The sequence below is a fragment of the Pseudomonas sp. GP01-A4 genome (assembly GCF_058780865.1).
Genome location: NZ_JBYSWF010000062.1, coordinates 1 through 47660, shown reverse-complemented (window position 1 = coordinate 47660; position 47660 = coordinate 1). Strand labels below are relative to the sequence as shown.

At 60.2% G+C, this 47660-nt stretch carries 41 protein-coding genes; 33 read left to right on the top strand and 8 right to left on the bottom strand.

Annotation, left to right across the window (positions count from 1 at the left end; translation table 11 throughout):
* Window positions 1-85 precede the first annotated feature (85 nt).
* The 3 genes from dapC to map all read right to left on the bottom strand — a co-directional run bounded on the left by dapC (window position 86) and on the right by map (window position 4878).
* On the bottom strand, window positions 86-1285 hold the full coding sequence (gene dapC, locus AC3WKX_RS27115; protein ID WP_087694928.1) for a succinyldiaminopimelate transaminase: 1200 nt from the start codon (window positions 1283-1285) through the stop codon (window positions 86-88).
* A 46-nt stretch (window positions 1286-1331) separates the two neighbouring features.
* Window positions 1332-4034, bottom strand: a complete 2703-nt coding sequence (locus AC3WKX_RS27110) for a [protein-PII] uridylyltransferase (protein WP_008432241.1) — start codon at window positions 4032-4034, stop codon at window positions 1332-1334.
* A 61-nt stretch (window positions 4035-4095) separates the two neighbouring features.
* Window positions 4096-4878 carry a type I methionyl aminopeptidase gene (map, locus tag AC3WKX_RS27105; RefSeq protein WP_003219332.1) on the bottom strand — a complete coding sequence of 261 codons (783 nt, stop codon included), beginning with the start codon at window positions 4876-4878 and terminating at the stop codon, window positions 4096-4098.
* Window positions 4879-5263: 385 nt separating this feature from the next.
* On the opposite strand from map, the gene rpsB reads away from it, so the two are divergent.
* The 23 genes from rpsB (at window position 5264) to ispD (ending at window position 31441) form a co-directional block, all read left to right on the top strand.
* On the top strand, window positions 5264-6001 hold the full coding sequence (gene rpsB, locus AC3WKX_RS27100) for a 30S ribosomal protein S2 (RefSeq protein ID WP_003219330.1): 738 nt from the start codon (window positions 5264-5266) through the stop codon (window positions 5999-6001).
* 192 nt (window positions 6002-6193) lie between these two features.
* On the top strand, window positions 6194-7057 hold the full coding sequence (gene tsf, locus AC3WKX_RS27095) for a translation elongation factor Ts (RefSeq protein WP_008432237.1): 864 nt from the start codon (window positions 6194-6196) through the stop codon (window positions 7055-7057).
* Between the two features lie 211 nt (window positions 7058-7268).
* Window positions 7269-8012, top strand: a complete 744-nt coding sequence (pyrH, locus tag AC3WKX_RS27090) for a UMP kinase (protein ID WP_003219327.1) — start codon at window positions 7269-7271, stop codon at window positions 8010-8012.
* Window positions 8009-8566 carry a ribosome recycling factor gene (frr, locus tag AC3WKX_RS27085; RefSeq protein WP_003219325.1) on the top strand — a complete coding sequence of 186 codons (558 nt, stop codon included), beginning with the start codon at window positions 8009-8011 and terminating at the stop codon, window positions 8564-8566. The genes pyrH and frr overlap by 4 nt, the downstream gene beginning before the upstream one ends.
* 17 nt (window positions 8567-8583) lie before the next feature.
* A complete protein-coding gene (gene uppS, locus AC3WKX_RS27080) occupies window positions 8584-9339 on the top strand; it encodes a polyprenyl diphosphate synthase (RefSeq protein ID WP_003219323.1) in 756 nt (251 codons plus the stop codon).
* Window positions 9339-10145 carry a phosphatidate cytidylyltransferase gene (locus AC3WKX_RS27075; protein WP_102605549.1) on the top strand — a complete coding sequence of 269 codons (807 nt, stop codon included), beginning with the start codon at window positions 9339-9341 and terminating at the stop codon, window positions 10143-10145. The genes uppS and AC3WKX_RS27075 overlap by 1 nt, the downstream gene beginning before the upstream one ends.
* Complete coding sequence (gene ispC, locus AC3WKX_RS27070; protein WP_087694925.1) at window positions 10142-11332, top strand: 1-deoxy-D-xylulose-5-phosphate reductoisomerase; 1191 nt, start codon at window positions 10142-10144, stop codon at window positions 11330-11332. The genes AC3WKX_RS27075 and ispC overlap by 4 nt, the downstream gene beginning before the upstream one ends.
* A gap of 53 nt (window positions 11333-11385) precedes the next feature.
* Window positions 11386-12738 carry a sigma E protease regulator RseP gene (gene rseP / locus AC3WKX_RS27065; RefSeq protein WP_008432227.1) on the top strand — a complete coding sequence of 451 codons (1353 nt, stop codon included), beginning with the start codon at window positions 11386-11388 and terminating at the stop codon, window positions 12736-12738.
* A gap of 74 nt (window positions 12739-12812) precedes the next feature.
* The gene (bamA, locus tag AC3WKX_RS27060) at window positions 12813-15200 is read left to right on the top strand and encodes an outer membrane protein assembly factor BamA (RefSeq protein ID WP_008432225.1); all 2388 of its coding nucleotides are present in this window, start codon (window positions 12813-12815) and stop codon (window positions 15198-15200) included.
* A gap of 45 nt (window positions 15201-15245) precedes the next feature.
* Window positions 15246-15749 carry an OmpH/Skp family outer membrane protein gene (locus AC3WKX_RS27055; protein ID WP_003219314.1) on the top strand — a complete coding sequence of 168 codons (504 nt, stop codon included), beginning with the start codon at window positions 15246-15248 and terminating at the stop codon, window positions 15747-15749.
* A gap of 3 nt (window positions 15750-15752) precedes the next feature.
* Window positions 15753-16808 carry a UDP-3-O-(3-hydroxymyristoyl)glucosamine N-acyltransferase gene (gene lpxD, locus AC3WKX_RS27050; RefSeq protein ID WP_008432224.1) on the top strand — a complete coding sequence of 352 codons (1056 nt, stop codon included), beginning with the start codon at window positions 15753-15755 and terminating at the stop codon, window positions 16806-16808.
* 110 nt (window positions 16809-16918) lie between these two features.
* Window positions 16919-17359: a 3-hydroxyacyl-ACP dehydratase FabZ gene (gene fabZ / locus AC3WKX_RS27045; RefSeq protein ID WP_003219309.1), complete on the top strand. Its 441-nt coding sequence runs from the start codon at window positions 16919-16921 to the stop codon at window positions 17357-17359.
* Window positions 17356-18132, top strand: a complete 777-nt coding sequence (lpxA, locus tag AC3WKX_RS27040) for an acyl-ACP--UDP-N-acetylglucosamine O-acyltransferase (RefSeq protein ID WP_003219308.1) — start codon at window positions 17356-17358, stop codon at window positions 18130-18132. The genes fabZ and lpxA overlap by 4 nt, the downstream gene beginning before the upstream one ends.
* A 2-nt stretch (window positions 18133-18134) precedes the next feature.
* On the top strand, window positions 18135-19274 hold the full coding sequence (lpxB, locus tag AC3WKX_RS27035; RefSeq protein ID WP_102605548.1) for a lipid-A-disaccharide synthase: 1140 nt from the start codon (window positions 18135-18137) through the stop codon (window positions 19272-19274).
* Window positions 19271-19903 (top strand): ribonuclease HII, encoded by a 633-nt coding sequence (gene rnhB / locus AC3WKX_RS27030; protein ID WP_003219305.1) that lies wholly within the window; start codon window positions 19271-19273, stop codon window positions 19901-19903. Before lpxB ends, rnhB begins: the two co-directional genes overlap by 4 nt.
* A 75-nt stretch (window positions 19904-19978) precedes the next feature.
* Complete coding sequence (dnaE, locus tag AC3WKX_RS27025) at window positions 19979-23500, top strand: DNA polymerase III subunit alpha (protein ID WP_102605547.1); 3522 nt, start codon at window positions 19979-19981, stop codon at window positions 23498-23500.
* Window positions 23501-23639: 139 nt separating this feature from the next.
* Window positions 23640-24587, top strand: a complete 948-nt coding sequence (locus AC3WKX_RS27020) for an acetyl-CoA carboxylase carboxyltransferase subunit alpha (protein ID WP_003219302.1) — start codon at window positions 23640-23642, stop codon at window positions 24585-24587.
* Window positions 24588-24762: 175 nt separating this feature from the next.
* Window positions 24763-26082, top strand: a complete 1320-nt coding sequence (gene tilS / locus AC3WKX_RS27015) for a tRNA lysidine(34) synthetase TilS (protein WP_102605546.1) — start codon at window positions 24763-24765, stop codon at window positions 26080-26082.
* A 273-nt stretch (window positions 26083-26355) separates the two neighbouring features.
* Entirely contained in the window at window positions 26356-27987 is a 1632-nt protein-coding gene (gene pyrG, locus AC3WKX_RS27010) for a CTP synthase (RefSeq protein ID WP_003219298.1), read from the top strand.
* Between the two features lie 5 nt (window positions 27988-27992).
* The gene (gene kdsA, locus AC3WKX_RS27005; protein WP_003219295.1) at window positions 27993-28838 is read left to right on the top strand and encodes a 3-deoxy-8-phosphooctulonate synthase; all 846 of its coding nucleotides are present in this window, start codon (window positions 27993-27995) and stop codon (window positions 28836-28838) included.
* A gap of 156 nt (window positions 28839-28994) precedes the next feature.
* The gene (gene eno / locus AC3WKX_RS27000) at window positions 28995-30284 is read left to right on the top strand and encodes a phosphopyruvate hydratase (protein WP_003219294.1); all 1290 of its coding nucleotides are present in this window, start codon (window positions 28995-28997) and stop codon (window positions 30282-30284) included.
* A gap of 171 nt (window positions 30285-30455) precedes the next feature.
* Window positions 30456-30734 (top strand): cell division protein FtsB, encoded by a 279-nt coding sequence (gene ftsB / locus AC3WKX_RS26995; RefSeq protein WP_003219292.1) that lies wholly within the window; start codon window positions 30456-30458, stop codon window positions 30732-30734.
* Window positions 30731-31441: a 2-C-methyl-D-erythritol 4-phosphate cytidylyltransferase gene (ispD, locus tag AC3WKX_RS26990; RefSeq protein ID WP_003219291.1), complete on the top strand. Its 711-nt coding sequence runs from the start codon at window positions 30731-30733 to the stop codon at window positions 31439-31441. The genes ftsB and ispD overlap by 4 nt, the downstream gene beginning before the upstream one ends.
* Before the next feature lie 3 nt (window positions 31442-31444).
* Here ispD and AC3WKX_RS26985 read toward each other — a convergent pair whose 3' ends face one another.
* Window positions 31445-34483, bottom strand: a complete 3039-nt coding sequence (locus AC3WKX_RS26985; protein ID WP_102605545.1) for a dermonecrotic toxin domain-containing protein — start codon at window positions 34481-34483, stop codon at window positions 31445-31447.
* A 69-nt stretch (window positions 34484-34552) separates the two neighbouring features.
* Window positions 34553-35449 carry a LysR family transcriptional regulator gene (locus tag AC3WKX_RS26980; protein WP_003219287.1) on the bottom strand — a complete coding sequence of 299 codons (897 nt, stop codon included), beginning with the start codon at window positions 35447-35449 and terminating at the stop codon, window positions 34553-34555.
* A gap of 109 nt (window positions 35450-35558) precedes the next feature.
* On the opposite strand from AC3WKX_RS26980, the gene AC3WKX_RS26975 reads away from it, so the two are divergent.
* From AC3WKX_RS26975 to rpoS, 8 genes are all read left to right on the top strand, one after another.
* Window positions 35559-36671, top strand: coding sequence for an S-(hydroxymethyl)glutathione dehydrogenase/class III alcohol dehydrogenase (locus AC3WKX_RS26975; protein ID WP_008432216.1), 1113 nt, complete (start codon window positions 35559-35561; stop codon window positions 36669-36671).
* 8 nt (window positions 36672-36679) lie between these two features.
* Window positions 36680-37525: an S-formylglutathione hydrolase gene (gene fghA, locus AC3WKX_RS26970; RefSeq protein ID WP_003219284.1), complete on the top strand. Its 846-nt coding sequence runs from the start codon at window positions 36680-36682 to the stop codon at window positions 37523-37525.
* A gap of 54 nt (window positions 37526-37579) precedes the next feature.
* Window positions 37580-38053: a 2-C-methyl-D-erythritol 2,4-cyclodiphosphate synthase gene (gene ispF, locus AC3WKX_RS26965; RefSeq protein ID WP_003219282.1), complete on the top strand. Its 474-nt coding sequence runs from the start codon at window positions 37580-37582 to the stop codon at window positions 38051-38053.
* The gene (gene truD / locus AC3WKX_RS26960; RefSeq protein WP_003219280.1) at window positions 38050-39108 is read left to right on the top strand and encodes a tRNA pseudouridine(13) synthase TruD; all 1059 of its coding nucleotides are present in this window, start codon (window positions 38050-38052) and stop codon (window positions 39106-39108) included. The genes ispF and truD overlap by 4 nt, the downstream gene beginning before the upstream one ends.
* Window positions 39096-39845, top strand: coding sequence for a 5'/3'-nucleotidase SurE (gene surE, locus AC3WKX_RS26955; protein ID WP_102605544.1), 750 nt, complete (start codon window positions 39096-39098; stop codon window positions 39843-39845). Before truD ends, surE begins: the two co-directional genes overlap by 13 nt.
* A 41-nt stretch (window positions 39846-39886) precedes the next feature.
* A complete protein-coding gene (locus AC3WKX_RS26950) occupies window positions 39887-40522 on the top strand; it encodes a protein-L-isoaspartate(D-aspartate) O-methyltransferase (protein WP_010176736.1) in 636 nt (211 codons plus the stop codon).
* Window positions 40523-40732: 210 nt separating this feature from the next.
* Window positions 40733-41569, top strand: coding sequence for a peptidoglycan DD-metalloendopeptidase family protein (locus AC3WKX_RS26945; RefSeq protein ID WP_032898924.1), 837 nt, complete (start codon window positions 40733-40735; stop codon window positions 41567-41569).
* Between the two features lie 105 nt (window positions 41570-41674).
* Complete coding sequence (rpoS, locus tag AC3WKX_RS26940; protein WP_003219274.1) at window positions 41675-42679, top strand: RNA polymerase sigma factor RpoS; 1005 nt, start codon at window positions 41675-41677, stop codon at window positions 42677-42679.
* 334 nt (window positions 42680-43013) lie between these two features.
* On the opposite strand, the gene AC3WKX_RS26935 is transcribed toward rpoS, so the two are convergent.
* Window positions 43014-43223 carry a cold-shock protein gene (locus tag AC3WKX_RS26935; protein ID WP_002554837.1) on the bottom strand — a complete coding sequence of 70 codons (210 nt, stop codon included), beginning with the start codon at window positions 43221-43223 and terminating at the stop codon, window positions 43014-43016.
* 378 nt (window positions 43224-43601) lie between these two features.
* On the opposite strand from AC3WKX_RS26935, the gene dcd reads away from it, so the two are divergent.
* Both dcd and AC3WKX_RS26925 read left to right on the top strand, forming a co-directional pair.
* Window positions 43602-44168, top strand: a complete 567-nt coding sequence (gene dcd / locus AC3WKX_RS26930) for a dCTP deaminase (protein ID WP_003219273.1) — start codon at window positions 43602-43604, stop codon at window positions 44166-44168.
* Between the two features lie 107 nt (window positions 44169-44275).
* A complete protein-coding gene (locus tag AC3WKX_RS26925; RefSeq protein WP_003219272.1) occupies window positions 44276-44479 on the top strand; it encodes a hypothetical protein in 204 nt (67 codons plus the stop codon).
* A gap of 31 nt (window positions 44480-44510) precedes the next feature.
* Here AC3WKX_RS26925 and pdeM read toward each other — a convergent pair whose 3' ends face one another.
* Both pdeM and AC3WKX_RS26915 read right to left on the bottom strand, forming a co-directional pair.
* Window positions 44511-45167 carry a ligase-associated DNA damage response endonuclease PdeM gene (pdeM, locus tag AC3WKX_RS26920; protein WP_003219271.1) on the bottom strand — a complete coding sequence of 219 codons (657 nt, stop codon included), beginning with the start codon at window positions 45165-45167 and terminating at the stop codon, window positions 44511-44513.
* Complete coding sequence (locus AC3WKX_RS26915) at window positions 45167-47644, bottom strand: ligase-associated DNA damage response DEXH box helicase (RefSeq protein ID WP_102605542.1); 2478 nt, start codon at window positions 47642-47644, stop codon at window positions 45167-45169. Before AC3WKX_RS26915 ends, pdeM begins: the two co-directional genes overlap by 1 nt.
* Window positions 47645-47660: the final 16 nt, after the last annotated feature.

Genomic DNA, 47660 nt, shown 5'->3' with positions numbered 1-47660 from the left:
CCCGCTGGGCTGCGTAGCGGCCCCAAAAAAGCGGGAGCGCTGCGCACTCCAGCGGGAGCAAGCTCCCTCGCCACATTCAGCGCAGTTATTTATTGCGGGTAATAAAGTCGCGAATCCGCGTCGCCGCTTCCACGCACTCCGCCAGCGGCGCGACCAGCGCCAGGCGTACACGCCCGGCGCCCGGGTTGACCCCGTCCACTTCCCGCGACAGGTACGAGCCCGGTACCACGGTCACGTGTTCTTCCACGAACAAGTCCCGGCAGAACGCCGCATCGTCGCCCTTCACATTCGGCCACAGGTAGAAGCCGCCGTCCGGGTTTTGCACGTCCAGCACCGGCTTCAGGATCGCCAGCACCGCATCGAACTTCTCCCGGTACAGGTCACGGTTGGCCTGCACGTGGGCTTCGTCCTGCCAGGCAGCAATGCTCGCCAGTTGGGTTTGCACCGGCATCGCGCAACCGTGGTAGGTGCGGTACAGCAGGAAGCCCTTGAGGATATCGGCGTCGCCGGCCACAAAGCCCGAACGCAGGCCCGGCAGGTTGGAGCGCTTGGACAGGCTGTGGAACACCACGCAACGCTTGAAGTCCTGGCGGCCCAGTTCCACGCAGGCGCTGAGCAGGCCTGGCGGCGGGGTTTGTTCGTCGAAGTACAGCTCGCTGTAGCACTCGTCGGCGGCGATCACGAAGTCGTATTCGTCGGCCAGGGCGATCAGCTTTTTCAGGGTGTCGACGGGAATCAGTGCACCGGTGGGGTTGCCTGGCGAGCACAGGAACAGGATCTGGCAGCGTTTCCAGATGTCCGGCGATACCGCGTCGAAATCCGGGTTGAAGCCGTTTTCATCCAGGCACGGCAGGTAATGCGGCTTGGCCCCGGCGAGGAACGCCGCCCCTTCGTAGATCTGGTAGAACGGGTTCGGGCTGACCACCAGCGCGTCGTCGCCGCGGTTGACCACGGTCTGGGTGAAGGCGAACAGCGCTTCACGGGTGCCGTTCACCGGCAGGATGTTGCGCGCCGGGTCAAGCCAGCCCTTGGGCACGCTGAAACGGCGTTCACACCAGGCGCCAATGGCTTCGCGCAGGGCGGGAATGCCCAGGGTGGTGGGGTACACCGCCATCTGGTCCAGGTTGTTGGCCAGCGCCTCGGCGACAAACTGCGGGGATTTGTGCTTCGGCTCACCGATGGACAGGGCGATGGGGCGTTTGTCCGGGTTCGGCGTGACGCTGCCCAGCAGGACGCGCAATTTCTCGAACGGGTAGGGCTGCAGCTGGTTCAGGGCGTTGTTCATCGATAAATCTCGTTCAATTCATTGGAAGCTGAAAATGGGCGGTCGGTCAGATGCTCAAGCGTGACATCTCGACGCCGGTCTCCTGATTGACGCTCAACTGCTGGACGATGGCTTCCTGCAAGCGTCGGCACAGTTCAGGGTCGGAAAGCGGCTGGTTGTCGGCATCGGTAATGAAGAACACGTCTTCCACCCGCTCGCCCAGGGTCGCAATCTTGGCGTTCTGCAACGACAGGTCGAACTCCAGGAATATCGTGCCGATCCGTGCCAGCAGGCCCGGGCGGTCCGGCGCGCTGAGTTCCAGCACCGTCACCGGGCGCTGGGCGTCGTTGTGGATGGTCACCTCGGGGGCAAAAGCAAAGTGCTTGAGCTGGCGCGGCACCCGACGCTGGATGATGGTCGGGTAGTCGTCAGGATTGCGCAGCGCGTCGGTGAGGCCTTTGCGGATCTTTTTCACCCGCTCCGGGTTGTCGCCGATGGACTCGCCTTCTGTGTCGAGCACGATGTAGGTGTCGAGGGTGAACTGGCTGCTGGAGGTGATGACCCGGGCGTCGTGAATGTTCAGGTTGAGCTGGTCCATCGCCGCCACGGTCACGGCGAAGAAGTCGTGCTGGTCGGGCGCGTAGATGAAGATCTGGGTGCCACCCTCGAACTCGCGCTGGGTGGTTTCCTTGATCAGCACCAGTGGGCCGCCATCGGCCGGCTGCTGCAGGATCGCGTCGCTGTGCCAGGCCACGTCGCCGGCGGTGTGGCGCAGGAAGTAGTCGTCTCCCAGTTGCGACCAGAGTTGCTCGACGTCGTCCGGGTCATTGCCGCCACGCACCAGAATATCCAGGGCCGCGCTTTGGGTGCGGCGGATCTGTTCTTCGCGGTCCACCGGGTTCTCCAGGCCGCGACGCAGCGCGCGCTTGGTCTCGGTGTAGAGCTGGCGCAACAGGCTGGCGCGCCAGGAGTTCCACAGCGTCGGGTTGGTGGCGTTGATGTCGGACACGGTGAGCACGTACAGGTAGTCGAGGCGGGTTTCATCGCCGACGGCCTGGGCAAAATCGTGGATCACCTGCGGGTCGGACAAGTCCTTGCGCTGGGCGGTGGTGGACATCACCAGGTGGTTCTGCACCAGCCACACGATCAGGCGGCTGTCCCACAGCGGCAACTGGTGACGCTGGCAGAACGCTTCGGCGTCCACTGCGCCAATTTCCGAGTGATCGCCATGCCGGCCCTTGCCGATGTCGTGGTACAGGCCGGCGAGGTAGATCAATTCCGGCTTGGGCAGACGCGCCATGAGCTTGCTGGCCAGCGGGAATTTCTCTGACACCTGGGTGTACTGCAACTTACGCAGGTGCTTGATCAGGTTCAGGGTGTGGGCGTCCACCGTGTAGATGTGGAACAGGTCGTGCTGCATCTGCCCGACGATAAAACCGAACTCCGGCAGGTAGCGCCCCAGGATCCCGTAGCGGTTCATGCGACGCAGGTTGCGGTGGATGCCGATCTTGCACTTGAACAGCTCGATAAACAGGCTGGTATTGCGGATGTCGTGGCGGAAATCGTCGTCGATCAGGTGACGGTTTTCCCGCAGCAGGCGAATGGTGTCGGCGCGTACGCCCTTGATTTCCGGCTGCTGGGCCATCAACACGAAGATTTCCAGCATGGCGAACGGCGTGCGTTTGAACACGTTGTCGTTGCGTGCCTCGATATAGCCATCGTGGAGCTGGAAGCGCGCGTTGATCGGCTGCGGCGGTGCTTCGTCTTCCGGGGCCAGGATCACTTCTTCGAAGTGCTGGATGATCAGGTCGCTGAGCTGGGCAATGCTCATCACCACGCGGTAGTACTGCTGCATGAAACTTTCGATGCTGGTCTTCGCGTCTTCGCCTTCAAACCCCAGCAGGGTGGCGATGGAGCGCTGGTGGTCGAACAGCAGGCGGTCTTCGGAGCGCCCGGCCAGCATGTGCAGCGCGTAGCGCACTTTCCAGAGGAATTCCTGGGAGGAGGCCAGCAGGGCGTTTTCGCTCTCCACCAGGAAGCCTTCCCCGGCCAGGGCGCGCAGGTTCAGGGTGCCGTACTGGCGACGGGCGACCCACAAAATCGTCTGGATGTCCCGCAGCCCGCCCGGGGAGCCTTTGACGTTGGGTTCCAGGTTGTATTCGGTGTCGTTGTACTTGTGGTGCCGGGCTTTCTGCTCGGCACGCTTGGCCAGGAAGAAGTCCTTGCTTGGCCACATGTGCGCGGTGCTGGTGACTTCCAGCATGCGCTGGCGCAGGCGCTCGGGGCCGGCGATGGTGCGGCTTTCCATCAGGTTGGTGATCACCGTCAGGTCGGCGCGGGCTTCCTGGGCGCACTCGTCCACCGAGCGCACGCTTTGGCCGACTTCCAGGCCAATGTCCCACAACAGCGTCAGAAAACGCTCGATGGAGTCGCGAAAGATCTCGTGATCGGCGCTGTCCAGCAAGATCAGCAGGTCGATGTCGGAGTAGGGGTGCAGTTCGCCACGGCCGTAGCCGCCGACCGCCACCAGGGCGATATCGGCGTCTTCACTCCAGCTGAACTGTTCCCAGGCCTTTTGCAGGATGTTGTCGACGAACCAGGCGCGGTCCTCGATCAGCCGGCGGATATCGCGGCCGCTACGAAAGCGCCCGTCGAGCACCTCGCGGGCCTGACGAATGGCCTTCTTGAAGGCTGCGATGGGGCTGGCCTTCAGTGCCAGTTCCGCCTGGAACTGGCCACGGTCGAAGAGTTCGGGATCCACCTGGGGCATCGATCGGTTTTCCTTTCTATCTATGGGTCACAGCGTCGCTATTAGAAAACCGGTGCAAACATTACGCCGAAACGCGGGGAATCGTGTCGTCGGCACGCAGGGTGAAGATCTCGTAGCCGGTGTCGGTCACCAGCAGGGTGTGTTCCCACTGCGCCGAGAGCTTGCGGTCCTTGGTGATGGCGGTCCAGCCGTCGCCCAGCACCTTGGTGTCGGCCTTGCCCTGGTTGATCATCGGCTCGATGGTGAAGGTCATGCCTGCCTTGAGTTCCATGCCGGTGCCGGCGCGGCCGTAGTGCAGGATCTGTGGCTCTTCGTGGAACACCTTGCCGATGCCGTGGCCGCAGAACTCGCGCACCACCGAGAAGCCGTTCTTTTCAGCGTGCTTCTGGATGATTTCACCGATGTCACCCAGGCGGCAGCCAGGCTTGACGATCTCAATGGCCTTGTACATGCATTCCTGGGTGACTTGCGACAGGCGCTCGGCCCAGACCGGCACGGTGCCGACGTGGAACATGCGGCTGGTGTCGCCGTGGTAGCCGTCCTTGATGACGGTGACGTCGATGTTCAGGGTGTCGCCGTCCTTCAGCGGCTTGTCGCCGGGAATCCCGTGGCACACCACGTGGTTGATCGAGGTGCAGATCGACTTGGGGAAACCCTTGTAGTTCAGCGGCGCAGGGATGGCCTTTTGCACGTCGACGATATAGTCGTGGCAAATGCGGTCCAGCGCTTCGGTGGTGACGCCGGGCTTGACGTGTTCGGCAATCATTTCCAGGACGTCGGCAGCCAGTTTGCCGGCAACACGCATGCCAGCGATATCTTCGGCGGTTTTGAGGGTGACGGTCATACAGGCTCTCTCTAGCGCGACGCGCTGAAATCAATACGGTTTACGGGTGTGCGACAAAAGGTTGCAGAATTCGCACAAGCCCAAAAAACGCGATTCTAGCAGACGCAAGGGTGAAACCATGAGCGTCTGGCGATCGCTTCTGTCTATAAGGATGGGGGCATTCTGGCTCTATTCAAAGGCTTAGGCAAAAGCGACTGACGGCAAATGTGATTGCGGGTTTCGTTTTTGCAAGCTCTGTGGTATAAAATGCGCCGCTTTCCGGGGATACCCCGCAAAGCTTAAATCCACACACGTGTCGACACGATGACCTGGGTGCCGGAGGCGAATGCCGCTGGTTGGTCATTGGGATACGTGGAGGCCAAACCCGACTTATTAAGGAACTATCATGTCCCAAGTCAACATGCGCGATATGCTGAAGGCCGGTGTGCACTTCGGTCACCAGACCCGTTACTGGAACCCGAAAATGGGTAAATACATTTTCGGCGCGCGTAACAAGATCCACATCATCAACCTTGAAAAAACCCTGCCAATGTTCAACGAAGCTCTGACTTTCGTAGAGCGCCTGGCCCAGGGCAAAAACAAGATTCTGTTCGTCGGCACCAAGCGTTCCGCTGGCAAGATCGTTGCTGAAGAAGCAGCACGTTGCGGTTCGCCGTACGTCGATCACCGCTGGTTGGGCGGCATGCTGACCAACTTCAAAACCATCCGTGCTTCCATCAAGCGTCTGCGTGACCTTGAAGTGCAAGCCGAAGACGGTACTTTCGCCAAGCTGACCAAGAAAGAGGCGCTGATGCGCACTCGCGACCTGGAAAAGCTCGATCGTTCCCTGGGTGGTATCAAGGACATGGGCGGTCTGCCTGACGCACTGTTCGTTATCGACGTTGATCACGAGCGCATCGCGATCACCGAAGCCAACAAGCTGGGCATCCCGGTTATCGGCGTAGTCGATACCAACAGCAGCCCGGAAGGCGTTGACTACATCATCCCAGGCAACGATGACGCAATCCGCGCTATCCAGCTGTACATGGGTTCGATGGCTGACGCTGTAATCCGTGGTCGCAACCACGTTGCTGGCGGTACCGAGCAGTTCGTTGAAGAAGCTCCGGTAGCTGCAGCTGAGTAACTGACGCCTTGGCGTTGACTCAGTAAGCAAAAAGGGGGCTTGGCCCCCTTTTTGCCACCTCGAAAACCATTTGTCGGCAGCGCAGCTACAACATTTGTAACGTGCAGCGGCCTACAAGGGTGGTTCGGGAAGAATTGATCGCCCGTTCAATCGGGTGGAATGGTTGAAAACCTATCCAAGAGGATTTTGAAAATGGCAGAGATTACTGCAGCGTTGGTTAAAGAACTGCGTGAGCGTACCGGCGAAGGCATGATGGATTGCAAAAAGGCCTTGACCAAGGCCGGCGGCGACATCGAAAAAGCCATTGATGACATGCGTGCTTCGGGCGCCATCAAGGCTGCCAAGAAAGCAGGCAACGTCGCTGCTGAAGGCGCCATCGCAATCAAGGAAGACGGCAAATCGGCCGTTATCCTGGAAGTTAACTCGCAGACCGACTTCCTGGCCCTGCAAGACGACTTCAAGAACTTCGTCGCTGCCAGCGTTGAAAAAGCATTCGCTGACAAGCTGACCGACGCCGCTCCGCTGATCGAAGCTCAAGAAGCTGATCGTCTGGTTCTGGTGGGTAAAGTGGGCGAGAACGTTAACATTCGTCGCCTGACCCGCGTTGAAGGTGACGTTGTGGGTGCTTACCTGCACGGCAACAAGATCGGTGTTGTGGTTGCCCTGAAAGGCGGCAACGTTGAACTGGCCAAAGACATCGCTATGCACGTAGCGGCCAGCAACCCTGAATTCCTGCTGCCATCGGAAGTTTCTGCTGAAGCCATCGAACGCGAGAAAGCCGTGTTCCTGCAGCTGAACGAAGAGAAAATCAAAGGCAAGCCTGAAAACATCGTTGAAAACATGGTCAAGGGCCGTATCAGCAAGTTCCTGGCTGAGGCTTCCCTGGTTGAGCAGGCGTTCGTCAAGAACCCTGAAATCAAGGTTGGCGAACTGGCCAAGAAAGCCGGTGCTGAAATCGTTTCCTTCACCTACTACAAGGTAGGCGACGGCATCGAGAAGCCGGTCGACAACTTCGCTGAAGAAGTTGCTGCCCAGCTGGCTGCCACCAAGAAGTAAGACAGTTTTTAACTGTCGCCCAAAAGAGGCTGCCCGCTTACGCGCGCAGCCTCTTTTCAAATGGGGTGATCGATTTTTATTGGTTTCCCTTTGGAACTGGCTTACAAAGCCGTGTTCCGATGGCGCTGTGACAGCGTCAAGCTAGAGTGAACGCAGGCCGTAAACGGCTTGCCAAGAATTTTCAAAAAATACGCCGCAGGAGAGATTCGCAATGGCTCAGCAGGGCAGTGGTCATCAGGCTCGCTATAAACGCATTCTACTCAAGCTTAGCGGCGAGGCCCTGATGGGCTCGGAAGAGTTTGGGATCGATCCCAAAGTACTCGATCGCATGGCGCTGGAAGTCGGCCAGTTGGTCGGTATCGGTGTCCAGGTCGGTCTGGTGATTGGCGGCGGCAACCTGTTCCGTGGCGCGGCACTCAGCGCTGCCGGCATGGATCGGGTGACAGGCGACCACATGGGCATGCTGGCCACTGTGATGAACGCCCTGGCCATGCGTGATGCGCTGGAGCGCGCCAATATCACCGCGATCGTGATGTCGGCTATTTCCATGGTTGGTGTAACGGATCACTATGATCGTCGCAAGGCCATGCGTCACCTGGATGCCAAGGAAGTCGTGATTTTTGCGGCCGGTACCGGCAACCCATTCTTTACCACCGATTCGGCAGCTTGCCTGCGTGGTATCGAGATCAACGCGGACGTGGTGCTCAAGGCCACCAAGGTTGACGGTGTCTACACTGCAGACCCATTCAAAGACCCGCATGCCGAGAAGTTCGATCATCTGACTTATGATGAAGTACTGGATCGCAAGCTGGGCGTGATGGACCTGACGGCAATTTGCTTGTGCCGCGACCACAAGATGCCGCTGCGCGTATTTAACATGAACAAGCCCGGCGCCCTGCTGAACATCGTACACGGCGGCGCGGAAGGGACTCTGATCGAGGAAATCGAACAATGATCAACGAAATCAAAAAAGACGCTCAAGAGCGCATGCAAAAATCCCTGGAATCCCTGAACCATGCGTTTGGCCAGATTCGTACCGGCAAGGCCCACCCAAGCATCCTGGGCAGCGTGATGGTGCCTTACTACGGCGCTGATACCTCGATCACCCAAGTGGCCAACATCACTGTAAAAGATTCGCGCACCCTGCAAGTCGTTGCTTTCGAGCGCAACATGCTCGGCGCCGTCGACAAGGCCATCCAGAGCGCCGGTTTGAACCTCAATCCGACCAACCTGGGCGAATTGCTGCTGATCTCCATGCCTGCCCTGACCGAAGAAACCCGCAAGGGCTTCACCAAGCAGGCGCGCAGTGCAGCGGAAGACGCACGTGTTGCCGTGCGCAACATCCGTCGTGATGCCTTGGGTGACCTGAAGAAGCTGGTCAAGGACAAGGAAATCAGCGAAGACGAAGAGCGCCGTGCCGTTGCTGATATCGACAAGCTGACTAAAGATGCCGAGGCCCAGATCACCAAGGCCACGGAAGATAAAGAAAAGGACCTGATGGCCGTATAAGGGGTCAGGACGCCTTCATGGAAAAGACCAAGCAGACTGTGCCCTCCGTGGTGCCGCGCCATGTCGCGATCATCATGGACGGGAATAATCGCTGGGCGAAGAAGCGCTTTATGCCGGGCGTTGCCGGGCATAAGGCGGGTGTCGACGCTGTACGAGCCGTGATTGAGGTGTGCGCCGAGGCCAAGGTCGAAGTATTGACCTTGTTCGCGTTCTCCAGTGAAAACTGGCAGCGCCCGGCCGAGGAGGTCAGTGCCTTGATGGACCTGTTCTTCAAGGCCCTGCGCCGCGAGGCCAAGCGCCTGAACGAGAACAACATCAGCCTGCGTATCATCGGTGACCGTTCGCGGTTTCATCCGGAGCTGCAGGCGGCCATGCGCGAAGCCGAGGCGATCACTGCCGGCAGCAACCGTTTTGTGCTGCAGATCGCAGCCAACTACGGCGGCCAGTGGGATATTGCCCAGGCCGCGCAGCGTCTGGCGCGGGAAGTGCAGGCCGGCCATCTGCGCCCGGAAGACATCACCCCCGAACTCTTGCAAACCTGCCTGGTGACCGGCGACCTGCCGTTGCCGGACCTGTGCATTCGTACCGGTGGCGACCATCGCATCAGCAACTTCCTGTTGTGGCAGTTGGCCTATACCGAACTGTACTTCTCCGACCTGTTCTGGCCGGACTTCAAACACGATGCCATGCGCAATGCGCTGGCCGATTTCGCTTCCCGTCAGCGTCGCTTCGGTAAAACGAGCGAGCAGATCGAAGCTGGAGCCCGGGTTTAATGCTTAAACAACGAATCATCACGGCGCTGATCCTGCTGCCTATTGCCCTGTGCGGGTTTTTCCTGCTTGAAGGTGCGAACTTCGCGCTGTTCATCGGCCTGGTTGTGACCCTGGGTGCCTGGGAATGGGCGCGCCTGGCGGGTTTCGCCGCGCAGTTGCCTCGTGTGGGGTATGCCGCTGTCGTGGCGTTGTTGATGTTCCTGATGTACATCCTGCCGGACGTGGCGCCCTGGGTGCTGGGTGCGGCGGTGTTGTGGTGGGCGTTGGCGACCTATCTGGTGCTGACCTATCCGGGCACCAGCAGTCATTGGTCCAGTGTCGCCTGCAAGCTGGTGATTGGCCTTTTGATTCTGTTGCCTGCCTGGCAAGGCCTGGTCTACATCAAGCACATGCAACTGGGTAACTGGCTGATCATGGCGGTGATGGTTCTGGTGTGGGGTGCCGATATCGGCGCCTATTTCTCCGGGCGTGCCTTCGGCAAGCGCAAGCTGGCGCCGGCGGTCAGTCCGGGCAAAAGCTGGGAAGGCGTTTATGGCGGCCTGGCGTTGACCCTGGTGATTACCGTGGTGGTCGGTGTGGTGCGTGGCTGGACCGTCAAGGAAATGCTACTGGGCCTGGTGGGCGCAGCCGTGGTGGTGTTCATCTCGGTGGTCGGTGACCTGACCGAAAGCATGTTCAAGCGCCAGGCCGGGATCAAGGACAGCAGTAACCTGCTGCCGGGTCACGGTGGCGTGCTGGACCGTATCGACAGCCTGACTGCCGCGATCCCGATCTTTGCCGTATTGCTGTGGATGGCTGCCTCGTGAGCCGCCTGCAACAGGTAACCGTGCTGGGCGCTACCGGCTCGGTGGGGCTAAGCACCCTGGATGTGATTGCCCGTCATCCCGAGCGTTATCAAGTATTCGCCTTGACCGGTTTCAGTCGCCTGAGTGAACTGCTGGCACTGTGTGTGCGGCACGCGCCGCAATACGCAGTAGTGCCCGAAGCGGCAGTTGCACGTGGTTTGCAGGATGACTTGCGCGCTGCGGGCCTGGCGACTCAGGTATTGGTGGGGGAGGAGGGGTTGTGCCAGGTTTCGGCAGACCCTGAGGTCGACACCGTGGTTGCGGCGATTGTCGGCGCTGCCGGCTTGCGCCCGACCCTGGCGGCCGTTGATGCGGGCAAGAAGATTCTGCTGGCCAACAAAGAAGCCCTGGTGATGTCCGGGGCACTCTTCATGCAGGCGGTGCGCAAGAGCGGCGCCGTGCTGTTGCCGCTCGACAGCGAGCACAACGCGATTTTCCAATGCATGCCGGGTGATTTCGCCCGCGGGTTGAGCCAGGTCGGCGTGCGCCGGATTCTGCTGACAGCCTCCGGTGGCCCGTTCCGGCAGACGCCGCTGGCCGATCTGGAACATGTTTCTCCCGATCAGGCGTGCGCTCACCCGAACTGGTCCATGGGGCGCAAGATCTCGGTGGATTCAGCGAGCATGATGAACAAGGGCCTGGAGCTGATTGAGGCCTGCTGGTTGTTCGATGCCCGGCCGGACCAGGTCGAGGTGGTGATCCACCCGCAAAGTGTGATTCATTCCCTGGTGGACTATGTGGATGGCTCGGTATTGGCCCAACTGGGCAATCCGGACATGCGTACGCCGATCGCCAATGCCCTGGCATGGCCTGAGCGGATTGACTCGGGTGTTGCGCCGTTGGATCTGTTTGCCATTGCCCGTCTGGACTTCGAAGCGCCCGACGAGCAACGCTTCCCTTGCCTGCGTCTTGCGCGGCAAGCTGCGGAGGCGGGTAACAGTGCCCCGGCGATGCTGAATGCGGCCAATGAAGTGGCTGTGGCGGCGTTTCTGGACCGGCGCATCCGCTTTCCGCAGATCGCGGGTATCATCGAGGACGTTTTGAGCCTTGAGCCCGTCGTCCCGGTGAATGATCTGGGCGCGGTGTTCGAAGCGGATGCAAAGGCCCGGGCCTTGACCGAGCAGTGGTTGAGCCGCAATACGCGTTAGCCTCTGGGTGTGTTCAAGCCTTCAGGCACTGGATTGAAATGCGGAGAAATTAGATGAGTGCGCTCTACATGATTGTCGGCACCCTGGTTGCTCTGGGTGTGCTGGTTACCTTCCACGAGTTCGGCCATTTCTGGGTCGCGCGTCGTTGCGGCGTCAAGGTACTGCGCTTTTCCGTAGGCTTCGGCATGCCGTTGCTGCGCTGGCACGACCGTCGTGGCACCGAGTTCGTAATTGCGGCCATTCCATTGGGCGGCTACGTCAAGATGCTCGACGAGCGCGAAGGCGAAGTGCCGGCTGATCAGTTGGATCAATCCTTCAACCGCAAGACCGTTCGTCAGCGCATCGCCATCGTCGCGGCAGGCCCGATCGCGAATTTCCTGTTGGCGATGGTGTTCTTCTGGGTCCTGGCCATGTTGGGTAGCCAGCAGGTGCGTCCGGTGATCGGTGCCGTCGAGGCCGACAGCATGGCGGCGAAGGCCGGCCTGACTGCCGGGCAAGAAATTGTTGCAGTTGATGGCGAACCAACCACCGGCTGGGGTGCCGTCAATTTGCAGTTAGTGCGTCGCCTGGGTGAAAGCGGCATCGTGAAACTGGTGGTGCGCGATCAGGATTCCACCACCGAAACCTCGCGCGAGCTGGCCCTGGACCACTGGCTGAAAGGCTCCGATGAGCCTGACCCGATCAAATCCCTGGGCATTCGCCCATGGCGTCCGGCCTTGCCGCCGGTGCTGGCGGAGCTGGATCCGAAGGGGCCGGCCCAGGCCGCGGGTCTGAAAACCGGTGATCGCCTGCTGGCCCTCGATGGCCAGGCGCTGAGTGACTGGCAGCAGGTGGTCGACCTGGTGCGTGTACGCCCTGATACCAAAATTGTGCTGAAAGTTGAGCGCGATGGTGCTCAAATCGACGTCCCTGTGACCCTGGCGGTTCGTGGGGAAGCCAAGGCAGCCGGGGGTTACCTGGGGGCCGGCGTCAAAGGTGTCGATTGGCCACCTTCGATGGTTCGAGAGGTCAGCTTCGGGCCGTTGGCGGCGATTGGCGAGGGTGCGAGACGCACCTGGACCATGAGTGTGCTGACCCTCGATTCCCTCAAGAAAATGTTGTTCGGCGAGCTCTCGGTAAAAAACTTGAGTGGACCGATAACCATTGCTAAAGTGGCGGGCGCTTCTGCCCAGTCGGGCGTTGTAGATTTCCTGAATTTCCTGGCTTATCTGAGTATTAGCCTTGGGGTTCTGAATTTGTTGCCCATTCCAGTATTGGATGGGGGGCATCTGTTGTTTTATCTGGTCGAGTGGGCGCGTGGTCGCCCCTTGTCGGATCGGGTGCAGGGTTGGGGGATACAGATCGGTATCAGTTTGGTGGTCGGGGTGATGTTATTAGCCCTGGTCAACGATCTGGGACGACTGTAACGCTTCGCTGAATTGCGAATCTGCCGCATTTTGCGGCAGTTTGTTTATTGCCAGTTGGAATAAGAAAGGACTTCATGAAACGTCTGCTGCTAACTGCGGTTCTCACCGTATTGATGATCGCCGAAGTTCACGCCGAGTCCTTCACCATCTCCGATATTCGCGTCAACGGCCTCCAGCGGGTTTCCGCGGGTAGCGTCTTTGGTGCCTTGCCGTTGAACGTCGGGGAACAGGCTGATGACCGTCGCCTGGTGGAATCCACTCGTGCGCTGTTCAAAACCGGGTTCTTTCAAGATATCCAACTGGGTCGCGAAGGTAACGTCCTCGTCATCACTGTCGTCGAGCGACCTTCTGTCGCCAGTATCGAGATCGAAGGCAACAAGGCGATCTCCACTGAGGACTTGATGAAAGGCCTCAAGCAATCCGGCCTTGCCGAAGGCGAGATCTTCCAGCGTGCCACCCTCGAAGGCGTGCGTAACGAACTGCAACGCCAGTACGTTGCCCAGGGTCGTTACTCGGCTACCGTCGAGACCGAAGTGGTGCCGCAACCGCGTAACCGCGTCGGCCTGAAGGTCAACATCAACGAAGGCACCGTGGCGGCCATCCAGCACATCAACGTGGTGGGTAACACCAAGTTTGCTGATGACGACCTGATCGACCTGTTCGAACTCAAGACCACCAACTGGCTGTCGTTCTTCAAGAACGATGACAAGTATGCCCGTGAAAAACTCTCCGGTGACCTGGAGCGCCTGCGTTCCTACTACCTGGACCGCGGCTATATCAACATGGATATCGCTTCGACCCAGGTGTCCATCACCCCGGACAAGAAGCACGTCTATATCACTGTCAACGTCAACGAAGGCGAGAAGTACAAGGTTCGTGACGTCAAGCTCAGCGGCGACTTGAAAGTGCCTGAAGACCAGGTCAAGTCCCTGTTGCTGGTGCAGAAGGACCAGGTGTTCTCGCGCAAGCTGATGACCACCACCTCCGAGCTGATCACCCGTCGCCTGGGTAACGAAGGCTATACCTTCGCCAACGTCAACGGCGTACCGACCCCGCACGACGAAGACCACACCGTGGACATCACCTTCGTTGTAGACCCGGGCAAGCGTGCCTACGTGAACCGCATCAACTTCCGTGGCAACACCAAGTCTGCCGACGAAGTGCTGCGCCGCGAAATGCGTCAGATGGAAGGTGGCTGGGCGTCGACTTACCTGATCGACCAGTCCAAGGTTCGCCTCGAGCGCCTGGGCTTCTTTAAGGAAGTCAACGTTGAAACCCCGGCTGTACCGGGTGTGGATGACCAGGTTGACGTGAACTACGCCGTAGAAGAGCAAGCCTCCGGTTCGATTACCGCCAGTGTCGGTTTCGCCCAGAGTGCCGGCCTGATCCTCGGTGGTTCGATCACCCAGAACAACTTCCTCGGTACCGGTAACAAGGTTTCCATCGGCCTGACCCGAAGCGAATACCAGAGCCGCTATAACTTCGGTTATGTCGACCCCTACTGGACTGCTGACGGCGTGAGCCTGGGCTACAACGCCTTCTATCGTACAACCGACTACAAAGACCTCGACGTTGACGTTGCAAGCTATGCAATCGACAGCTTCGGTGTTGGTGCCAACATTGGTTACCCGATCAGTGAGACCTCGCGTCTGACCTTCGGCCTGACCGCGCAGCAGGACAAGATCAAGACCGGTGTGTACACCGTGGATGAGATCTTCAACTTCGTGCGTAAAGAAGGCGACCAGTTCCTGAACTTCAAGGCTTCGGCCGGTTGGTCGGAATCGACCCTGAACAAAGGCGTACTCGCGACCCGCGGCCATTCCCAGAGCCTGACCCTGGAAGCCACCACGCCGGGCAGCGACCTGTCGTTCTTCAAACTCGACTACCGTGGCCAGTTGTTCCAGCCTTTGAGCGAAAACTACACCATGCGCCTGCACACCGAGCTGGGTTATGGCGACGGTTACGGTTCGACCAGCGGCTTGCCGTTCTATGAGAACTACTATGCGGGTGGTTTCAACTCGGTACGTGGTTTCAAAGACAGCACCTTGGGTCCTCGTGGTACCCCAAGCCGTGGCGTGGGTGTGACCGGTAACCAGGGGACTGTGGCTGACTCGGACAACGACCCGCTGCCATTCGGTGGTAACGTGCTGATCCAGGGTGGTGCTGAGATTCTGTTCCCGCTGCCATTTGTTAAAGATCAACGTTCCCTGCGTACTTCGGTCTTCTGGGATGTGGGTAACGTATTCGACTCCAAGTGCGAACAGGTCACCAACCCGAATGGCTCGAAGTCCAACACGCAGTGCAACGACGTGAGCTTCAGCAACCTGGCAAGCTCTGTCGGTGTCGGTGTGACCTGGGTTACCGCGCTTGGCCCATTGAGCTTTGCTCTGGCCATGCCGGTCAAGAAACCGGATAACGCTGAAACCCAGATTTTCCAATTCTCCCTCGGCCAGACGTTCTAAGCGTCTGACCCAAGATAACGACAACGGATTCTGTAGGAGTGCATCGTGCGTAAGTTGACTCAATTGGTTCTCCTGGCGACTGTCCTGGTAGCGACCCCGGCCTTTGCCGAAATGAAAATTGCCGTTCTGAACTATCAGATGGCGCTGCTGGAATCCGATGCGGCCAAGAAATATGCCGTAGATGCCGAGAAGAAATTCGGTCCTCAACTGACCAAGCTCAAGACGCTGGAAAGCAGCGCCAAGGGCATCCAGGATCGTCTGGTAGCCGGTGGCGACAAGATGCAGCAAGGCGAGCGCGAGCGTCTGGAGCTTGAATTCAAGCAAAAGGCCCGTGACTACCAGTTCCAGTCCAAGGAGCTGAACGAAGCCAAGGCTGTTGCCGACCGCGAAATGCTCAAGCAGCTGAAGCCGAAACTCGACAGCGCTGTGGAAGAAGTCATCAAGAAAGGTGCCTTTGACCTGGTATTCGAACGCGGTGCAGTCATCGACGTTAAACCTCAGTACGACATCACCCGTCAGGTGATCGAGCGCATGAATCAGCTGAAGTAAGCCATGACTGCGACTATCAAGCTCGGCCAATTGGCCGAGTTCCTGGGAGCCACCTTGCGTGGCTCCGCGGAGAAGGAAATCACTGGGCTAGCCACCTTGCAGGAGGCTGGCCCAGCTCAGTTGAGCTTCCTGGCAAACCCCCAATACCGTAAATACCTGGGCGAAAGCCGCGCCGCAGCCGTGCTGCTGAAGGCCGCTGACGCCGAAGGTTTTGCCGGGGACGCGCTGGTTGTTGCCGATCCGTACCTGGCGTATGCCCGGGTGTCGCACCTGTTCGATCCGAAACCCAAGGCCCCCGCCGGTATCCATCCGACGGCGGTGATCGCCGATGACGCTCAGGTTGACCCTGCCGCGAGCATCGGTGCTTTTGTGGTGATTGAAAGCGGTGCACGCATCGGGGCGGGTGTAACGCTGGGTGCCCAGTGTTTTATCGGCGCGCGCAGCGAGATTGGTGCCGGTGGCTGGCTGGCTCCGCGTGTGACCCTGTACCACGATGTGCGTATCGGTGAGCGTGTGGTGATTCAGTCCGGTGCCGTGATTGGCGGCGAGGGCTTCGGCTTCGCCAACTCGAAGGGTGTCTGGCACAAGATTGCCCAAGTGGGCGGCGTGTTGATTGGCGATGACGTTGAAATTGGCGTCAACACTGCCGTTGACCGCGGGGCCCTGGCCGATACCGTCATTGGTAACGGCGTGAAACTGGATAACCAGATTCAGATCGCCCACAACGTGCAGATTGGCGATCACACCGCCATGGCCGCCTGTGTGGGGATCTCCGGCAGCACCAGGATCGGCAAGCATTGCATGCTCGCCGGGGGTGTTGGCCTGGTGGGCCATATCGAAGTGTGCGACAACGTATTCATCACCGGCATGACCATGGTGACCCATTCGATTACCGAGCCTGGGTCCTATTCATCCGGTACGGCCATGCAGCCTGCGGCCGAATGGCGCAAGAGCGCGGCGCGTCTGAGGCAGCTCGACGATATCGCTCGGCGCCTGAAACATCTGGAAAAGCGTGTTGGGGACGTGACCCCTGACGGTAATGCTTCATCAGATGGCTGATACCATTTCCATATCAAGTGTGCACAGCCGCTAGACTGCCTCCTTGATTTGCTAGAGGGGCGTGCCTTAGTCCGCACGCTCCCAATCTTTATTACAGGCTTCCCCCCGAAATGATGGACATCAACGAGATTCGCGAATACCTGCCTCACCGTTACCCGTTCCTGCTGGTGGACCGGGTCACGGACCTCAATGTTGAGGAAAAGCGCATTCGTGCCTACAAGAATGTCAGCATCAACGAACCGTTCTTCAACGGTCACTTCCCTGCGCATCCCATCATGCCAGGCGTATTGATCATCGAAGCGATGGCCCAGGCTGCCGGTATCCTTGGTTTCAAAATGCTCGACCTGAAGCCTGCCGATGGCACGCTCTACTATTTCGTGGGCTCTGACAAACTGCGCTTCCGCAACCCGGTAACTCCGGGTGACCAGTTGATCCTTGAAGCCAAGTTCATCAGCTGCAAGCGCCAGATCTGGAAGTTCGAATGCCAGGCCTCGGTCGACGGCAAGCCGGTGTGCTCGGCTGAAATCATCTGTGCGGAACGCAAACTATGAGTTTGATTGACCCTCGCGCAATCATCGATCCGACGGCCGTACTGGCCGCCGACGTTGAGGTCGGCCCTTGGTCGATCGTCGGCGCAGGTGTGGAAATCGGCGAGGGGACAGTCATCGGGCCGCATGTGATCCTCAAAGGCCCGACGAGGATTGGCAAACACAATCGTATCTATCAGTTCTCATCGATAGGCGAAGACACCCCGGACATGAAGTACAAGGGTGAAGAAACACGTCTGGTAATCGGTGATCACAACATCATCCGTGAAGGCGTGACCATTCACCGCGGTACCGTCCAGGACCGTGCCGAGACTACCCTGGGTGACCACAACCTGGTGATGGCTTATGCGCATATCGGTCATGACAGCGTAATCGGCAACCATTGCATCCTGGTCAACAACACTGCGTTGGCCGGCCATGTGCACGTTGACGATTGGGCGATCCTGTCCGGCTTTACCCTGGTGCATCAGTACTGCCATATCGGCGCCCACAGCTTTTCCGGCATGGGTACCGCCATCGGCAAGGACGTTCCGGCGTTCGTCACCGTATTCGGCAACCCGGCCGAGGCCCGCAGCATGAACTTCGAAGGCATGCGCCGTCGGGGCTTCAGCGAAGACGCGATCCACGCCCTGCGCCGCGCCTACAAGGTGGTTTACCGCCAGGGGCTGACGGTCGACCAGGCCTTGATCGAACTGACGGAGCCAGCCGCATTGTTTCCGGAAGTCGCGATATTCCGTGACTCTATCCAGTCGTCGACTCGCGGCATCACCCGCTGATCATGGCCAGGCTGCGTATAGCGTTGGTGGCCGGAGAAGCTTCCGGCGATATTCTCGGTGCAGGCCTGATGCGGGCCCTCAAGCTCCAGCATCCGGCGGTTGAATTCATCGGTGTCGGCGGTCCGTTGATGCAGGCTGAAGGCCTGACGTCCTACTTCCCTATGGAACGCTTGTCGGTCATGGGGCTGGTGGAGGTGCTGGGCCGTTTGCGCGAGCTGCTGGCCCGTCGCAAAAAGCTGATCCAGACCCTGATCGAAGAAAAGCCCGACGTCTTTATCGGAATCGACGCGCCGGACTTCACCCTCAATATCGAACTCAAATTGCGTCAGGCCGGGATCAAGACCGTGCATTACGTCAGCCCGTCCGTGTGGGCGTGGCGGCAAAAGCGCGTGCTGAAGATTCGCGAAGGCTGCGACCTGATGCTGACCCTGCTGCCCTTCGAGGCCAGGTTCTACGAAGAGAAGGGCGTCCCGGTGCGGTTTGTCGGGCACACCCTGGCCGATACCATTCCTCTGCAGGCCGACCGTGCTGCCGCGCGTGCCGAACTGGGTTTGCCCGAAGGTCCGCTGGTGGCCTTGATGCCGGGGAGCCGTGGTGGCGAAGTCGGTCGTCTCGGCGCGCTGTTTTTTGATGCAGCCGAACGCCTGCAGGCGCTGAAGCCGGGTGTGCGCTTCGTATTGCCATGCGCCAGTCCTCAGCGCCGTGCACAAATTGAAGAATTGCTTGTAGGGCGCAACTTGCCGTTGACCCTGCTCGACGGGGGCTCGCACCTGGCACTGGCGGCGTGCGATGCGGTGCTGATCGCCTCCGGCACCGCGACCCTTGAGGCCTTGCTCTACAAGCGCCCAATGGTCGTTGCCTATCGCCTGGCGCCGCTGACCTACTGGATTCTCAAGCGTATGGTCAAAAGCCCCTACATCTCCCTGCCGAATTTGCTGGCCCAGCGTCTGTTGGTGCCCGAGTTGTTGCAGGACGATGCGACGCCTGAAGCCCTGGCGCAAACCCTTTTCCCGTTGATCGACGGTGGCGAAGAGCAGACCCGTGGTTTCGACGAAATTCACCGCACCTTGCGCCGTGATGCGTCGAACCAGGCGGCGGATGCCGTGCTGACGTTGATCGGTCATAAGCAGGAAGTCCTATGAAGACGCAAATGGGCCTGGATTTCAGCCTGGTCGCCGATGCCCTTGACCTGGTTGCCGGTGTTGACGAAGTCGGACGCGGCCCGCTGTGCGGCGCAGTCGTCACCGCCGCGGTGATTCTCGATCCAAACCGTCCGATCCTTGGCCTCAACGATTCGAAGAAACTCACCGAAGCCCGTCGCGAAAAACTCTACGACGAGATCTGCGAGAAAGCCCTGAGTTGGCACATCGCCCGCGCTGAAGTCGAAGAGATCGACAAACTGAACATCCTGCACGCCACCATGCTGGCCATGCAGCGCGCCATTGAAGGCCTGCATATCACGCCAAAAATGGCGATGATCGACGGCAACCGCTGCCCGAAGCTGACGATGCCCGCAGAAGCGGTGGTCAAGGGTGATAGCAAAGTGCCGGCGATTGCCGCTGCATCGATCCTGGCCAAGGTCAGCCGTGACCGTGAAATGGCGGCTTTCGAATTGATCTATCCCGGCTACGGCATCGGCGGGCACAAAGGCTATCCAACGCCCGTTCATCTGGAAGCTTTGGCTCGCCTGGGCCCGACCCCGATCCACCGCCGCTCGTTTGCCCCGGTTCGCCAGGCTTTCGAGGCTCGGGAAAGCCTGATCGAGGTTTAGCAGCAAGGCTGATGTTTTTGCCAAGGCCCGGTACAATCCGGGCCTTGTTGTCTCCACGTTTTGTACAGGATCACTATGCCGGCTTCATTCGTTCACCTGCGCCTGCACACTGAATACTCCCTGGTCGACGGCCTGGTACGGATCAAACCCCTGGTCAAAACGCTGGTGGGCATGAACATGCCTGCCGTGGCGGTGACCGACCAGAACAACATGTGTTCCCTGGTCAAGTTCTACAAGGCCGCCATGGGCGCCGGCATCAAGCCGATCTGCGGTGCCGACCTGTGGCTGTCGAACAAGGATCCGGATAACCCACTGAGCCGCATCAGCCTGTTGGCGATGAACGGCGTGGGTTACCGCAACCTCACCGAACTGATTTCCCGTGGCTTTATCGATGGCCAGCGCAATGGCTCGATCATCATCGAGCGCGAGTGGGTGGCCGAAGCCAGCGAAGGGCTGATCATGCTCTCGGCGGCCAAAGAAGGTGAAATCGGTATCGCGCTGTTGGGCGGCAATCCTCATGAGGCTGAAGTGCTCGCCCGTGAGTGGATGGAGGTGTTCCCCGACCGTTTCTACCTGGAAATCCAGCGCACCAACCGCCCCAACGATGAAGAGCAGTTGCACGCCGCTGTGGCCCTGGCTGAAAAGCTTGGCGCGCCGCTGGTGGCGACCAACGATGTGCGCTTTATCAAGAAGGAAGACTTCGAGGCCCACGAAACCCGCGTATGCATCGGCGAAGGCCGGGCGCTGGACGATCCGCGCCGCTCGAAAAACTACAGCGAAGAGCAGTACCTCAAAAGCGCCGATGAAATGGCCGAGCTGTTCAGTGACCTGCCCGAGGCCCTGGAAAACTCCGTCGAAATTGCCAAGCGCTGCAATATTGAAGTGAAGCTGGGCAAGCACTTCCTGCCCAACTTCCCGATTCCCGATGGCATGACCATCGACGAGTATTTCCGCAAGGTGTCCTTCGACGGCCTCGAAGAACGCCTGAGCGTCCTGTTGCCCAAGGACACCACGCAAGATTACGAGGCCAAGCGCCAGGTCTACGTCGACCGGCTGAATTTCGAGCTGGATATCATTATCCAGATGGGGTTCCCCGGTTACTTCCTGATCGTAATGGACTTTATCCAGTGGGCCAAAAGCAACGGCGTGCCGGTGGGGCCTGGCCGTGGATCGGGTGCTGGGTCGCTGGTGGCCTATGTGCAGAAGATCACCGACCTCGACCCGCTGGAATACGACCTGCTGTTCGAACGTTTCCTTAACCCGGAACGGGTATCGATGCCCGACTTCGACGTCGACTTCTGCATGGATGGTCGCGACCGGGTTATTGAGTACGTGGCCGAGAAATACGGGCGCAACGCGGTAAGCCAGATCATCACCTTCGGTTCCATGGCGGCGAAAGCGGTAATTCGCGACGTGGCCCGGGTACAGGGCAAGTCCTACGGCCTGGCTGACCGCCTGTCGAAGATGATTCCGTTTGAAGTCGGCATGACCCTGGAAAAAGCCTACGAGCAGGAAGAAATCCTGCGGGACTTCATCAAGGTCGATGAAGAAGCGGCTGAAATCTGGGACATGGCGCGCAAGCTCGAAGGCGTGGTGCGTAACGTCGGTAAACACGCCGGTGGTGTAGTAATCGCGCCTACCAAGCTGACCGACTTTTCGCCGATCTATTGCGACGAAGAAGGCGACGGCCTGGTAACCCAGTTCGACAAGGACGACGTGGAGGCGGCCGGCCTGGTGAAGTTCGACTTCCTCGGCCTGCGTACCCTGACGATCATCGACTGGGCGCTGAAGACCATCAACCGCGACCGCGCCAAGGTCAATGAGCCACCGCTGGATATCGCGTTTATCCCGCTGGATGACAAGCCGACCTACAGCCTGCTGCAAAAAGCCGAAACCACGGCCGTGTTCCAGCTTGAATCCCGCGGCATGAAAGAGCTGATCAAAAAGCTCAAGCCCGACTGCCTGGAAGACTTGATCGCACTGGTGGCCCTGTTCCGTCCGGGCCCGCTGCAATCGGGCATGGTGGATGACTTCATCAACCGTAAGCACGGGCGTGCCGAGCTGGCTTACCCGCACTCCGACTACCAGTACGAAGGTCTCAAGCCGGTACTGGCACCGACCTACGGCATCATCCTGTATCAAGAACAGGTGATGCAGATTGCCCAGGTCATGGCCGGCTATACCCTCGGCGGCGCGGACATGCTGCGTCGAGCCATGGGTAAGAAAAAGCCCGAGGAAATGGCCAAGCAGCGCGGTGGCTTCATTGAAGGTTGCGCCACCAACAACATCGATGCCGACCTGGCCGGTAACATCTTCGACCTGGTGGAAAAGTTCGCCGGTTACGGCTTCAACAAATCCCACTCTGCCGCCTATGGCCTGGTGTCTTACCAGACTGCGTGGCTGAAGGCTCACTACCCGGCGCCGTTCATGGCGGCGGTACTGTCTGCGGATATGCACAACACCGACAAGGTCGTGACCTTGATCGAGGAAGTGCGCACCATGAAGCTGCGCCTCGACGCGCCGGACGTGAACACTTCCGAGTTCAAGTTCACGGTGAACGACGAAGGCCGCATCATCTATGGCCTCGGCGCGATCAAGGGCGTGGGCGAAGGCCCGGTGGAGGCGATTACCGAAGCGCGTCAGGACGGGCCGTTCAAGGACCTGTTCGATTTCTGCGCCCGGGTCGACCTCAAGCGCATCAACAAACGTACTCTGGATGGCTTGATCCGCAGCGGCGCCCTGGATCGCCTGGGTCCGTACTTCCATGACGAGCCGAAGGCGTACCAGGCCAATATCGACCGCAACCGCGCGGTATTGCTGACCGCCATGGAAGAAGCGATCAAGGCCGCCGAGCAGACCGCACGCACCCACGACAGCGGCCACGCCGACCTGTTTGGCGGGCTGTTCGTCGAAGAAGATGCCGACGTCTACGCCAACCATCGCAAGGCCAAGGAGCTGACCCTCAAGGAACGCCTCAAGGGTGAGAAAGACACCCTGGGCCTGTACCTCACCGGTCACCCGATTGACGAATATGAAGGTGAAATCCGGCGTTTCGCCCGCCAGCGCATCATCGACCTGAAGCCGGCGCGGGATACCCAGACCGTCGCAGGCATGATCATCGCGCTGCGGGTGATGAAGAATAAAAAGGGCGACAAGATGGGTTTCATCACCCTCGACGACCGCTCGGGCCGGATCGAAGCCTCGCTGTTTGCCGATGCATTCCATTCCGCCCAGTCGCTGTTGCAGACCGACGCGATGGTGGTGGTGGAAGGGGAGGTCAGCAACGACGACTTCTCCGGCGGCCTGCGCCTGCGGATCAAGCGCGTGATGAGCATGGAAGATGCACGCACCAACCTGGCCGAAAGCCTGCGCCTGAAGGTCAGGACCGATGCGCTCAAGGGCGATCAGCTACGCTGGTTGGGTGACTTGCTTAAACGCCACCGTGGCGCCTGCCCGGTGACCATGGAGTACACCGGCAACGACGCCAAGGCGATGTTGCAGTTTGGTGAGACGTGGCGAATTGACCCCGCCGATGGCTTGATTCAAGCATTGCGTGACCAGTTCGGGCGTGACAACGTCTTCCTCCAATACCGTTGACGGTCAGGCAGTACGAAGATCGCCTGATCTCGACCGAACATTTAATCTCGACCTAACCGCGCCTCTCCCTTAAGGTAGGGCGCGAATAGACAACCGGCTGGCCAGGCACTCCTTGGCCGTCGACCCAAGACGGACGCTTATGAACCCGAATTTTCTTGATTTCGAACAGCCGATCGCTGACCTGCAAGCCAAGATCGAAGAGCTGCGCCTGGTCGGCAATGACAATTCGCTGAATATCGGCGATGAAATCGCTCGCCTGCAAGACAAGAGCAGCACGCTTACCGAAGACATCTTCGGCAAGCTGACCAGCTGGCAGATCGCGCGCCTGGCCCGCCACCCGCGCCGTCCGTACACCCTGGACTACATCGACCATATCTTTACCGAGTTCGATGAGCTGCACGGCGACCGTCACTTCTCCGACGACGCCGCCATCGTGGGCGGTATCGCTCGCCTGGACGACCAGCCAGTGATGGTCATCGGTCACCAGAAAGGCCGTGAAGTGCGCGAGAAAGTCCGCCGCAACTTCGGCATGCCGCGCCCTGAAGGCTACCGCAAGGCGTGTCGTCTGATGGAAATGGCCGAGCGCTTCAAGATGCCGATCCTGACCTTCATCGACACCCCGGGCGCCTACCCGGGTATCGACGCTGAAGAGCGCAACCAGAGCGAAGCGATTGCCTGGAACCTGCGGGTAATGGCGCGCCTGAAGACGCCAATCATCGCTACCGTGATCGGCGAAGGCGGTTCCGGCGGCGCATTGGCGATTGGCGTCTGCGACCAGCTGAACATGCTGCAATATTCCACCTACGCGGTGATCTCGCCGGAAGGTTGCGCCTCGATCCTGTGGAAAACCGCCGAGAAGGCACCGGATGCCGCGGAAGCCATGGGCATCACTGCCGATCGCCTGAAAGGCCTGGGTATCGTGGATAAAGTGATCGCTGAGCCATTGGGCGGCGCCCACCGTGACCCGGCTGCCGCTGCCGCGACCATTCGTGCCGAACTCAGCTCGCAGCTGGCGATGCTCAAGAAGTTCGACAACGAGGCGCTGCTGGCCCGTCGTTACGAGCGCCTGATGAGCTACGGTCTCTAAGCCGACGCGTTACTAAATGTGGGAGCTGGCTTGTGTGGGAGCGGGCTTGCTCGCGAAGGCGGTGATTCAGTCAAGATAGTTGGCGACTGACACACTGCATTCGCGAGCAAGCCCGCTCCCACATTTGCCTTGTGTATGCTGGTTACCGCATTCCAGTTTGATGGCGTACTTTGCTATGAAGCCCACCTTAACCGCCAAGCTCCTGCAAATCCTCGCCCCCTGGCGCAACGCCCCGGCCTGGCATATCGCCTTCTCCGGCGGCCTCGACTCCACCGTCCTGCTGCACCTCCTGGCCACTCTGGCCAAAACCGACAAGCTTCCGCCACTCAGTGCTATCCATGTTCATCATGGGCTGCAAGCTGCGGCGGATGCGTGGCCGGCCCATTGCCAGTCCGTGTGCGACGCCTTGTGCGTGCCTTTGCGGGTGATCCGCGTGCAAGTGCAACAAGGTGCAAGCCTGGAGCGCGCGGCCCGTGACGCGCGGTATCAGGCGTTTGCCGAGGTCACCGGGGCAGGGGAGTTGCTGGTCACGGGCCAGCACCGTGACGATCAGGCAGAAACCTTACTGTTTCGGCTGTTGCGTGGGGCTGGCGTGCGTGGCCTGGCGGCAATGCCCGCGCAGCGCCCTTTGGCAGATGGCTATCTGGTGCGACCCTTGCTGGATGTGTCTCGCGCCGAGCTTGAAGCCTACGCCCGTGAACATCAATTGACCTGGATCGAAGACCCGTCGAACGCTGATCCGCGTTTCTCCCGCAATTACCTGCGCCACCATGTTTTCCCACACCTGACTGAACGTTGGCCCCAAGCCGTCAGCACCATGGCCCGCAGCGCCGAACATCTGAGCGAAGCCCACGGCTTGCTCGACGAACTGGCGCAGATAGACCTGCTGGCCGCCAGCCAGCACCCGGTGTTTCCCTGGCTGGCATTGCCTTCGCTGACCCTTGAACCGCTTGCCGCGCTCTCCGAGGCCCGCCAGCGCAACGCACTCATGCACTGGCTGACACCGCTGACACGCTTGCCCGATAGCGACCACTGGACCGGCTGGGCGACCTTGCGCGACGCCAAACACGATGCACAGCCACTGTGGCGCCTGGCCGACGGTCAATTGCACCGTTGTGGTGGACTTATCTGGTGGTTACCTGCCAGTTGGTCGGAATTTTCTGACGCATCGGTGAGCTGGCCGCACCCGCAAAACCCACTACAGTTACCCGGTAACGGCCAAGTGCGCTTCAGCGGCAGTGCACCCGAAGGCCCCCTGAGCATCCGTTATCGCCAGGGCGGTGAAATCATGGAATTGCCAGGCCGGGGCCGGCGCGACCTGAAGCGCTTGCTTAACGAAAGTGCGGTGCCAGGTTTCATCCGTGGCAGATTGCCGCTGCTGTATCAGGGCCAGCAATTGCTGGCTGTGGCCAACCTGCCGGGGCTTGCGGCGGGTGGCGGTACCGGCTGGCAATTACATTGGATGCCACCAACCTGCGATCAAGGTTTGAGCTGATAGAGCCTTTCCGGTAGACTACGCTCCCTTCTTGATACAACTTCTGTGGATTCGCCTGAATCGCAGCAGTTGCCGATTACCAAGCAGTCTTTGCTGGGCGATTCCAAAAAATGTGTAGCGATCAACGTACCGGTGTTTCATTGCTGGTCTGTCACAACGCGGCGGTTTTTTTGAAAGGTGCACTGTGATTAATGCAGGTGATCGGGGGCTTCGGCCTTCCTTCGCTTTCCCCGGCGGCTCGGACCGCTTTAACGCAGACTTCTAGGGTTTTTCATGACGCGCTACATATTCGTCACGGGCGGTGTTGTTTCTTCATTGGGGAAAGGCATTGCCTCCGCTTCATTGGCGGCCATCCTGGAGGCGCGGGGACTTAAGGTCACCATGCTCAAGCTGGACCCGTACATCAACGTTGACCCGGGCACCATGAGCCCGTTCCAGCACGGTGAAGTGTTCGTCACCCACGACGGCGCCGAGACCGACCTGGACCTGGGCCACTACGAGCGGTTCATCCGCACGACCATGACCCAGAACAACAACTTCACCACCGGCCGTGTCTACGAGCACGTGCTGCGCAAGGAGCGCCGTGGTGACTACCTGGGTGCAACCATCCAGGTGATCCCGCACATCACCGACGAAATCAAGCGCCGCATCATCAAGGGTGCAGGCGATGCCGACGTGGCGATGGTCGAGATCGGTGGCACCGTGGGTGACATCGAGTCCCAACCGTTCCTCGAAGCCATCCGCCAGTTGCGTTTCGAAGTCGGCGCCAAGCGCGCGATGCTGATGCACCTGACACTGGTGCCGTACATCGCCACCGCCGGCGAAACCAAAACCAAGCCTACCCAGCACTCGGTCAAGGAACTGCGTTCCATCGGCCTGCAGCCGGACGTGCTGGTGTGCCGCTCCGACCACGCGATCGACATCGCGTCCCGTCGCAAGATCGCCCAGTTCACCAACGTTGAAGAACGTGCGGTAATCGCCCTGGAAGACGCCGACACCATCTACAAGATCCCGGGCATCCTGCATTCCCAGGGCCTGGATGATTTTGTCGTCGAGCGCTTCGGCCTGCAATGTGGCGGCGCCGATCTGTCCGAGTGGGAAGCCGTGGTCGACGCCAAGCTCAACCCTGAGCATGAAGTCACCATCGCCATGGTCGGCAAGTACATGGAGCTGCTGGACGCCTACAAGTCGCTGATCGAAGCGATGAGCCACGCGGGCATCAGCAACCGTACCAAGGTCAACCTGCGCTACATCGACTCCGAAGACATCGAGAACCAGGGCACCGCGCTGCTGGAAGGCGTTGATGCCATCCTGGTTCCGGGCGGCTTCGGTCTGCGTGGCGTGGAAGGCAAGATCACTGCCGTCCAGTACGCTCGTGAGAACAAGGTGCCGTACCTGGGTATCTGCCTGGGCATGCAAGTGGCGGTCATCGAGTTCGCCCGTAACGTGATGGGCTGGAAAGACGCCAACTCCACCGAGTTCGATCGCACCAGCGGTCATCCGGTCGTGGGCCTGATCACCGAGTGGGAAGATGCCACCGGCGCCGTCGAAACCCGTACCGAAGCCTCCGACCTGGGCGGCACCATGCGCCTCGGCGCGCAGGATTGCCTGCTGGAGCCGGGGTCCCTGGTTCACGATTGCTACGGCAAGGACGTGATTGTCGAGCGTCACCGTCACCGCTACGAAGTGAACAACAACCTGCTGCCGAAAATCATGGAAGCCGGCCTGAAAATCTCCGGTCGTTCCGGTGATGGCGCGCTGGTTGAAGTGGTTGAAGCACCGGATCATCCATGGTTCGTGGCTTGCCAGTTCCACCCGGAGTTCACCTCGACCCCGCGCGACGGTCACCCGTTGTTCAGCGGCTTCGTTAAAGCAGCACTGACGCAACATCAGAAGAAGGCGTAAACCTGATGGCCCAGAAGATCATTCGCGTAGGCGACATCGAGATTGCCAACGACAAGCCCATGGTGCTGTTCGGCGGCATGAACGTGCTGGAAAGCCGCGACATGGCGATGCAGGTCTGTGAAGAGTACGTGAAGGTGACCGAGAAACTCGGTATCCCCTACGTGTTCAAGGCCAGCTTCGACAAGGCCAACCGTTCGTCCGTGACTTCCTACCGCGGCCCGGGCCTTGAAGAAGGCATGCGGATCTTCCAAGACATCAAGCAAGCCTTCGGCGTGCCGATCATCACCGACGTCCACGAGCCTGAGCAGGCAGCCGTGGTTGCCGAGGTGTGCGACATCATCCAGTTGCCGGCCTTCCTGTCGCGCCAGACCGACCTCGTGGTCGCGATGGCCAAGACCGGCGCTGTGATCAATATCAAGAAAGCCCAGTTCCTCGCGCCTCAGGAAATGAAACATATCCTGAACAAGTGCGTGGAAGCGGGTAACGACCAGTTGATCCTCTGCGAGCGTGGTTCGAGCTTCGGCTACAACAACCTCGTGGTGGACATGCTCGGTTTCGGCATCATGAAACAGTTCGAATACCCAGTGTTCTTCGACGTGACCCACGCGCTGCAAATGCCCGGTGGTCGCGCCGATTCCGCTGGCGGGCGCCGTGCCCAGGTACTGGACCTGGCCAAGGCCGGCATCAGCCAGTCTCTGGCAGGTTTGTTCCTGGAAGCCCACCCGGACCCGGACAACGCCAAGTGCGACGGCCCATGCGCCCTGCGCCTGGACAAGCTGGAGCCATTCCTGGCCCAGTTGAAGCAGTTGGACGACCTGGTCAAGAGTTTTCCGACGGTAGAGACCGCGTAAGCGCCATTTCTCCGGTAGACTTTCCCTCGCTTTACGCTCAGGCCCGCAGGCCTGAGCCTTGTCGCCTGCAAGCCTGCCCGTTGTTCCACCCTTGCGGTCGGTCAAAAGATTTCCTTCAGCTGCGTCGTTTTCGTCAACTTTGGAGTGTTTACAACAATGGCAAAAATCGTCGACATCAAAGGTCGTGAAGTTCTCGACTCCCGTGGCAACCCTACCGTCGAAGCCGACGTGCTTCTCGATAACGGCATCATCGGCAGCGCCTGCGCGCCGTCCGGTGCTTCCACAGGTTCCCGCGAAGCACTGGAACTGCGTGATGGCGACAAGAGCCGTTACCTGGGCAAGGGTGTACTCAAGGCGGTGGCCAACATCAATGGCCCGATCCGCGACCTGCTGCTGGGCAAGGATCCACTTGACCAGAAAGCCCTCGATCACGCGATGATCAAGCTCGACGGTACCGAAAACAAAGGCAGCCTGGGCGCCAACGCCATCCTCGCCGTGTCCCTGGCCGCTGCCAAGGCCGCTGCACAGGACCAGGACCTGCCGCTGTACGCCCACATCGCCAACCTGAACGGCACTCCGGGTGTCTACTCGATGCCGGTTCCGATGATGAACATCATCAACGGTGGCGAGCACGCTGATAACAACGTCGACATCCAGGAATTCATGGTGCAGCCGGTTGGCGCCAAGACCTTCTCCGAAGGCCTGCGCATGGGCACCGAGATTTTCCATCACCTCAAGGCTGTGCTGAAGGCCCGTGGCCTGAGCACTGCAGTGGGTGACGAAGGTGGTTTCGCGCCGAACCTGGCGTCCAACGAAGACGCACTGAAAGTGATCTCCGAAGCCGTGGCCAACGCTGGCTACAAGCTGGGCACCGACGTGACCCTGGCCCTGGACTGCGCGGCCAGCGAATTCTACGAAGACGGCAAGTACAACCTGTCCGGCGAAGGCCACGTGTTCACCTCGGAAGGTTTTGCTGACTACCTCAAGGGCCTGACCGAGCGCTACCCGATCATCTCGATCGAAGACGGCCTGGACGAGTCCGACTGGGCTGGCTGGAAAGTGTTGACCGACAAGATCGGCGAGAAGATCCAGCTGGTGGGCGACGACCTGTTCGTGACCAACACCAAGATCCTGAAAGAAGGCATCGACAAAAAGATCGCCAACTCGATCCTGATCAAGTTCAACCAGATCGGCACCCTGACCGAAACCCTGGAAGCCATCCAGATGGCCAAGGCTGCGGGCTACACCGCCGTGATCTCCCACCGCTCCGGCGAAACCGAAGACTCGACCATTGCCGACCTGGCCGTGGGCACTTCGGCTGGGCAGATCAAGACCGGTTCCCTGTGCCGTTCCGACCGCGTTTCCAAGTACAACCAATTGCTGCGTATCGAAGAGCAACTGGGCGGCAAAGCCAAGTACAACGGTCGCAGCGAGTTTCGCGGCTGATTGTTAAATGGTAAAAGGTCAGCGGATTACGTCGGAAAAATCACGGCAGCGTGAATTTCGGCGCTAATCTCATGACTAACAAGCACAAGCCTGGTTTTTCCAGGCTTCGTGCTATCAGTTGCTGCAAAAGTTTTGCATGGCTGTCTTTTTTCACTGGATACCCGATATTCGATGCGCAGTCCCAATTGGTTGTTCCTCGTCTTGCTCTTGCTGCTGGCTGGCCTGCAGTACCGCCTTTGGGTGGGGAATGGCAGCTTGGCGCAGGTCACCGAACTGACCCAGCAAATTGCCGCACAGCACGCCGAAAACGAGGTGTTGCTGGAGCGCAATCGCGTGCTCGATGCCGAAGTACTTGAATTGAAGAAAGGCATGGAGACCGTTGAAGAGCGGGCTCGCCATGAGTTGGGCATGGTCAAGGAGGGCGAAACCCTCTACCAGTTGGCCCAATGAGCATTTCGTCACCGGCCTTCTGGGCCGTGATTCCTGCCGCGGGCGTGGGTGCCCGTATGGCCGCGGACCGTCCCAAGCAGTACTTGCAATTGGGTGGGCGCACTATTCTCGAACACAGCCTTGGCTGTTTCCTCGATCATCCGGGCCTCAAGGGGCTGGTGGTCAGCGTTGCGATGGATGACCCTTACTGGCCGACCCTGGCTTGCGCCACCGACCCACGCATTGTGCGCGTTGACGGCGGCGAAGAGCGCTCGGGTTCGGTCCTCAATGCCTTGCTTTACCTGCACGGCCAGGGCGCGAGCGATGACGATTGGGTGCTGGTGCATGACGCCGCCCGGCCGAACCTCAGCCGCGATGACCTGGACAAGTTGCTCTTTGAACTGGCCGACGACAGCGTGGGTGGGCTGCTGGCCGTGCCGGCGCGGGACACCCTCAAGCGCGCCGACAAGCACGGGCGCGTGTTGGAAACGGTTGATCGCACGCCGATCTGGCAGGCCTACACCCCGCAGATGTTCCACCTTGGCGCGCTGCACCGGGCCTTGGCCGACAGCCTGGTCTCGGACGTGGTCATCACCGACGAAGCCTCGGCCATGGAATGGGCCGGGCATGCGCCTCGCTTGATCGAAGGCCGTTCCGACAACCTCAAGGTCACGCGCCCGGAAGACCTTGAATGGCTGCGCCAGCGTCGGACTTTCCAGTCTTCCTGACGGTCACACCGTCATCTGTTCAACCCCGGCCGGGGTCTTGAACTCATCCACCAGTGCCTGAATGCTGTCGAACGGTTTGCCGTCCACGGCCCAACCGGGCGCGCTGATGGCGTATCGGCCGCCCTGTTGATCGATCCTGAAATGGCGTACGTCGCCTCGCCGTGAACGGTAGTGAAGGTGTGCCGGTGTCGTGACGGTGGCCGGGGTCAGCATGAACTGGCCTGGCTTGGTCAGCAGCGTCTGTGGCGTCTTGGCCTGGGGTTGGGAGGGGGCGGGCGCCGGTTGCGCCGGGCGTTGTAAGCTGGCGCGGTCCACCCGCAGGACCAGGTTGGCCTTGACCGTTCCCTCACCCTTGCCGATGCCCAGGCTGGCGGTGCGTCCCGTGTCCACTTCGACGCCGAGGTGCCCGCCAGCCGCTGCATCCTCGATCCGCAGGCCGATGCTGCCGGTGAGTTCGGCAATCCCCGGAATCCCTTTGTAGGTATTGGTATGGCTGTCACCCACCAGTGCGACCCATTTTCCCGGGCGCGGCTTGGTGGTCTGGATCCATTGAATCACCTCGGTGGCGTAGAAGTTCATCATGCGCTGGCGCAAGTTGTCGGCGGTGTCGGGCAGGTCGCGCAGCATGTAGCTGACAGTGCAGTCGATCGGCTGGATTTTGATCCCGGCGTCACGGGCCGCGGTGACGATGTTGACGAACGAGTAGTGCCGGTCGCGCAACGGCGGGTAGATGTTGTTGAGGAAGCCCTTGAGTTCCTCGGGCATCACCGCGCTTCGGGTACGGTAGAACGCCTTGAGCAAGGGCATGTGTACATCCGTCAGCAGATGCTCGAAATAGAGGCGTTTGACCCCCTCGCTGGCCAACAGCGGCATGTTGTTGATCAGGAACGCCTTGCTCGACAGGGCTCCATGGCTTTCGCCGATCACGAGGCCGTCGCTGGCGTGCAGCAGTTTTTGAATGATGGTCGGCTGCGATTCATTCAGGCTGAGCCTTGGAAGCACCGGCCGCATCGGTGAAAACGACAAGTTGGCAAAGAATATCGTGGCATCTTCAGACAGCTTGGTTCTTTTCTCGAAAAACAACTTGCGGGTGTCTTTCACCGGCTGGGCACCGCTGCCCACGGGTTCAAGGTTTTCCGAAAACGAACTGGTGTCGGTGAGCATCTCCGAAACGGTCTCGCGTGCGGGGGGTGGCATCTCGTAGGCACTGTAGAACGTCGAGTGTTGCGGGCCGCCGAACAGCGTGTAGACCCTTTGCCAGGCATTGCGAAATGCGCCTCCGCCGGCCAGCCCGGCCGTGCGCCACTTCAGGTCGGCGCTCTGGATGGCATACAGGCCGGTGGATTGCAGCGTGTTTGGCGCGTTGGGAGCCATTACGAACAGTTCGAAGAAGCCTGATTCATTGGGGGTCTTGTAGGTCAGGTACAGGTCGCCGTGAATCCGGATGGTCTGCAGGCCGCCGGGAGTCATCCGTGGGCTCAGGGTGCGCGTCTCGGTGTTGGCCGCCATGGAGGTTTCGTTGATGGCGCTGACGCTGATCCGGCCCGCATCCTGGCGTACTGCCGGGCCCAGGGTGGGGCGCAGGCTTTCGAGGCCCTTGAGCCCCTTGGACACGCCATGGGCGACCACCGGCAGCGCGTTAAGGGCGCCGAATACAATGCGCTCCTTCGCGTGGGGTTTGCCGCGCAGCAGGTCGTCGGCACCCACCACCATTTCAGTCGCGCCGGAGGTCAGGAAGCAAAATTCCGCCAATAGCGCGTTGCCCATGGCCAGTGCCACGGGAACCGCCAGAATGCAGGCTTTTTCCAGGGCATCCAGGGTGTCGGCCTTGAGCGTATCCAGGGGCGAAATAAAGCTTCGCGCCGCTACTTTTGCAAGGCGTACCCTGATCTGCCGGGCGATGAACTCAAACGGGTTACTGCCCAGTGCCGGATACATCGGGTTATTGATGTACTGCTCGGGATCCCAGTAGTTATCGGCCCGCAGGCTGTTGAACAACCCCGGGGAGGTTGCCGGCTTCGGAAACACCGCCATCCCCACCAGTGCCTCCTCCACGCCGCTGTAGATCAGGCCGGAGTCGATGGCGTCCTCGTCGAAGTGTTGGGTCAGCGCCTTGCGTTGAGTGGCGTCCCTTGCCGTTTCCACCAGCCAACTGCGCATGTCTGCCGGGTTATTGAACCCATGGAAGGGCGAGGAGTTGCCCGGGATATAGAGCAGGGTCACCTGGCTTTGGTTATCGGTGATGGTCAGGATGTCGGTGGATTCGCTGTTGTGAACGCGCAATAGCCGCAGGGACAGGTTTGGGTCGAGGCGATAGGGCTCCTGGAAATCCTCCAGGGTGAGGTTGTCGTGGTTCTTGTCGATGCCGATTCCCGCCGCCCGTGCCGCCAGCTGTCTCTCTGCCACGGTCAGGGTGAACTCATGGAACTGTTCCAGATAGGCTTTGGTGAACGCGATGCGCATCAGGGTGTTGTAGTTTTCCCGGTGGCTGTTCCAGAACTTGCCGATCGCCTCGTCGTAGGTTTGTTCGAAATGGCTTGAGTTAACGATGTGCCTGAAGGTTTTTGGTGAAATCTGCAGCTGCGTGCTCGGGTCGTAAACCTGGGGCTGGCTTTGCAGATACAGCGCCTCATAACGCCTTGGCGGGATCCAGCCCGAGACGATGAACTCTTCGTTGAACATTGCCGGAATCCGGTTATCCATCAAGCGCGGCAGCTCGCTGACAATATTGAAATAAGGTGCAGTGGTGGAAAACCCGGTGGTATTGAGCATGCCGCCCGGGGGCTGGGGCGCATTGCAGACCATGGCCTCGGTCAGCGACATCGACTGGATCACCACGGCGGTGAAGGCCGCATTGGGATTGTCGGTGTTGTATTCGAGGGTGGCGAGGAGGGTGGTATCCGGGTCGAACTCGACCTGGCTGAGGGGCTGTACCCGCTCGCGGATCAACTGGGCGGCGATTTGCGAAGGTACGGGGAAATCCGCCAGGACCTTGCGAACGAAATGACTGATGCGCTGGAGTTGCGGGCCGTTGGTTATCATGGGGGTGCCTGGTTACGCAGTAAAAAAGGCTATTTACCGGCACTCAGGCGCTGCATGGGCGGTAGCTGTCTATCGCAGGTAGACGGGATGGTTGCCCAGGCCCTCCTTGAGAAAGTCCACCAGTTTTCGCACCTTGGGCGAAAGGTGGCGTTGTTGCGGGTACAGCGCCCAAACCGCGGTGTTGGGCGGTTGATGGGCTTCGAGTAACGACACCAGTGCGCCGCTGTGCAAATGCTCCAGCACGTAATAGTCCGGCAATTGGCAAAGACCGACACCTTGCAGGGCCGCATCCAGCACCGCTTGCCCGCTGTTGCAGCGCCAGTTTCCCTGTACACGCTGGGAAAATTCGCGCCCGTCCTGGGCCAGTTGCCAAATATCCGAGCTGCCGATCAGGCAGTTATGCCGGCTTAACTCCGACAAGCTATGTGGCCGCCCGTACCTGGCCAGGTAGGACGGTGACGCGCACAGGTACATACGCCGCGGCGCGAGGCGGCTGGCAACCATGCGCGAATCCGCCAGGCGCCCGAGGCGAATCGCCAGGTCCAGGCCTTCGTGCACCAGGTCCAGCTGGCGGTTGGTCAATTCCACGTCCACGCGCAATTGCGGATAAAGCGCCATGAACCGCGTCACCAGCGGCACGATAAAACGCTCGCCGTAAGCCACTGCGCAGGTCATGCGCAACATTCCCTTGGGCTCGCTGGCCAGGTCGCCCACCGCGCGCAAGGCTTCTTCGCGACCGTCCTGCAATCGCTGGCAATGTTGCAGGAAGGTCTGGCCGGCTTCGGTCAGTGTCACCTTGCGCGTGCTGCGATACAGCAAGCGTGTTTGCAGGCGCTCTTCCAGTCGCGCGACCTGGCGGCTGATATGGGACGACGACACGCCCAGGCGCTCGGCGGCCGCGGTGAATTGGCTGCATTCGGCCACGGCGACGAACTCGTCGATGCCCTCCCAGCGGTTTTCCAGCATGCTGATTGTCCCTGTACGGCAATAATGTTTTGCTTTTGTCTGGATTATTAATCAGATGAGCATGTTTTACACTGCCGGCCTTACGTTTTTAACCCGATGGAGAAACCGGATGATCAAGTCCCGCGCGGCCGTAGCCTTCGAAGCCAAGAAACCCCTCGAGATCGTTGAAGTGGATGTGGCCATGCCCAAGGCGGGCGAGGTGCTGTTGCGGGTGGTGGCGTCCGGTGTGTGCCATACCGATGCCTACACCCTGTCGGGCGCGGACCCGGAAGGCATTTTCCCGTCGATCCTCGGCCACGAAGGCGGCGCCGTGGTTGAAGCCATCGGCGAAGGCGTGACCTCGGTGGCGGTGGGCGACCACGTGATCCCGCTGTACACCCCGGAATGCGGCAAGTGCAAATTCTGCCTGTCGGGCAAGACCAACCTCTGCCAGGCGATTCGCGCCACCCAGGGTAAAGGCCTGATGCCAGATGGCACCTCGCGCTTTTCCTACAAGGGCCAGCCGATTTTCCACTACATGGGCACTTCGACCTTCTCCGAATACACCGTGCTGCCGGAAATCTCCGTAGCGAAGATTCCCAAAGAAGCGCCGCTGGAAAAAGTCTGCCTGCTGGGCTGTGGTGTCACCACCGGTATCGGTGCAGTGATCAACACCGCCAAGGTCAAGCCAGGCGACACCGTGGCCATCTTCGGCCTGGGCGGCATCGGCCTGTCGGCGGTGATCGGCGCGGTGAAAGCCAAGGCCGGCCGCATCATTGCCATCGACATCAACCCGGCCAAGTTTGAAATCGCCAGGCAGCTGGGTGCCACCGACTGCATCAACCCGAAAGACTACGACCGCCCGATCCAGGACGTGATCGTCGATTTGACCGACGGCGGCGTCGACTTTTCCTTCGAGTGCATCGGCAATGTCCAACTGATGCGTGCGGCCCTTGAGTGCTGCCACAAAGGTTGGGGCGAGTCGGTGATCATCGGCGTGGCCGGCGCCGGCCAGGAAATTGCTACCCGTCCGTTCCAACTGGTCACCGGCCGCGTCTGGCGCGGTTCGGCGTTCGGCGGCGTGCGCGGTCGCAGCGAGTTGCCAAGCTATGTGGAAATGGCCCAGGCCGGTGAAATCCCGCTGGATACGTTCATCACCCACACCATGGGCCTGGAAGATATCAACAAGGCGTTTGACCTGATGCATGAAGGCAAGAGCATCCGCACCGTCATTCACTTCTGAGGTCGGCCATGAGTCTGGAAAACCTGTCGTGCCAGAAAAGCTTCGGCGGCTGGCATAAACGCTACAAGCATCATTCCGACGTGCTGGGTTGCGACATGACCTTCGCCGTGTACCTGCCGCCGCAAGCGGAGCAGGGCGGCAAATTGCCGGTGCTGTACTGGCTGTCGGGGCTGACCTGCACCGATGAGAACTTCATGCAGAAGGCCGGCGCGCAACGCATGGCAGCCGAGCTGGGGTTGATCATTGTTGCGCCGGACACCAGCCCGCGCGGCCCCGGTGTGCCGGGTGATCCGGACAACGCCTGGGACTTTGGCCTGGGCGCCGGTTTCTACCTGAACGCCACCCAGGAGCCCTGGGCCCAGCACTATCGGATGCATGACTACGTGGTGCAGGAATTGCCGGCATTGGTCGAGGCGCATTTCCCGGCGTCGGCCAAACGCGGGATCAGCGGCCACTCCATGGGCGGCCATGGTGCGCTGGTGTGTGCCTTGCGCAACCCGGGGCGTTATCAGTCGGTGTCGGCGTTCTCGCCGATCAACAACCCGATGGATTGCCCGTGGGGCCAGAAGGCATTCTCCCGCTACCTCGGCGAAGAGCGCTCGAAATGGCGCGAATGGGATGCCTGCGTGTTGATCAGCGAAGCCTCGGAAAAGCTGCCATTGCTGGTGGACCAGGGCGACCGCGACGATTTCCTCGCGGTGCAGCTCAAGCCTGAAGCGTTGCAACAAGCGGCCAGGGCGGCGAACCATCCGCTGGAGCTGCGCCTGCAACCGGGCTATGACCACAGCTACTTCTTTATCGCCAGCTTCATCGAAGACCACTTACGCCATCACGCGCGCGCTTTGCTCGGTTAATGTGAGGCAAAAGTAGGTAGAATCACGCCCTGAATTAAATCGGGGCGTTTTTTTATGCGTATTGGCCACGGCTATGATGTGCACCGTTTCGCCGAAGGCGATTTCATCACCCTGGGCGGCGTGCGGATCGCGCACCACCACGGGTTGCTGGCTCATTCCGACGGCGACGTGGTGCTGCATGCCTTGAGCGATGCCTTGCTCGGCGCAGCCGCGTTGGGCGACATCGGCAAGCACTTTCCGGATACCGACCCGACCTTCAAGGGCGCGGACAGTCGTGTGCTGTTGCGTCACGTGGTCGGCTTGATCCATGCCAAGGGCTGGAAGGTCGGCAACGTCGACAACACCATCGTCGCCCAGGCGCCCAAGATGGCCCCGCATATCGAAACGATGCGCGCGCTGATTGCCGCGGATCTTCAAGTTGAGTTGGATCAAGTGAACGTAAAAGCCACCACCACCGAAAAGCTCGGGTTTACCGGTCGCGAAGAGGGCATTGCCGTGCACTCCGTTGCCTTGTTGCTGCGCGCATGAATGATCTGCAACTGCTGGGCCCGCGTGCCTATGGCGAGGCCTTGGGCAGCGCTGTTCTGAAGGCCACCGCTGAAGACTTCCAGGTGGATGAAGTGCTGGATATCCCGCTGACCGGCGAGGGTGAACACCTGTGGTTGTGGGTGGAAAAGCGCGGCCTGAATACCGAAGAGGCGGCGCGGCGGATTGCCAAGGCGGCGGGCGTGCCGTTGCGTACCGTCAGCTACGCCGGGCTCAAGGACCGCCAGGCGCTGACCCGCCAGTGGTTCAGCGTGCAGTTGCCGGGCAAGGCGGACCCGGACCTGAGCGCGGCTGAAAACGACACCCTGAAGATCCTCAAGACCGGCCGTCACAAGCGCAAGCTGCAGCGCGGCGCGCATTCGGCCAACGGCTTTACCTTGCGCCTGACCCAGTTTGCCGGGGATGCGGCGGCCATCGACGCCCGCCTGCAACTGATCGCCAGGCAAGGCATTCCCAACTATTTCGGCGCCCAGCGTTTCGGCCATAACGGCGGCAACGTCGTCGATGCCCGTGACTGGGCGGCGCGCAAGGCCTTGCCGGAGCAGCGCAATGTGCGTTCGCGCCTGCTCTCGACGGCCCGCAGCTTCCTGTTCAATAAAGTGCTGGCGGCGCGGGTGGCCGACGGTTCCTGGCAGCGCGCCCAGGTCGGTGACTTGCTGGCGTTTACCGACAGCCGCAGCTTTTTCCCGGCGGGGGAGGCTGAATGCAGCGACCCGCGCCTGGCAATCCTCGACCTGCATCCCACCGGCCCGCAGTGGGGCGAAGGTGATTCGCCGGCGGCGGGAGCAACCTTCGCGCTGGAACAGGCGATTGCCGACGGTGAAGCCGAACTGCGGGATTGGCTGGTGAATGCCGGCATGAGCCAGGAACGTCGCATTCTTCGACTGCCCATTGGCGGGTTGACGTGGCATTATCCCGAACCTGACATTCTGCAATTGGAATTCGTCCTGCCGGCTGGATGCTTCGCCACTGTCTTGGTGCGCGAGCTTGTAGATCTGGTGCCGGTGGGGCAGACGGACAGCCCATGCGTATTCTGATATCTAACGACGACGGGGTCACTGCACCCGGCCTTGCCGCGCTTCATGCTGCGCTGGCGGATTACGCCGAGTGCGTGGTGGTTGCCCCGGACCAGGACAAAAGCGGCGCCAGCAGCTCGCTGACGCTCGACCGTCCGTTGCATACACAGACGTTGCCCAACGGCTTTATCAGCGTGAATGGCACGCCGACCGACTGCGTGCACCTGGCGATCAACAGCCTGCTGGACCACGAGCCGGACCTGGTGGTTTCCGGGATCAACCTGGGCGCCAACCTGGGTGACGACGTGCTGTATTCCGGTACGGTGGCGGCAGCCCTTGAAGGGCGCTTCCTCGGTCGGACCTCGTTCGCTTTTTCGTTTGCGTCCCGTCAATTGGACAACCTGGCGACTGCGGCGTATTTCGCCCGCAAGCTGGTGGAGGCCCATGACACCCTGGTCCTGCCGCCGCGCACGGTGCTCAACGTCAATATTCCCAATCTGCCCCTGGACCACATTCGCGGTATCCAGCTGACCCGCCTCGGCCACCGTGCCCGTGCGGCAGCGCCGCTGAAGGTGGTCGACCCGCGTGGCAGGGAAGGGTACTGGATTGCCGCTGCCGGCGATGCCGAGGACGGTGGCGAGGGCACGGACTTTCATGCGGTGATGCAAGGTTATGTCTCGATTACCCCGTTGCAACTCGATCGCACCTTCAGTGATGCCTTCAGTAGCCTCGATGGCTGGCTGGAGGGGCTGCGCTGATGGCTCGTGAACAAGACGACCTGCTGCGCCGGGGCATCGGGATGACCTCCCAGCGCACCCGCGAGCGATTGATCCAGCGCCTGTATGAAGAAGGGCTGTCCAATGCCCAGGTGCTGGAAGTCATCCGGCGTACCCCGCGGCATCTGTTTGTCGATGAAGCCCTGGCGCACCGCGCCTATGAAGACACAGCCTTGCCCATCGGCCACAACCAGACCATCTCCCAGCCCTATATGGTGGCGCGGATGAGTGAGTTGCTGCTGGCGGCGGGCCCGCTGGACAAGGTGCTGGAAATCGGCACCGGCTCCGGCTACCAGACGGCCGTGTTGTCGCAGCTGGTGGAGCGGGTGTTTTCCGTGGAGCGCATCAAGGTGTTGCAAGACCGGGCCAAGGAACGCCTGGTGGAGTTGAACCTGCGCAACGTGGTGTTCCGTTGGGGTGATGGCTGGGAAGGCTGGCCGGCACTGGCGCCATACAACGGCATTATCGTCACCGCGGTGGCGACCGACGTGCCCCAGGCCTTGCTCGATCAACTGGCTCCCGGCGGGCGCCTGGTGATTCCGGTGGGCTCCGGCGAAGTGCAACAATTAATGTTGATCATTCGCGAGGAAGAGGGCTTTTCCCGGCATGTGCTCGGCGCCGTGCGTTTTGTCCCGCTGCTCAACGGTCCGCTGGCCTGATCAATTATTCCTGCGTACTGAATTCTATTGCCGGGTATGTGTCTTACAGCGGGGTCTGTTGAGTCCACATCATCAGCCGTCGGAGTTAAACATGATGAAATTTTCTTTAGAGTCGTGTTTCCAGTAAAAACCCAACGGCCAGTTATACTTGCGTCATATTTCAAGCCTGATACAGGCGTTCATAGTCAGCCACCACAAAGGGAGCGGCGGGTGAGTCTCACGGTCATTGCACAGCGTATGAGTCAAACAAGCTTTCAGCGACTGGTGATTGGCCTTGTCTTGAGTTCCTTGCTGGCGGCTTGTTCAAGCACGCCATCCGGTGGTGCGCGGGTGGTCGACCGCAATAATGCGGTACCGCAGAAACCTACCGTTACCACTGGCCAATACGTCGTGCGCAAGGGCGATACGATGTTCTCGATCGCTTTTCGTTATGGCTGGGATTACAAGGCGCTCGCCGCCCGTAACAACATCCCTGTGCCGTACACGATACATCCAGGTCAGACCATTCGTTTCGATGGACGAACCGGTTCAACACCGACCGCGGTTGTCACAAACACGGCTTCTTCGCCGTCGTCTTCGAGCAAGACCACCATCATCACCCGGCCTGCAGGCACCGCCGCGCCTAGCGTTGCGAGCAAGCCGGCACCTGCGCCGATGCCGCCGGCGGGGCCTGCACCGACCGGCTGGGGATGGCCCTCAAATGGCATCCTTATTGGAAAATTCTCTTCAAACGGTAGTTTGAATAAAGGCATTGATATCGCCGGGGATTTGGGACAGCCTGTTTTAGCTGCGTCTGATGGGACAGTGGTATACGCCGGGAGTGGTTTACGGGGCTACGGCGAGCTGGTCATCATCAAACACAGCGATACCTACGTCAGTGCCTACGGTCACAACCGCAGGCTGTTGGTTCGGGAGGGGCAGCAGGTCAAAGTCGGACAGACAATTGCCGAAATGGGGTCAACTGGTACAGACCGGGTGAAACTGCACTTTGAGATTCGCCGCCAAGGGAAGCCTGTTGATCCGCTGCAATTCCTTCCCCGTCGTTGATGTGTTGCACAGCCTGTTCCTCACGTAGTAGGAACAGGCTCCAGCGTTGCCAAGGATAAAGGCGTCGCTTGAGCTTGAGGTCGAACTCACCAAAGGACTATAACAATGGCTCTCAGTAAAGAAGCGCCGGAGTTTGACATCGACGATGAGGTTCTCCTTATGGAGACTGTCATCGATACGGAATCGATGTCGAATGAGGGACCTGCTGTACCTTCAGTTCGCACCAAATCCAAGAACTCCACCGCGTTAAAGCAACACAAGTACATTGATTACACACGGGCGCTCGACGCGACTCAGTTGTACCTCAATGAAATCGGCTTTTCCCCTCTGCTCACTCCCGAAGAAGAAGTCCATTTTGCGCGCTTGTCGCAAAAGGGCGATCCGGCTGGGCGCAAGCGCATGATTGAAAGCAACCTGCGACTGGTGGTGAAAATCGCCCGACGCTACGTCAATCGTGGGCTGTCCCTGTTGGACTTGATCGAGGAAGGCAATCTCGGCCTGATCCGGGCGGTGGAAAAGTTCGACCCTGAGCGGGGCTTCCGCTTTTCGACCTACGCCACCTGGTGGATTCGTCAGACCATCGAACGGGCGATCATGAATCAGACCCGTACGATCCGGTTGCCGATCCATGTGGTCAAGGAGCTCAACGTCTACCTGCGGGCGGCGCGTGAGCTGACACAGAAACTCGATCATGAACCTTCGCCTGAAGAAATCGCCAACCTGCTGGAAAAACCGGTGGGAGAGGTCAAGCGCATGCTCGGTCTTAATGAGCGGGTGTCTTCCGTCGATGTCTCGCTGGGTCCGGATTCGGATAAAACCCTGCTGGACACCCTGACCGATGATCGTCCTACGGACCCATGTGAGTTGCTGCAGGACGACGATCTGTCGCAAAGCATCGACCAGTGGCTTTCGGAGCTGACGGACAAACAGCGTGAGGTGGTGATTCGCCGCTTCGGGCTGCGCGGCCACGAAAGCAGCACCCTGGAAGATGTTGGCCTGGAGATTGGATTGACCCGTGAGCGGGTGCGGCAGATCCAGGTCGAGGGCCTCAAGCGCTTGCGCGAGATCCTCGAGAAGAATGGCTTGTCGAGTGAGTCGTTGTTTCAATAAGCGACGCAGGATGAAATGTGGGAGCGGGCTTGCTCGCGAATACGGTGTTTCAGTCAGCCTATCTGGCGACTGATTCACCGCTTTCGCGAGCAAGCCCGCTCCCACATTTTTTTGTGCATGGAATTACATCGTGTGATTGGCAAATCCCGAGCACAAAAAAAGCCCCGCTTTGCTCGTTCCCACGCTCTGCGTGGGAATGCAGCCCAGGACGCTCCGCGTCCCAAAGCGTGACGCAGAGCGTCACAAGAGGCATTCCCACACAGAGCGTAGGAACGAGCGGGCACAAAAAAGCCCCGCTTTTGAGGGCGGGGCTTTTCGACTAAATCAGTACAAGTTAGATAACTTGAACTTCTTCAGCTTGCATGCCTTTCTGACCGCGGGTAGCGATGAAAGAAACCTGTTGGCCTTCTTTCAGGCTTTTGAAGCCGTCGGATTGGATAGCTTTGAAGTGAACGAACAGGTCGTCACCGGATTGTGGAGTGATGAAGCCGAAGCCTTTTTCATCGTTGAACCACTTAACGGTACCAGTTTGGCGATTAGACATGGTGTATCTCCTTGGACAAAGTTAACTGCGACTCAGGAAAAGCCCTGGCCGAGACTGAGTGCAAAGAGCAGGAAAAATTCTTGGAGATGGTTGGATCGAAATTCAACATATCGTGTAGAGATTCTCAGTGACACAAGCAGCACAGTGGCGCCACCTTAACCCTTTTTCCGGAACGTGCCAATGGTATTTCCGAAGGTTTCTCTATTTTCGTGACTGGCGGCACCCTGATACCGCACCAACACCCCACGATTGAAGGTGCGCCCCGCCCAGCAGGGGCTGCGCGGCGCCAAGAAAAACAGCCGCCCCTTTGAACCACGGGGCCAGCCCCGGTAAGATGCCCAACAGAATTTTTTCACCTCGCTATTCAGGACACCCGCCATGAGCATCAAATCGGACAAGTGGATTCGCCGCATGGCGCAAGAGCACGGCATGATCGAGCCCTTCGTGGAGCGCCAGATGCGTGGCGAAGGCGCTGAGCGGCTGATCTCGTTCGGGGTTTCCAGCTACGGCTACGACGTACGCTGCGCCGATGAGTTCAAGGTGTTCACCAACATCAACTCGGCAACCGTCGATCCGAAAAACTTCGACGAAAAAAGCTTCGTCGACGTCAAGAGCGACGTCTGCATCATCCCGCCAAACTCCTTTGCCCTGGCGCGCACCGTCGAATTCTTCCGTATCCCGCGTAATGTCCTGACTATCTGCCTGGGCAAAAGCACCTACGCGCGCTGCGGCATCATCGTCAACGTGACGCCGCTGGAGCCGGAATGGGAAGGGCACGTCACCCTGGAGTTCTCCAACACCACCACCTTGCCGGCAAAAATCTACGCCAACGAAGGCGTGGCGCAGATGCTGTTCTTCGAATCCGACGAAGAGTGCGAAGTGTCCTATAAGGACCGTGGCGGCAAGTATCAGGGCCAGCGCGGCGTCACTCTCCCACGCACTTGATCGAATCGTCTTACAGGCTAAGGGAATTTGTCAGCGGGCATGCACTCTATTGGGTGTACTGCCCCGACGCGTGCACAACGCGCCGGGCCACGCTTGAGGAGTCCCCTATGAAGCTCGATCCGCGAATCAGCGCCGAACTCGCCCGGCTTGAACCCAACCAGATTGGTGTGATGGCCTGGTCCTTGATGGCTGATCCCGCCGCAGGCGGCATTCCCGGCCAGCCAGGTCCCGATGATCCCTGGCCCAACCAGCCTGAAGAGCCTGGCGAACCTACTCTGCCTGACGAACCGCCTCCCGCCCCTGTGGCCTGATTTCCTGCACGTGTCGCCAATGGTCAGTTGCTCAACGCACTGGCCATACTTCCTGGTCTCCGATCACGAAGATCCGGCTGCCTTCTTCCTGCGTCACTGAATAACCCCCGGTAAAAGCGCCGAACGCCGGTAGCAGGCTGACTTGGTTGCCGATCAGGAAGCACGGCAGGCGCAAGCTTTGCCGGCCCTTGCCCCGCAGGCGATACACCGGATGCACGTGCCCGGCCAGCACATGGTGGCTGGCATGGGCGTCGGGCTCGTGCTGCAAGGCAAACGGGCCCATCAGCAAGGGTTCGGTCACCACCTCAATATTCAGATCGCCAGGCGGGTCGCCAGCGCGTTTGTCGTGGTTGCCGCGAATCAGCGTGAGCGCCACGCCTGCATGACGCTCACGCCAGGCTCTCAGGGCGTTCAGGGTGCCGCTGGCGTGAGAGCCGGGCCCGTGGAGAAAGTCGCCGAGAAAGATCACCTGCGCGCCGGGGAAAGCCGCCAACAACCGGTCCAGGCGCTGCAGGTTGGCCGTCGTCGTGCCCTGTGGCACTGGCTGGCCCAGGCTGCGATAGGCCGACGCCTTGCCAAAATGCGCGTCGGCGATCAGCAGGCACTTTCTCGCAGGCCAGTACACCGCCTTGTCCGCGAGCAACCACAGCGCTTCTTCCGCCAGATGTATCGGGTAATGAGCGGGCATCAGGGCTTCCCGTTATCGGCGACTTTTTCCAGATCCTTGACCATCCGCGCAATCCGCTCCGAGAGTTTTTCCGAGCTCAGGCTTTCCCGAAAACGTTCCACCAGCAGCGGAAAGGCCAACGGCGTAGGCCGTTTGATGCGATGCAGGTCCAGCTTCAACCCAGACAGGTGGCGCAAGGTCTCTTCCAGGCGACGAATATCCAGCTCATCCCGCAGGACTTCTTCCCCGGCCTGGGTCAGCAGCAGGTTCTGCGGGTCATATTGCTTGAATACCTCAAAGAACAAACCGCTGGAAGCCTGGACCTGACGCGTACTTTTCGGCGCGCCCGGATAGCCTGCGAACACCAGCCCGGCGATCCGCGCGATCTCGCGAAAACGTCGCAGGGCCAGCTCACCGGCATTCAGGCTGGCTACCACGTCATCCAGCAGATGATCCGCGCTCAGCAGTTCGCCGCCCAATAACTCAGGCCAATCCACTTCGGTGGCACTCAGCAGTTCCAGCCCATAGTCATTGACCGCAATCGAGAACGTCACCGCCTGCCGCCGGCTGACGCGCCAGGCCAGCAGGCTCGCCAGCCCCAGATGCACCTGGCGCCCGGCAAACGGATACAGGAACAGATGCCAGCCCTCCCGGGACTTGAGGGCCTCGGCCAGCAAGTGATCGCGGGTCGGCAGTCCGGACCAGCGCAGTTGGGTTTCCAGCAAGGGTTGCACCGCTTGCATCTCCGGGCCGAGATAGTGACCGTGGGCAGCCGCATCAAAGCGCTCGACCACCGCCTGGGCCAGCTCGTTGGAAAGAGGCATGCGCCCGCCGTTCCAGCGTGGCACGGCAGCCTTTTTCGCGGTGCTGCGCTTCACATAAGCCGTCATGTTTTCCACCCGTACCAACTCCAGCAAGCGGCCGGCGAACAGGAAACCATCCCCTGGCTTCAGTCGTGCAATAAAGCCTTCCTCGACACTGCCCAGGGTCTTGCCACCGCCGCCTTTGCTCCAGAATTTCAACTGGATGCTGGCGTCGCTGACGATCGTACCCACGCTCATGCGATGGCGCCGCGCCAGGCGTGCGTCGGGGACGCGCCAGATGCCGTGTTCGTCCGGCTCGACGCGGCGGTAATCCGGGTAGGCCGTCAGTGACAGGCCACCATGGCGCACGAAACCCAGGGCCCAGGCCCAATCTGCTGCGCTCAGGTCACGATAGGCCCACGCGGTGCGCACCTCCGCCAGCAGCTCATCCGGCACAAAGCCGCCGCCCAGCGCCATGCTCACCAGATGCTGCACCAGCACATCCAACGGCTTGTGAGGCGACTGGCGCGCTTCTATGCGCCGTTCAGCGATGGCGTCCTGCGCGGCAGCGGCTTCCACCATTTCCAGGCTGTGGGTTGGCACCAGCGTGACCCGCGACGGCCGGCCCGGTGCGTGGCCGGAGCGCCCTGCGCGCTGCATCAGCCGGGCTACGCCCTTGGCCGAGCCAATTTGCAGTACCCGTTCCACCGGCAGGAAATCTACCCCCAGGTCCAGGCTCGACGTACACACCACGGCCTTCAGTTGCCCCTCCTTCAGGGCTCGCTCCACCCAGTCCCGGGTTTCCCGGGACAGCGAGCCGTGGTGCAGGGCAATCACTCCGGCCCAGTCGGGGCGCGCGTCGAGCAGGGCCTGGTACCAGATTTCCGATTGTGCCCGTGTGTTGGTGAACACCAGGCAACTGCTGCTGGCATCGACTTCGGCCACCACTTGCGGGAGCATTTTCAGGCCGATATGGCCGGCCCACGGAAAGCGCTCGATAACCGGTGGCAACAGGGTGTCCACTCGCAACTGTTTGGTGGTTTGGCCTTGGACGTTGATCCCGCCGCCTTGTGGGATCAACACCTCCAACGCGTGGGCCTGATTACCCAGGGTTGCGGAAATGCCCCACACAATCAGCTCGGGTTGCCATTGCCGCAGGCGGGCGAGGGCCAGTTGCAATTGCACGCCGCGTTTGTTGCCGATCAGTTCGTGCCATTCGTCCACTACCACCATGCGCAGGTGCGACAGGCTGGGCTGGCTGTCGGCGCGGGCGAGCATCAGCGTGAGGCTTTCCGGGGTGGTGATCAGGGTGGTGGGCAGACGGCGGGTTTGGCGGGCGCGTTCGCTGCTGCTGGTGTCGCCGGTGCGCAGGCCGACGGTCCAGGGGATTTTCAGTGACTCGAGCGGGGCCTCAAGGGCGCGGGCGGTGTCGGCGGCCAGGGCGCGCATTGGGGTGATCCACAGGACGGCCAGCGGTTCGGCGGGGGCTTTGCGTTTGCGGGGTGTGGTTTCGGTGATGGCGAAGCGGTTGAGGGCGGCGAACCACAGGGCGTAGGTTTTCCCGGCGCCGGTGCTGGCGTGGAGCAGTCCCGACTGGCCTTCCTTGACTGCGTGCCATACGTCTTTTTGGAAGGCGAACGGTTTCCAGCCCTTGGCGGTGAACCAGTCTTTGGCGAAGTTGGGGGATTTGGCCATGCTTGGGGCTCTGGGG

Coding starts and splice junctions, on each gene's coding strand:
- bamA (WP_008432225.1), top strand. CDS start 12,813: ATGAAACGTCTGCTGCTAACTGCGGTTCTCACCGTATTGATGATCGCC.
- dnaE (WP_102605547.1), top strand. CDS start 19,979: ATGCCGGCTTCATTCGTTCACCTGCGCCTGCACACTGAATACTCCCTG.
- pyrG (WP_003219298.1), top strand. CDS start 26,356: ATGACGCGCTACATATTCGTCACGGGCGGTGTTGTTTCTTCATTGGGG.
- pdeM (WP_003219271.1), bottom strand. CDS start 45,167: ATGCCCGCTCATTACCCGATACATCTGGCGGAAGAAGCGCTGTGGTTG.
- ftsB (WP_003219292.1), top strand. CDS start 30,456: ATGCGCAGTCCCAATTGGTTGTTCCTCGTCTTGCTCTTGCTGCTGGCT.
- dapC (WP_087694928.1), bottom strand. CDS start 1,285: ATGAACAACGCCCTGAACCAGCTGCAGCCCTACCCGTTCGAGAAATTG.
- AC3WKX_RS27020 (WP_003219302.1), top strand. CDS start 23,640: ATGAACCCGAATTTTCTTGATTTCGAACAGCCGATCGCTGACCTGCAA.
- truD (WP_003219280.1), top strand. CDS start 38,050: ATGAATGATCTGCAACTGCTGGGCCCGCGTGCCTATGGCGAGGCCTTG.
- dcd (WP_003219273.1), top strand. CDS start 43,602: ATGAGCATCAAATCGGACAAGTGGATTCGCCGCATGGCGCAAGAGCAC.
- tilS (WP_102605546.1), top strand. CDS start 24,763: ATGAAGCCCACCTTAACCGCCAAGCTCCTGCAAATCCTCGCCCCCTGG.
- AC3WKX_RS26980 (WP_003219287.1), bottom strand. CDS start 35,449: ATGCTGGAAAACCGCTGGGAGGGCATCGACGAGTTCGTCGCCGTGGCC.
- eno (WP_003219294.1), top strand. CDS start 28,995: ATGGCAAAAATCGTCGACATCAAAGGTCGTGAAGTTCTCGACTCCCGT.
- surE (WP_102605544.1), top strand. CDS start 39,096: ATGCGTATTCTGATATCTAACGACGACGGGGTCACTGCACCCGGCCTT.
- ispF (WP_003219282.1), top strand. CDS start 37,580: ATGCGTATTGGCCACGGCTATGATGTGCACCGTTTCGCCGAAGGCGAT.
- rpsB (WP_003219330.1), top strand. CDS start 5,264: ATGTCCCAAGTCAACATGCGCGATATGCTGAAGGCCGGTGTGCACTTC.
- map (WP_003219332.1), bottom strand. CDS start 4,878: ATGACCGTCACCCTCAAAACCGCCGAAGATATCGCTGGCATGCGTGTT.
- AC3WKX_RS27110 (WP_008432241.1), bottom strand. CDS start 4,034: ATGCCCCAGGTGGATCCCGAACTCTTCGACCGTGGCCAGTTCCAGGCG.
- AC3WKX_RS26935 (WP_002554837.1), bottom strand. CDS start 43,223: ATGTCTAATCGCCAAACTGGTACCGTTAAGTGGTTCAACGATGAAAAA.
- uppS (WP_003219323.1), top strand. CDS start 8,584: ATGGAAAAGACCAAGCAGACTGTGCCCTCCGTGGTGCCGCGCCATGTC.
- lpxB (WP_102605548.1), top strand. CDS start 18,135: ATGGCCAGGCTGCGTATAGCGTTGGTGGCCGGAGAAGCTTCCGGCGAT.
- frr (WP_003219325.1), top strand. CDS start 8,009: ATGATCAACGAAATCAAAAAAGACGCTCAAGAGCGCATGCAAAAATCC.
- AC3WKX_RS26975 (WP_008432216.1), top strand. CDS start 35,559: ATGATCAAGTCCCGCGCGGCCGTAGCCTTCGAAGCCAAGAAACCCCTC.
- tsf (WP_008432237.1), top strand. CDS start 6,194: ATGGCAGAGATTACTGCAGCGTTGGTTAAAGAACTGCGTGAGCGTACC.
- lpxA (WP_003219308.1), top strand. CDS start 17,356: ATGAGTTTGATTGACCCTCGCGCAATCATCGATCCGACGGCCGTACTG.
- ispD (WP_003219291.1), top strand. CDS start 30,731: ATGAGCATTTCGTCACCGGCCTTCTGGGCCGTGATTCCTGCCGCGGGC.
- rpoS (WP_003219274.1), top strand. CDS start 41,675: ATGGCTCTCAGTAAAGAAGCGCCGGAGTTTGACATCGACGATGAGGTT.
- pyrH (WP_003219327.1), top strand. CDS start 7,269: ATGGCTCAGCAGGGCAGTGGTCATCAGGCTCGCTATAAACGCATTCTA.
- AC3WKX_RS26915 (WP_102605542.1), bottom strand. CDS start 47,644: ATGGCCAAATCCCCCAACTTCGCCAAAGACTGGTTCACCGCCAAGGGC.
- AC3WKX_RS26985 (WP_102605545.1), bottom strand. CDS start 34,483: ATGATAACCAACGGCCCGCAACTCCAGCGCATCAGTCATTTCGTTCGC.
- kdsA (WP_003219295.1), top strand. CDS start 27,993: ATGGCCCAGAAGATCATTCGCGTAGGCGACATCGAGATTGCCAACGAC.
- rnhB (WP_003219305.1), top strand. CDS start 19,271: ATGAAGACGCAAATGGGCCTGGATTTCAGCCTGGTCGCCGATGCCCTT.
- AC3WKX_RS27075 (WP_102605549.1), top strand. CDS start 9,339: ATGCTTAAACAACGAATCATCACGGCGCTGATCCTGCTGCCTATTGCC.
- fabZ (WP_003219309.1), top strand. CDS start 16,919: ATGATGGACATCAACGAGATTCGCGAATACCTGCCTCACCGTTACCCG.
- AC3WKX_RS26925 (WP_003219272.1), top strand. CDS start 44,276: ATGAAGCTCGATCCGCGAATCAGCGCCGAACTCGCCCGGCTTGAACCC.
- AC3WKX_RS26950 (WP_010176736.1), top strand. CDS start 39,887: ATGACCTCCCAGCGCACCCGCGAGCGATTGATCCAGCGCCTGTATGAA.
- fghA (WP_003219284.1), top strand. CDS start 36,680: ATGAGTCTGGAAAACCTGTCGTGCCAGAAAAGCTTCGGCGGCTGGCAT.
- lpxD (WP_008432224.1), top strand. CDS start 15,753: ATGACTGCGACTATCAAGCTCGGCCAATTGGCCGAGTTCCTGGGAGCC.
- rseP (WP_008432227.1), top strand. CDS start 11,386: ATGAGTGCGCTCTACATGATTGTCGGCACCCTGGTTGCTCTGGGTGTG.